The sequence below is a fragment of the Rhodovulum euryhalinum genome (assembly GCF_004342445.1).
GTDB classification, from domain to species: domain Bacteria; phylum Pseudomonadota; class Alphaproteobacteria; order Rhodobacterales; family Rhodobacteraceae; genus Rhodovulum; species Rhodovulum euryhalinum.
Window position 1 is genome coordinate 338,363 of sequence record NZ_SLWW01000001.1, and the last position, 56,431, is coordinate 394,793.

At 69.5% G+C, this 56,431-nt stretch carries 52 protein-coding genes (2 of these 52 cut by a window edge); 25 read left to right on the plus strand and 27 right to left on the minus strand.

Annotated elements, in window-relative coordinates; translation table 11 throughout:
* On the minus strand, positions 1-1,934 hold the 5' portion of the coding sequence (locus EV655_RS01520; RefSeq protein ID WP_132540721.1) for an esterase-like activity of phytase family protein. Its footprint begins 223 nt before the window's first position; only the first 1,934 of its 2,157 coding nucleotides appear in the window; the start codon lies at positions 1,932-1,934; its stop codon lies off the left edge, out of view.
* 209 nt (positions 1,935-2,143) lie between these two features.
* On the opposite strand from EV655_RS01520, the gene EV655_RS01525 reads away from it, so the two are divergent.
* The 3 genes from EV655_RS01525 to EV655_RS01535 are packed head-to-tail and all read left to right on the plus strand — an operon-like array spanning position 2,144 to position 4,834.
* On the plus strand, positions 2,144-2,953 hold the full coding sequence (locus tag EV655_RS01525; protein WP_132540724.1) for a UDP-2,3-diacylglucosamine diphosphatase: 810 nt from the start codon (positions 2,144-2,146) through the stop codon (positions 2,951-2,953).
* A complete protein-coding gene (locus tag EV655_RS01530) occupies positions 2,950-4,188 on the plus strand; it encodes a BtaA family protein (protein ID WP_132540727.1) in 1,239 nt (412 codons plus the stop codon). The genes EV655_RS01525 and EV655_RS01530 overlap by 4 nt, the downstream gene beginning before the upstream one ends.
* 4 nt (positions 4,189-4,192) lie before the next feature.
* Complete coding sequence (locus EV655_RS01535; protein WP_132540730.1) at positions 4,193-4,834, plus strand: class I SAM-dependent methyltransferase; 642 nt, start codon at positions 4,193-4,195, stop codon at positions 4,832-4,834.
* Here EV655_RS01535 and EV655_RS01540 read toward each other — a convergent pair whose 3' ends face one another.
* The 5 genes from EV655_RS01540 to EV655_RS01560 all read right to left on the minus strand — a co-directional run bounded on the left by EV655_RS01540 (position 4,835) and on the right by EV655_RS01560 (position 9,883).
* On the minus strand, positions 4,835-5,755 hold the full coding sequence (locus EV655_RS01540) for a CehA/McbA family metallohydrolase (protein ID WP_132540733.1): 921 nt from the start codon (positions 5,753-5,755) through the stop codon (positions 4,835-4,837).
* A complete protein-coding gene (locus tag EV655_RS01545; protein ID WP_243644950.1) occupies positions 5,752-6,552 on the minus strand; it encodes an ABC transporter permease in 801 nt (266 codons plus the stop codon). The genes EV655_RS01540 and EV655_RS01545 overlap by 4 nt, the downstream gene beginning before the upstream one ends.
* On the minus strand, positions 6,552-7,601 hold the full coding sequence (locus EV655_RS01550; RefSeq protein ID WP_132540739.1) for an ABC transporter permease: 1,050 nt from the start codon (positions 7,599-7,601) through the stop codon (positions 6,552-6,554). Before EV655_RS01550 ends, EV655_RS01545 begins: the two co-directional genes overlap by 1 nt.
* Positions 7,594-8,691, minus strand: coding sequence for an ABC transporter ATP-binding protein (locus tag EV655_RS01555; protein WP_243644951.1), 1,098 nt, complete (start codon positions 8,689-8,691; stop codon positions 7,594-7,596). The genes EV655_RS01550 and EV655_RS01555 overlap by 8 nt, the downstream gene beginning before the upstream one ends.
* Before the next feature lie 61 nt (positions 8,692-8,752).
* Positions 8,753-9,883 carry an extracellular solute-binding protein gene (locus tag EV655_RS01560; protein WP_132540742.1) on the minus strand — a complete coding sequence of 377 codons (1,131 nt, stop codon included), beginning with the start codon at positions 9,881-9,883 and terminating at the stop codon, positions 8,753-8,755.
* A gap of 260 nt (positions 9,884-10,143) precedes the next feature.
* Between EV655_RS01560 and fabI the strand changes: the two genes are divergently transcribed.
* From fabI to EV655_RS01580, 4 genes are read left to right on the plus strand one after another with little or no spacing between them, the layout of a single operon-like run.
* Positions 10,144-10,908, plus strand: a complete 765-nt coding sequence (gene fabI, locus EV655_RS01565) for an enoyl-ACP reductase FabI (protein ID WP_132540745.1) — start codon at positions 10,144-10,146, stop codon at positions 10,906-10,908.
* Between the two features lie 12 nt (positions 10,909-10,920).
* Positions 10,921-13,395 (plus strand): DUF3141 domain-containing protein, encoded by a 2,475-nt coding sequence (locus EV655_RS01570; RefSeq protein ID WP_207901914.1) that lies wholly within the window; start codon positions 10,921-10,923, stop codon positions 13,393-13,395.
* Positions 13,392-14,045: a 3-oxoacid CoA-transferase subunit A gene (locus EV655_RS01575; protein ID WP_132540748.1), complete on the plus strand. Its 654-nt coding sequence runs from the start codon at positions 13,392-13,394 to the stop codon at positions 14,043-14,045. The genes EV655_RS01570 and EV655_RS01575 overlap by 4 nt, the downstream gene beginning before the upstream one ends.
* Positions 14,045-14,698: a 3-oxoacid CoA-transferase subunit B gene (locus EV655_RS01580; RefSeq protein ID WP_132540751.1), complete on the plus strand. Its 654-nt coding sequence runs from the start codon at positions 14,045-14,047 to the stop codon at positions 14,696-14,698. Before EV655_RS01575 ends, EV655_RS01580 begins: the two co-directional genes overlap by 1 nt.
* Positions 14,699-14,710: 12 nt before the next feature.
* Here EV655_RS01580 and EV655_RS01585 read toward each other — a convergent pair whose 3' ends face one another.
* The 6 genes from EV655_RS01585 to EV655_RS01610 form a co-directional block, all read right to left on the minus strand.
* Complete coding sequence (locus tag EV655_RS01585; RefSeq protein ID WP_207901915.1) at positions 14,711-16,474, minus strand: ABC transporter permease; 1,764 nt, start codon at positions 16,472-16,474, stop codon at positions 14,711-14,713.
* Positions 16,467-17,456: an ABC transporter substrate-binding protein gene (locus EV655_RS01590; protein WP_132540757.1), complete on the minus strand. Its 990-nt coding sequence runs from the start codon at positions 17,454-17,456 to the stop codon at positions 16,467-16,469. The genes EV655_RS01585 and EV655_RS01590 overlap by 8 nt, the downstream gene beginning before the upstream one ends.
* 41 nt (positions 17,457-17,497) lie before the next feature.
* A complete protein-coding gene (locus EV655_RS01595; RefSeq protein ID WP_207901916.1) occupies positions 17,498-18,097 on the minus strand; it encodes a histidine phosphatase family protein in 600 nt (199 codons plus the stop codon).
* A complete protein-coding gene (locus tag EV655_RS01600; protein WP_132540760.1) occupies positions 18,094-19,179 on the minus strand; it encodes an MBL fold metallo-hydrolase in 1,086 nt (361 codons plus the stop codon). The genes EV655_RS01595 and EV655_RS01600 overlap by 4 nt, the downstream gene beginning before the upstream one ends.
* Positions 19,179-20,270 carry an ABC transporter ATP-binding protein gene (locus tag EV655_RS01605; protein WP_132540763.1) on the minus strand — a complete coding sequence of 364 codons (1,092 nt, stop codon included), beginning with the start codon at positions 20,268-20,270 and terminating at the stop codon, positions 19,179-19,181. The genes EV655_RS01600 and EV655_RS01605 overlap by 1 nt, the downstream gene beginning before the upstream one ends.
* 99 nt (positions 20,271-20,369) lie before the next feature.
* A complete protein-coding gene (locus EV655_RS01610; protein ID WP_132540766.1) occupies positions 20,370-21,416 on the minus strand; it encodes an ABC transporter ATP-binding protein in 1,047 nt (348 codons plus the stop codon).
* A gap of 150 nt (positions 21,417-21,566) precedes the next feature.
* Between EV655_RS01610 and EV655_RS01615 the strand changes: the two genes are divergently transcribed.
* Genes EV655_RS01615 through EV655_RS01630 form a run of 4 tightly spaced genes read left to right on the plus strand, consistent with a single transcriptional unit; the run spans position 21,567 to position 25,531 of the window.
* Positions 21,567-22,508 (plus strand): carbohydrate ABC transporter permease, encoded by a 942-nt coding sequence (locus EV655_RS01615; protein WP_132540769.1) that lies wholly within the window; start codon positions 21,567-21,569, stop codon positions 22,506-22,508.
* Entirely contained in the window at positions 22,498-23,328 is an 831-nt protein-coding gene (locus tag EV655_RS01620) for a carbohydrate ABC transporter permease (protein WP_132540772.1), read from the plus strand. The genes EV655_RS01615 and EV655_RS01620 overlap by 11 nt, the downstream gene beginning before the upstream one ends.
* 9 nt (positions 23,329-23,337) lie before the next feature.
* Positions 23,338-24,654: an ABC transporter substrate-binding protein gene (locus tag EV655_RS01625; RefSeq protein WP_132540775.1), complete on the plus strand. Its 1,317-nt coding sequence runs from the start codon at positions 23,338-23,340 to the stop codon at positions 24,652-24,654.
* A gap of 52 nt (positions 24,655-24,706) precedes the next feature.
* The gene (locus EV655_RS01630) at positions 24,707-25,531 is read left to right on the plus strand and encodes a phosphodiesterase (RefSeq protein ID WP_132540778.1); all 825 of its coding nucleotides are present in this window, start codon (positions 24,707-24,709) and stop codon (positions 25,529-25,531) included.
* Positions 25,532-25,705: 174 nt separating this feature from the next.
* Here EV655_RS01630 and EV655_RS01635 read toward each other — a convergent pair whose 3' ends face one another.
* From EV655_RS01635 to EV655_RS01675, 9 genes are all read right to left on the minus strand, one after another.
* Positions 25,706-26,482: an ABC transporter permease gene (locus tag EV655_RS01635; RefSeq protein WP_132540781.1), complete on the minus strand. Its 777-nt coding sequence runs from the start codon at positions 26,480-26,482 to the stop codon at positions 25,706-25,708.
* Between the two features lie 9 nt (positions 26,483-26,491).
* Positions 26,492-27,481: a PhnD/SsuA/transferrin family substrate-binding protein gene (locus tag EV655_RS01640; protein WP_132540784.1), complete on the minus strand. Its 990-nt coding sequence runs from the start codon at positions 27,479-27,481 to the stop codon at positions 26,492-26,494.
* Positions 27,482-27,519: 38 nt separating this feature from the next.
* Positions 27,520-29,367 carry a [FeFe] hydrogenase, group A gene (locus tag EV655_RS01645; protein ID WP_132540787.1) on the minus strand — a complete coding sequence of 616 codons (1,848 nt, stop codon included), beginning with the start codon at positions 29,365-29,367 and terminating at the stop codon, positions 27,520-27,522.
* 13 nt (positions 29,368-29,380) lie between these two features.
* Positions 29,381-31,366, minus strand: coding sequence for an FAD-dependent oxidoreductase (locus tag EV655_RS01650; RefSeq protein WP_132540790.1), 1,986 nt, complete (start codon positions 31,364-31,366; stop codon positions 29,381-29,383).
* A gap of 152 nt (positions 31,367-31,518) precedes the next feature.
* A complete protein-coding gene (locus tag EV655_RS01655) occupies positions 31,519-32,784 on the minus strand; it encodes a hydroxymethylglutaryl-CoA reductase, degradative (RefSeq protein ID WP_132540793.1) in 1,266 nt (421 codons plus the stop codon).
* Positions 32,785-32,811: 27 nt separating this feature from the next.
* On the minus strand, positions 32,812-33,567 hold the full coding sequence (locus EV655_RS01660) for an SDR family NAD(P)-dependent oxidoreductase (protein WP_132540796.1): 756 nt from the start codon (positions 33,565-33,567) through the stop codon (positions 32,812-32,814).
* A 9-nt stretch (positions 33,568-33,576) separates the two neighbouring features.
* Complete coding sequence (locus EV655_RS01665; protein WP_132540799.1) at positions 33,577-34,920, minus strand: TRAP transporter large permease; 1,344 nt, start codon at positions 34,918-34,920, stop codon at positions 33,577-33,579.
* Entirely contained in the window at positions 34,913-35,503 is a 591-nt protein-coding gene (locus tag EV655_RS01670) for a TRAP transporter small permease subunit (RefSeq protein WP_132540802.1), read from the minus strand. Before EV655_RS01670 ends, EV655_RS01665 begins: the two co-directional genes overlap by 8 nt.
* 7 nt (positions 35,504-35,510) lie before the next feature.
* A complete protein-coding gene (locus tag EV655_RS01675; RefSeq protein ID WP_132540805.1) occupies positions 35,511-36,542 on the minus strand; it encodes a TRAP transporter substrate-binding protein in 1,032 nt (343 codons plus the stop codon).
* Between the two features lie 147 nt (positions 36,543-36,689).
* Here EV655_RS01675 and EV655_RS01680 point away from each other — a divergent pair, with 147 nt between their 5' ends.
* From EV655_RS01680 to EV655_RS01700, 5 genes are read left to right on the plus strand one after another with little or no spacing between them, the layout of a single operon-like run.
* Positions 36,690-37,391, plus strand: a complete 702-nt coding sequence (locus EV655_RS01680) for a GntR family transcriptional regulator (protein WP_132540808.1) — start codon at positions 36,690-36,692, stop codon at positions 37,389-37,391.
* Positions 37,388-38,167 carry an SDR family oxidoreductase gene (locus EV655_RS01685; protein WP_132540811.1) on the plus strand — a complete coding sequence of 260 codons (780 nt, stop codon included), beginning with the start codon at positions 37,388-37,390 and terminating at the stop codon, positions 38,165-38,167. The genes EV655_RS01680 and EV655_RS01685 overlap by 4 nt, the downstream gene beginning before the upstream one ends.
* Positions 38,164-39,102, plus strand: coding sequence for a 3-hydroxyacyl-CoA dehydrogenase (locus tag EV655_RS01690; RefSeq protein WP_132540814.1), 939 nt, complete (start codon positions 38,164-38,166; stop codon positions 39,100-39,102). Before EV655_RS01685 ends, EV655_RS01690 begins: the two co-directional genes overlap by 4 nt.
* Positions 39,103-39,132: 30 nt before the next feature.
* Positions 39,133-40,068, plus strand: coding sequence for a 3,5-dioxohexanoate:acetyl-CoA acetone transferase (kce, locus tag EV655_RS01695; RefSeq protein WP_132540817.1), 936 nt, complete (start codon positions 39,133-39,135; stop codon positions 40,066-40,068).
* On the plus strand, positions 40,055-40,813 hold the full coding sequence (locus EV655_RS01700; RefSeq protein ID WP_132540820.1) for an SDR family oxidoreductase: 759 nt from the start codon (positions 40,055-40,057) through the stop codon (positions 40,811-40,813). Before kce ends, EV655_RS01700 begins: the two co-directional genes overlap by 14 nt.
* A 6-nt stretch (positions 40,814-40,819) precedes the next feature.
* Here EV655_RS01700 and EV655_RS01705 read toward each other — a convergent pair whose 3' ends face one another.
* Positions 40,820-41,674 (minus strand): universal stress protein, encoded by an 855-nt coding sequence (locus tag EV655_RS01705; RefSeq protein ID WP_132540823.1) that lies wholly within the window; start codon positions 41,672-41,674, stop codon positions 40,820-40,822.
* 13 nt (positions 41,675-41,687) lie between these two features.
* A complete protein-coding gene (locus EV655_RS01710; RefSeq protein ID WP_132540826.1) occupies positions 41,688-43,172 on the minus strand; it encodes a SulP family inorganic anion transporter in 1,485 nt (494 codons plus the stop codon).
* 285 nt (positions 43,173-43,457) lie between these two features.
* Here EV655_RS01710 and EV655_RS01715 point away from each other — a divergent pair, with 285 nt between their 5' ends.
* The 6 genes from EV655_RS01715 (at position 43,458) to EV655_RS01740 (ending at position 49,580) form a co-directional block, all read left to right on the plus strand.
* Complete coding sequence (locus tag EV655_RS01715) at positions 43,458-43,661, plus strand: YgaP family membrane protein (protein ID WP_132540829.1); 204 nt, start codon at positions 43,458-43,460, stop codon at positions 43,659-43,661.
* 85 nt (positions 43,662-43,746) lie between these two features.
* On the plus strand, positions 43,747-44,403 hold the full coding sequence (locus EV655_RS01720; RefSeq protein WP_132540832.1) for an ABC transporter ATP-binding protein: 657 nt from the start codon (positions 43,747-43,749) through the stop codon (positions 44,401-44,403).
* The gene (locus EV655_RS01725) at positions 44,403-46,814 is read left to right on the plus strand and encodes an ABC transporter permease (protein WP_132540835.1); all 2,412 of its coding nucleotides are present in this window, start codon (positions 44,403-44,405) and stop codon (positions 46,812-46,814) included. Before EV655_RS01720 ends, EV655_RS01725 begins: the two co-directional genes overlap by 1 nt.
* On the plus strand, positions 46,804-47,862 hold the full coding sequence (locus EV655_RS01730) for a lipocalin-like domain-containing protein (RefSeq protein WP_132540838.1): 1,059 nt from the start codon (positions 46,804-46,806) through the stop codon (positions 47,860-47,862). The genes EV655_RS01725 and EV655_RS01730 overlap by 11 nt, the downstream gene beginning before the upstream one ends.
* Positions 47,855-48,412: a pyridoxamine 5'-phosphate oxidase family protein gene (locus EV655_RS01735; RefSeq protein ID WP_132540841.1), complete on the plus strand. Its 558-nt coding sequence runs from the start codon at positions 47,855-47,857 to the stop codon at positions 48,410-48,412. The genes EV655_RS01730 and EV655_RS01735 overlap by 8 nt, the downstream gene beginning before the upstream one ends.
* A gap of 19 nt (positions 48,413-48,431) precedes the next feature.
* The gene (locus EV655_RS01740) at positions 48,432-49,580 is read left to right on the plus strand and encodes an FAD-dependent oxidoreductase (RefSeq protein WP_132540845.1); all 1,149 of its coding nucleotides are present in this window, start codon (positions 48,432-48,434) and stop codon (positions 49,578-49,580) included.
* Here the strand turns inward: EV655_RS01740 and mnmH are convergent.
* From mnmH to EV655_RS01755, 3 genes are read right to left on the minus strand one after another with little or no spacing between them, the layout of a single operon-like run.
* Entirely contained in the window at positions 49,567-50,628 is a 1,062-nt protein-coding gene (mnmH, locus tag EV655_RS01745) for a tRNA 2-selenouridine(34) synthase MnmH (RefSeq protein WP_132540848.1), read from the minus strand. The two genes, EV655_RS01740 and mnmH, sit on opposite strands and share 14 nt — an antisense overlap.
* Before the next feature lie 38 nt (positions 50,629-50,666).
* The gene (locus EV655_RS01750; protein ID WP_243644952.1) at positions 50,667-51,488 is read right to left on the minus strand and encodes a YdcF family protein; all 822 of its coding nucleotides are present in this window, start codon (positions 51,486-51,488) and stop codon (positions 50,667-50,669) included.
* Positions 51,489-51,493: 5 nt separating this feature from the next.
* Positions 51,494-52,819 carry a UDP-glucose dehydrogenase family protein gene (locus EV655_RS01755; RefSeq protein ID WP_132540851.1) on the minus strand — a complete coding sequence of 442 codons (1,326 nt, stop codon included), beginning with the start codon at positions 52,817-52,819 and terminating at the stop codon, positions 51,494-51,496.
* A 187-nt stretch (positions 52,820-53,006) separates the two neighbouring features.
* Here EV655_RS01755 and EV655_RS01760 point away from each other — a divergent pair, with 187 nt between their 5' ends.
* Positions 53,007-54,035 (plus strand): AbrB family transcriptional regulator, encoded by a 1,029-nt coding sequence (locus tag EV655_RS01760; RefSeq protein ID WP_132540854.1) that lies wholly within the window; start codon positions 53,007-53,009, stop codon positions 54,033-54,035.
* A 3-nt stretch (positions 54,036-54,038) separates the two neighbouring features.
* Here EV655_RS01760 and EV655_RS01765 read toward each other — a convergent pair whose 3' ends face one another.
* On the minus strand, positions 54,039-55,244 hold the full coding sequence (locus tag EV655_RS01765; protein ID WP_132540857.1) for a M24 family metallopeptidase: 1,206 nt from the start codon (positions 55,242-55,244) through the stop codon (positions 54,039-54,041).
* Positions 55,245-55,464: 220 nt separating this feature from the next.
* Here EV655_RS01765 and EV655_RS01770 point away from each other — a divergent pair, with 220 nt between their 5' ends.
* A complete protein-coding gene (locus EV655_RS01770) occupies positions 55,465-56,409 on the plus strand; it encodes an ABC transporter permease (protein ID WP_132540860.1) in 945 nt (314 codons plus the stop codon).
* Positions 56,406-56,431, plus strand: partial view of an ABC transporter permease gene (locus EV655_RS01775; RefSeq protein ID WP_132540863.1) — the 5' end (the start) only. Its footprint extends 796 nt past the window's final position; the window shows 26 of its 822 coding nt (coding positions 1-26); it begins with the start codon at positions 56,406-56,408; its stop codon lies off the right edge, out of view. Before EV655_RS01770 ends, EV655_RS01775 begins: the two co-directional genes overlap by 4 nt.

The window sequence follows — 56,431 nt, forward strand, 5'->3', positions numbered from 1 at the left end:
GCCACGCGATAGACCTTCTTGGTCGCCGCCGAGGTGCCAAGCTGGTTGTCACGCTCGACGATGTAGACGTGATCGCCATGGGCCACGATCTCGCTGAGCCCGACCCAGCCCTTGGCGGGGGTGTCGAGCGGATAGCGCACCGCGCCCCATTCCTCGGTTTCGGTGTTGTAGGCCACCAGCTTGACCTGCCCCTTGGGGTCGTCCTTCCACTCGCGCTGGATCGCCATCCACAGCGTGTCGCCGATCTTGGTGACACCCTCGAAGCCGAACCGCGTCTCGACCGCCGCAAGCTCGGCCGGGATCGCGATTTCCTGCTTGATCGCGCCCTTGGCGTTCACGTGATACAGCGCATGCGGCACCAGCTTGGCAGTGTTGCCTTCCGAGGCCAGCCAGAACCCGCCCTTGCCGTCCAGCGCGATGCCCTCGATGTCGAGCTTCTGGGCGGGCTGGCCCGCGCGAGTCACCGGGATCGCGCCGACGATCCGGGCGGGCGCCTGCGTGGTGTCGATCCTGAAGATCGTGGGCTGGAAGCCGTAGAAGCTGTCGTTCACCGCCCAGACCACGCCGTCCGCGTCCGCCGCCAGGCCCGAGATCGCGCCCCAGCCGGTCAGCGGCTCCAGCCCCTCGGACGTCAGATGCGGATAGGCCGGCGCCGCGTCCTGATATTCGTAGATCATCACGTGCGAGCGCGCGCCGCCGTCCGCCCCGAGATCGGCCTCGTTGGCCGAAACCAGCAGGTTGCGCGCCGGGATCGCCACATAGCCTTCGGGGCCCACACCCGAGGGCAGAAGCTGTTTCAGCACCGGCGCCGCGGGGTCGGTCACGTCGTAGACACCGACGACCGAGGCGCGCTCGGCTCCGACAAACACCATGGGCGTGCTGCCAAAGGTGGCGAAGGTGGCGCTTTCGGGCTCGACGCCCTTCGCATCCGACCGCCGGTCGGGATAGTGGCCGATCTGCACGATGGCGTGTTCGAAGGACGCGCCGCTGTCGTAGACGACCGTGCCGTCCTTGGCGAAGATCGTCCAGCCGCGGGTGCCACCCTCGTAGTCGCCCTCGTTGGCGGTGGCGAAGTGATCGGCGTCGATCCAGGCGACGGCGTCGGGCTCGCGCAGGCGGCCCGGCTGGCTTTCGGCAAAGACCAGGGCGGCCTTCTCGTCGGTGGCGTCGATGCCGGTCAGATCGACGGCCCCGGCGGAGAAATGGGACAGCACCGCGCCATCCTTCGAGACCACGACGATGTGGTTGTTTTCCTGCAACGTGACCACCGTCTCACCCGCGGCGTTGATCGAGACGTATTCGGGCTCGGGGTCCTCGGGCGCGACCGCGGCGAGGCCGGTCAGATCCACCGTTTTCAGGCTGGCGCAGTCCACCGCGCCGTCCGTGATGGCGACCAGCGCCAGATGGCCCGCGGGCATCTGCGGGATGATGCCGTCGTTCAGGTCCTCGTCGCGCTCGTTCTCGATGGCGATGGCGAGAAAGCTGCCATCGGGGGCCTTGGCGATGCTGTCGGGCTGGCCGCCCAGATCGCAGGAGGCGGTTTCGGTCTTGCTGTCCAGATCGACCGTGGCCAGACGGCCCGAGGGCGCGGTGTAACTGTCCGAGGTGTTGACCGCGACGTAGGCGGTGCGGCCCAGAACGGCGACCGAGGTGGGTTCGCCGCCCATGTCGAGGTTGCCCAGCGGTTTGGGCTGGGCCGGCTCGGTGATGTCGATCAGGCCGATCACGCCCAGCGGGCTGTCGGTATAGACCAGCGTCATGCCGTCCGCGGTCGCGTCGATGATCTCGGCCGAGGTCGCGCGGGCGGTATCCTCGCCTGCGGCCATGTTCGCGACGACCGGGAACGAGGCGATGCGGTTGAAGTTCATCTCGGCACCGGCGGCGCCGGCCGAAAGGGCGATCACGGAGGTCAGGCCCAGAAGGCGCTTGGTCATGGCTATCCTCGGAAACAGGTTTTCTTCGGCCTGCTCCTGCGCCCGCCGAATGACAGCGGGACAACGGTTTGATGTCAGTTTCGTGAAATGCCGACCCTTCTGCGCCCGTCGTCCGGACAGTGTCGCTGGGCACGCTGAAGGCGTCATACGGATGTTGCACGGGCGCGGTACTTCCCGGGGAACGCGCAGCCTAAATCTGGGGTAATCCCGTGAAGTGCCGCACCATATTTATATCGGACATCCATCTTGGCACCCGCGGGTGCCAGGCCGAGATGCTTCTCGACTTCCTGTCGCGCCACGAGGCAGAGCGAATCTTCCTGATCGGGGACATCTTCGACGGCTGGCAGCTCAGGCGCAGCTGGCACTGGCCGCAATCGCATAACGACGTGGTGCAAGAGATGCTTGCCCGCGCGCGGCGCGGGGTCGAGGTCTGCTATATCCCCGGCAATCACGACGAGGCACTTCGGGCCTATCCGGGCACCCATTTCGGGGGCATCGAGGTTGTATCCCAGGCCAACCACGTCACCGCCGACGGGCAACGGCTGCTGATCACGCATGGTGACCAGTTCGACTCGATCATCGTCAACGCCAAGTGGCTCGCGCATGTGGGTGACCGGGCCTACAGCGTCGCACTCTGGCTCAACACCCGTCTCAACCGGTTCCGCAAGCTCTGGGGCGGGCAGTACTGGTCGCTCTCGAACTGGGCCAAGCAGCAGGTCAAGCAGGCGGTGAACTACATCAGCGAATACGAACAGGTGCTGGCCGCCGAGGCACGCCGCGGCGGCTATGACGGCATCGTCTGCGGCCATATCCACAAGGCCGAACTGACGCGGATCGACGGGCTTTGCTATGCCAATTGCGGCGACTGGGTGGAAAGCTGCACCGCCCTGGTCGAACATCCCGATGGCCGGCTGGAACTGATCGACTGGGCCGAGACGACGCGCGGGCGCAGCACGGGCCGCGAGGGGCTGCGGCTTCTGGGCGGGCGGCGGCGCCTTCAGGATCAGGAGGCGGCATGACCAGTCCGATCCTTCCCGCAGCAGGCGTCGCGGACCAGCTTGGCGCCGCGGTGCACCAGAATGGCGCGCTCAGCGTCACGGGCCTGCTGGAGCGGGGTTTCTCGCGCCTGTTCCAGGGCCTTGTCTACGCGCAGATCTGGGAAGACCCGGTCGCCGACATGCAGGCACTGGGTCTGGCCGAGGGCGAACGGGTCGTGTGCATCGCCTCGGGCGGGTGCAACGTCATGTCCTACCTGACACGCCGCCCGGCAGAGGTCGCTGCGGTGGACCTTTCGCCCGCCCATGTCGCCTTGCTTCGGCTGAAAGGCGCGGCGGCGCGGCATCTGCCCGACCAGGGCGCGTTCTTCGACTTCTTCGGTCATGCCGACCGTCGCGGGAACATCGCGGCCTATGACCGGTTTCTGGCACCGCATCTCGATGCCGAGACCCGCGCCTGGTGGGAAGGCCGCGCCTGGGGCCGCCGCCGGATCGGGATCTTCGCCCGCGGCGCCTATCGCTATGGCCTTCTCGGCCGGTTTCTCGGTGCGACGCAGACGGTCGCCCGGCTGGCGGGCGTAGACCTGGACCGGCTGCTGGCCTGCCGGACGCTGGACGAGCAGCGTCATTTCTACGAGACCGAGATCGCGCCGCTGTTCGACCGGCCGCTGATCCGGTTCCTCGCCAGCCGCCGCGCGGCTCTGTTCGGGCTGGGCATCCCGCCCGCCCAGCACGACAAGCTGGCCGCCGATGGCGGCGGCGACGTGGTCCCGGTGCTGCGCGAACGGGTGCGCAAGCTGATGTGCGACTTCCCCGTGGCCGGGAACTACTTCGCCTGGCAGGCCTGCCGACGCCGCTATGGTGGCACCTCGGGCGGCGCGGTGCCGCCCTATCTCGACCCGGCGAATTTCGACACGGTGCGGGCGATGGCGGACCGCGTGTCGGTGCGGAACCGCTCGGTCACCGAGTATCTGGGCGAACGGCCCGCGGGCTCGGTCGATTGCACGGTGCTGCTGGATGCGCAGGACTGGATGACCGATGCGCAACTGACCGCGCTCTGGTCGGAACTGACCCGCACCGCCGCGCCCGGCGCGCGGGTACTGTTCCGGACCGGCGGCATCCCCGACATCCTGCCGGGCCGGGTGCCCGCGGCGATCCTGGGGCGCTGGGCCTATGATGCCGACGCGTCGCGACTCGCGTCGGCCGCGGACCGCTCGGCCATCTACGGCGCCGTGCATCTTTACCGCTTCCGGGGCTAGGCGCATGACCGACCGCACCGCCGATCACGCCGCGCTGATGGATGCGACCTACCGCTACCAGCGGCTCATCTACGATGCGACCCGCGCCTGGTACCTGCTGGGCCGCGACCTGCTGATCGCGGACCTTGCGCCGCCGCCCGAAGCGCGCGTGCTGGAAATCGCCTGCGGCACCGGGCGCAACCTGATGAAGATCGCGGCGCGCTATCCGGGTCGGCGGCTTTATGGCCTCGACATCTCGCGCCAGATGCTGAGGACCGCCGAGGCCAAGCTGGGGCGCCGGGCGTGGCTGGCCGAGGGCGACGCCTGCCGCTTTGACGGGCTGCGCCTGTTCGACAGCGCCGGGTTCGACCGGATCGTGATCTCCTATGCCGTCTCGATGATCCCCGACTGGCAGGGCGCGATCCGGGCGGCGGCCCAGCACCTCGCGCCGGGCGGGACGCTGCATATCGTCGACTTTCACGACCAGGCGGGTCTGCCGCGCGCGTTCCGCAGGGCGCTATGGTCCTGGCTGGCGCGGTTTCACGTCACGCCACGCACCGATCTGGCCGAGGTGGCCCGGCGGATCGCGGCGGAGACGGGCTGCACGGCGACCCACCGGTCGCTTTTCCGCGGCTATGCGCAATATGTGGTGATCGAGCGGCCCTGATCAGCGCCAGTGAGGGTTCGACCAGGCCCGCCGCCCCGCCGCATCCACCACCGTCACCCGCAACCAGGGCGAGGCCGCGCAGCGGGCATCAAGGGGCAGTCTCGCGCGCGTCATCGAGCCACCATGGCAGGCGACGGCGGCCGCGCCGCGGCCCTGCACGATGATCGTGGCGGCGGCGGAACACTCGACCTCGACCGCATCCCCTGTCACCGCGACCGACCGGAGTTCCGGCCCCTCGGTCGAATAGAAATGCCCCGCCTTCAGCGCGGCCAGAAGCGCCTCGGGGCTGTTCTCGGCGGCCTTGACCATCACCCAGCCGCCGAAATGGTCGGGCTCGGTGAAATGGGCGTCGTCGGTGGCGACCAGCGACAGCCGCCGCCCCTCGGTCAGCAGCAGATCCGCGATGGCGAAGCCGTCGGCCCGGTCGCAGCCCACCCGGCAGCCGTGGTTGTAGACCTCGACCGCGTGGGCGGCCTCGAGGCTGCGCGCGTCCGCCAGCGTCAGCCCCGACCATTGCGGGTGCGCGATGGCGACGAAGGCGCCTGCGGCCACCGCGCGGGCGGCGATCTCGGGGCCGGTTTCCTGACCCTCGACCGGCTTGAAGTCGGGCGCGTTGCCGGGGGCGAAATCGGCTGGCAGACCCACGGCGAGGATGTGCCACAGCTCGCCGTTCGCCTGCGCGCCGGAATGAAGTTCAGCACCCAGGATCGTGGTGAAGCGGTCGGTGCGGTAGGCGGTGGTATCGACGATCGGATAGCCGTAGCGGCCCACGAAATGGTCGGTCAGCGCGATGAAATCATAGCCTTCGGCGGCATAGCGGCGGCACACCTCTTCCGGCGGCAGAAGCCCGTCCGAGACGTTGGAATGGGTGTGCAGGTTGCCGCGGAAGAACCGCCCCGGCGCGGTGAAGGTGTCGATCATTCCGTCCTCTGCGCGCCCCGCCGTTCACGTTCCTTGAGAATGCCCCAGGCCACGGCGAAGGCGATGGTGGCCAGGATGAACAGGATGCCGATCGCGTTGACCACGGGCGACAGCCCGAAGCGCATCCGCGAGCCGATCTCGGTCACCAGCGTGTGCTGGCCGCCGATGGCGAACATCGTGGTGTTGTAGTTCTCGAAGCTCTGCAGGAAGGCGATCACCGCCGCGGTCAGGATCGTCGGGCGCAGGAAGGGCAGTGTGATGCGCCGGAACGCCTGCAGCGGCGTCGCGCCGAGGTCGAGCGCGGCCTCTTCCAGCGTGGCGTCCTGCCGCTGCAGCCGCGCCATGAACATCAGCATGGCATAGGAGGCGATGAAGGTGGTCTGGGCGAGGATCGCGGTGAACAGGCCCCCCGCCACCTCGAAATTGCGCCAGAAGATCACCGTCGAAATGCCGAGGATGATCCCCGGTGTCAGCAATGGCGAGACCATCACTGCGTACATCAGCCCGCCCGCGCGGTTGCCCAACCGGCCCAGCAGCAGCGCGCCGGCCAGCCCCATCGGCAGCGCCAGCGCGATCACCGCCCCCGCGATGACGAAGGAATTGCGCAGCCCCGACCACATCCGGTCGTCGTGCCAGAGCTCGACGAACCAGTTGAGCGTGAAGCCGCGCCAGACCGTGACCGAGGGCGGCGAATAGGCGTTGAAGCCCGCCAGCACCATGATCATCAGCGGCAGGAACATGTAGGCGAAGAACAGCCCCATGTAGAGCCTCAGCACCATGCCGCTGCCCGTCCGCATCATTTCGCGATGTCCCTCAGGCGGACCTTCAAGAGCTTCATCATCAGGAAGACAAAACCGGTACAGACCAGAAGCAGGCTGAAGGCATAGGCCGCGCCCACGTTCCAGTTGGTGGCCTGGAAGAAGCGGTTGTAGACCAGCTGCGTGAACCACGGATCCGCCGTGCCGCGGGTCATGATGTAGGGCACGGCATAGGACCCCGCCGACAGCATGAAGGTCATGATGCAGCCGACCGCGATGCCGGGGCGCGCGTGCGGCAGCACGATCCGGCGGTGGATCTGCCAGGTCTTCGCGCCCAGGTCGCGGGCGGCCTCGATCTGGTTGGTGTCCAGCGTTTCCAGCACGTTGTAGAGCGGGAACACCATGAACAGGATATAGGCATAGACCATCGCCACGAAGACGCCCGTGCCGCTTTCGAGGAAGGGCACCGGGCCGATGCCGACCAGCCCCAGGGCTGCGTTCAGCGGCCCGCCATAGTTCAGGATCATCTGCCAGGCGAAGACGCGCAGAAGCTCGTTGATCGCATAGGGAATCACGAGGGCCAACATGATCAGCGCGGCGCGGCGCGGCGGTTCCAGCTTGGCGATGGCATAGGCGATGGGATAGCAGACGACAAAGGCGATGGCGGTCACCGCCAGCGAGGCGAGGATCGTCTTGGCGAAGATCCATAGATGCGCCTGCCCCATCTGGGCATAGTTCGCCAGCGTCCAGGTCTTGACCGGCGTGCTTTCCTCGGCCTCCAGCCGGGCGATCTCGGCCTCGATCCCGGCGCGTTCGGCGTCGAGGCGGGCAAGTTCCGCGTTCAGGCTCGACGGCGTCTTGACCTTCTCGGCCGCGGCGCGGTCCAGCGCCAGCACGTCCAGCCGGTTATACAGCGCGTCGATCCGGACCGACAGTTCCGCTGCCCCCGCGGGCCGGTCCATCCGCCAGAACGATTGTTCGATCATGATGACCTGGGGGGCCGCGATCAGGCCGAGCACCCAGATGCCCGTCAGCAGCACGATCACCGCAGAAAGCGGCGCGCCGAAGCTGCGGCGCAGGCTAGTCATCGGCGGTGTCTCCGGGCGGCAGGATCACGCCCGCGCTGTCCGAGAACCCCAAGTGCAGCGGGCCGTCGGGCAGCGGGTCCGTGCCGGCGTTCACGCGCTGGACGGTCAACTGCCCGGCGCCGGTCTCGACCACCAGCGTCGAGAAGGCGCCCTCCATGTCGCGGCGCACCAGCTTGCCGGTCAGGGTATTGGCGGGCGTTTCGCGCCCGGCCAGCAGGTGCAGCCGTTCGGGGCGCAGGAACAGGATGGCCTCCGCACCGGAGCTTAGACCCGCAGGATTCTCCGCCACGAAAGCACCCTCGGGCGTCGCGATGCGCGCCTTGCCGTCCGAGGCGGTCTCGATCCGGCCGGGCAGGCGGTTGGTCTCGCCCACGAAGGTGGCGACGAAGGCGGTTTCCGGGCGGTGATAGACGTCGTCGGCGCTGCCCACCTGCACGATCCAGCCGCGGTTCATCACCGCCACCCGATCGGACATGGTCAGCGCCTCGCCCTGGTCGTGGGTGATGTAGACGAAGGTGATCCCGGTGGCCTTCTGCAACTGCTTGAGTTCCGCCCGCATGTGCTGGCGCAGCTTCAGATCCAGTGCCGACAGCGGCTCGTCCAGCAGCAGGACGGCGGGTTCCACCGCCAGCGCGCGCGCGATCGCCACCCGCTGCCGCTGGCCGCCCGACAATTCGCCCGGCAGCTTGTCGGCCTGACCGTCGAGGGCCACCATGCGCAGCAACTCGTGCGCCTTGTCGCGGCGCTGCGCCTTTTTCCAGCCGCGCATTTCCAGCCCGAAGGCCACGTTCTCCCACACGCTCATCAGTGGGAACAGCGCGAGGTTCTGGAAGATCAGCGCGGTCGGCCGGTCGGACGGCCCGATCCCCGCCATCGGCTGCCCGCCGATCCGCACCTCGCCCTCGGACGGGTCGAGAAACCCCGACAGAAGCCGCAGGATCGTCGTCTTGCCACAGCCCGAGGGCCCGAGGATCGAGAAGAACTCGCTTGCCCGGATCGTCAGGTCGGTCGGGTGGACGGCCTGGAATTCGCCGAAGCGCACGGCGGCGCCGTCAAGCGCGATGTCCATGCCGCGGGTGTCTGGGGTCATACGGGGGGCTTTCGAAACGAACGGCGCGAGGGGAATGCCCCCCGCGCCGTCACGCACGCGATCACGCGTTTGTCAGCTTCTCGACATATTCCTCGCGCACGGCCGAGAACCAGGGTGTGAACATCGGCCACCACCAAAGCTTCTCGATCGAGTCGCCAGGATAGGCGAAGGCGAAGGCCTCCTTGTTGGCCTCGCTCAGGTGATCGGCAGACCCCACCGCCGCCGAGTTGTAGCCGGTCGCGTTGGAGAACATGCCGCCGATTTCCGGGCTGAGCAGGAAGTTGAGGAATTCGTAGGCCTGATCGACGTTCTCGGCGCCCGAGGGAATCGCCGCGGTGTCCATCCACGCCAGCGCGCCCTCTTTCGGCGCGCCGTAGCGCCACTTGGGATCGACGTCGATATGCAGCTTGATGCCGGTGGTGTCCCAGGTCTGGCCGATGGTGCAGCCCGCGTCGGTGAAGGCGCCGGTCGCCTCGGTCGCGTTGTTCCAGAACGCGCCGAGGTTCGCCTTGTGCTTGGCGGCAAAGGCCACGCAGGCGTCGAAGATGCGGCGGTTGTCCTCTTCGGTCTTGTAGACGTCCATGCCGCGGTTCGAGGGCACCTCGCCGATGGCGTCGAGGTAGAGCGCAAGGCTCGTCAGCACCGATTTCTGGCGCACGGCGACCTTGCCCGCCAGCCCGTCGGCCCAGAGATGGGCATAGGACAGCTCGCCCGGCGCGATATCGAGGGCGCTCGAATCCCAGGTGATGCCCTCGGTGCCCCAGTCGAACGGCACCAGATACCGCTTGCCGCGGTGGGCCGCGCCCAGTTCCAGCGAGGACCGCCACAGCGCGGGCTGGATCTGGTCGACCTTCAGCTTGGTCTCGTCGATCTCGGCCAGTAGGTTGCCTTCGTCATAGTTCGGCCGGGTGTCCACCGACGGGAACAGGATGTCGAAGCCCTTGCCGCCCGCGGCGCGCAGCTTGGAGGCGGCCTCTTCGTTCGAGCCGTAGGTCGAGACGTTGACCGTGATGCCGGTGGCCTTGGTGAAGGCCTCGGTGATCTCGCCCGACTGGAAGTAGTCGCCCCAGGCGAACACGTTGACCTCGCCCGACGAGGCGAGCGCGCGGCGCGCGATCAGCGGCGCGGCAAGCGCTGCCGTGCCGGTGGCCAGCACCGCGCGGCGGGTAAGGGGAAGGGCTTTCCTCTGCATCTCGTAATCTCCTGACAGACGGCATGACGGGGTGCGTCCTGCACCCGTTCCCGACGCCGTTAACCGCGGGATGTGACAGACATGTGTCGCAGCGACACGATACCGGGACAGGCGCCGATGGCAAGCGGTTGGCCATGGGACATCCCCCGCGGACAACCAAAAGCGCCTGCGGAACAACCCATGGCGGATTTCGCGGGACTGTAACACGGCCGACATGTGGCGGCCCTAGGCTGCCCCGGCACGGAATATCAGGAGTCCCCATGTTCTCACTCGAAGGCCAGACCGCCCTGGTCGTGGGCGTCGCGAATGAGCAGTCGATCGCCTGGGGGTGCGCCCGGGCGCTACGCGCCCAGGGAGCACGGCTGGCGATGACCTGGCTCAACGACAAGGCCGAACCCCATGTCCGCCCGCTGGCGGAACAGATCGGCGCCGAGATCGTCGCGCCGCTCGACGTGCGCGACGCGGTCCAGATGGACCCGCTGTTCGCCGAGATCGCCGCGCGCTGGGGCCGGCTGGACACGCTGGTCCATTCCATCGCCTTCTGCCCGCGCGACGATCTGCACGGGCGGGTGATCGACTGTTCGGCCGAGGGTTTCGGGCTGGCGATGGACATCTCGGTCCATTCCTTCCTGCGGATGATCCGCCGGGCAGAGCCGCTGATGCCCGAGGGCGGCACCTGCATCACAGTCTCGTTCCAGGGCGCAAGCCGGGTGGTCGAGCACTACAATGTCATGGGCCCAGTCAAGGCCGCGCTCGAATCGGCGGTGCGCTATGCTGCCGCCGAACTGGGGCCCAAGGGCATCTCGGTCCACGCGCTCAGCCCCGGGCCGCTGGCGACGCGGGCAGCCTCGGGGATCGCCGAGTTCGACGAACTGCTCGATGCCGCCGCCAGCCGCGCGCCGACCCATCACCTGGCCACGATCGAGGATGTGGGCGCCTATTGCGCCTTTCTCGCCAGCCGCGAGGCCGCCAACGTCACCGGCGGGGTGCACCCCGTCGATGGCGGCTACTCCATCGTCGCATAAGGACAAGAACGCATGCAGACCGCCTCGCCCCGCCCCTCGACGCTTGAAGCCGCGGACATGATTTCCGAAACGCTCGGGGGCATGGGCGCCCTGCCGCAGGACTGGCTGGCCGGCGCCGGCGCCCATGCCGGAGAGTTGCTTGACGGCGCGCAGCTGATGCGCACCGTCGCCGCCCGGCACGGCAACGTGATCTTCGACGGCCACACCGCCCGGGCGCGCGCCGCGTTCGAGGCGCTGTCGGCGGCCGGCACCGCCAGTGCCCGGAACGAGACGCCCCTGCCATCGGCCCTTGCCGACTGGATGCGCGATGCGGGCGAGCGCTGGGTGCTGACGCTGGATCTGTTGCGCGAGCGGGGCGACATCTTCCGCGCGCACGAGGCCGCGGGCTGCCCGCCGGTGCTGATCTACGACTACGAGATGATCGTCGACGGCGCCGACCTGGACCACCCCTGCAACTACCAGCTCTTGCGGATCGTCCCGCCCGAGGGTGTCGAGGTGCACGACTTCAAGCGGCCCTACATCATCATCGACCCGCGTGCGGGGCACGGCGGCGGCATCGGCGGGTTCAAGCCCGACAGCCAGGTCGGCGTGGCGCTGGCCGATGGCCACCCGGTCTATTTCGTGGCCTTCGGGCGCACACCCGTTCCGGGCCAGACGCTGGCCGACGTCACCCGCGCCGAGGCCGAGTTCGTGCGCGAGGTCACCCGCCGCCATCCCGACGCCTCCAAGCCCGTCGTCATCGGCAATTGCCAGGGCGGCTGGGCCACACTGCTGCTGGCGGCGTCCAACCCCGACCTCACGGGCCCGATCGTACTGAACGGCGCGCCGGTGGCCACCTGGTCGGGCGAGGTGGGCAAGCACCCGATGCGCTACAACGCCGGGATCCTCGGCGGCACCTGGCAGCCGATGCTGTGGTCGGACCTGGGCGGCGGCGTCTTCGACGGCGCGAACCTGGTGATGAACTTCGAGATGCTGAACCCCGGCCGCACCTGGTTCCGCAAGTATGCCGACATGATGGCCGATATCGACGATCCCAAGGCCCGCCAGCGGTTCCTGGAATTCGAACGCTGGTGGGGCGGCTTCTTCATGCTGAACGAGGCCGAGATCCGCTGGATCGTCGAACAGCTTTTCGTCGGCAACCGCCTGACCAGGAACACCGCGATGCTGGAACCCGGCCGGCTGGTCGACATCAAGCAGATCCGTGCGCCGATCATCGTCTTCGCCAGCCACGGCGACAACATCACGCCGCCCCAGCAGGCGCTGAACTGGATCCTCGACGCCTATGCCGGGGTCGACGAGATCCGCATCCGCGGCCAGCGCATCGTCTACATGGTGCACGAAGAGGTCGGCCACCTGGGCATCTTCGTCTCCTCGACCATCGCGAAAAAGGAACATACCGAGGTCTCGTCCACGCTGAAGACCATCGAGGCGCTGGCGCCCGGGCTCTACGAGATGAGGATCGACGCGGTGAAGGGCGCGGGCACGGCCAAGAGCTTTCACGTCAGCTTTGCCGAGCGCAGCTTTGCCGATCTCGAGGCACTGGGCGGCACCCGCGACGAAGAGGTGGCCTTCGCCGCGGTGGCGCGGGCCAGCCAGATGCAGTCCGAGGCCTATGACACGCTGGTCCGTCCGGTGCTGCGCGCAACCGTCAGCCCCCGCGCGGCCGAGGCGGCACGCGCGCTGCACCCGCTGCGCACCCAGCGGCTGGCGCTGTCCTCGCTGAACCCCGCGATGGCGGCCCTTGCCACCGCCGCCGAACGGGTCCGCGAGGCCCGCGAGCCTGCCGATCCGGCCAACCCCTTCCTGGCACTGGAGCGGGTGGCCATCGACGTCACCGAGCAATGGATCGACCTCGCCCGCGACCTGCGCGACGCGGCCTACGAGATGAGCTTTCACATGATGTGGAACAACCCCTGGGCGCGCGCCTTCGGCCAGTCCCAGGCGCCGCGCCGCACCCGCAAGACCGAGGACGAACTGCGCGCGCTGCCCATCGTGCAGGCCGCGCTGGCGCACGTGGCCCAGGGCGGCTTCGTCGAGGCGGTGATCCGGATGCTGGTGCTGCTGGCCGAGAGCCGCCAATCGGTCCGGCGCGACCGGCTTGAACGCTCGGCCCGGGTGCTGAACCGCGATGCGCCGTTCCGCGACCTGCCGATGGAGGTGCGCGCCCACATCATCCACGAACAGACCCTGATCGCCACCTACGACCCCGAAGGCGCCATCGCCACGCTGCCGCGCCTGTTGCCCGACCCCGAGGCGCGCGATCTGGCCGCCCGCGTCGTCCAGTATGTCCCCGGCCCTATCGACGAGATGGCGCCGCACACGCTGGAGATGCTGAACCGGTTCCGCAGCGTGCTGGGGCTTGGCCCGGTGACCGCCGACGTGCTGGACGACCCGCTGGCCGAGGCGCCCGAGGGGACGGGGGATGCGGCCCCGGCCGCCCGTCCGCGCCGCCGCGCCGCCCCGCGCACCGGGGAGGCCGCCGAATGAAGGCGGCGCTGAAGCCCGAGGACGCGGCCGCGATGATCCCCGAAGGCGCGGTGCTCTTGATCGGCGGGTTCATGGGCGTGGGCTCGCCGCACCGGCTGATCGACGCGATTGTGGCCCGCGGCGTCAGCGGGCTGACCATCGTCGGCAACGACACCTGCCGGCCGGGCCAGGGCGTGGGCAAGCTGATCGACGCGGGCCTCGTGACCCGCGCCATCGTCAGCCATATCGGCCTGAACCCCGAGGCCCAGCGCCGGATGATCGCGGGCGAAATGGAGATCGAACTGGTCCCCCAGGGCACGCTGGTCGAACGCATCCGCGCGGGCGGCGTGGGCCTCGGCGGCGTGCTGACCCCGACCGGCGTCGGCACGCTGGTCGAGGAGGGCAAGCAGGTGATCGAGATCGATGGCCAGAAGTTCCTGCTGGAAAAGCCGATCCGCGGCGATTTCGCGCTGCTGGACGCGCGCCAGGCCGATTACGTGGGCAACCTCGAATACACGCTGACCGCGCACAACTTCAATCCGATCATGGCGCTGGCCGCCGACACGGTGATCGCCGAGCCGCACCACATCCTGCCCGTGGGCATGATCCCGCCCGACGCGGTCAAGACGCCGGGCGTGCTGGTCGACTACCTTCTGGAAAGGGCGCAGTGATGGACGCCAAGGAAATCATCGCCCGCCGCGTCGCGCGGGAACTGAGCCCCGGGATGCTGGTCAATCTCGGCATCGGGCTGCCCTCGATGGTGGCAAGCTTCGTGCCCGATGGCCTGCAGGTGTTCTTTCAGGCCGAGAACGGCGTGATCGGCCTTGGCGCCCGCCCGCCCGAGGGGATGGAGGACCGCGACCTGACCGATGCGGGCGGCGGCTTCGTCACCGCCGTGCCGGGCGCGGCCTCGATCGACAGCGCGATGAGCTTCGGGCTGATCCGGGGCGGGCATCTGGACATGACGGTGCTGGGTGGGTTGCAGGTCGACGAGAAGGGGCATCTGGCGAACTGGATGGTACCCGGCAAGATGGTACCCGGCATGGGCGGCGCGATGGATCTGGTCACCGGGGCGCGGCGCGTGGTGGTGGCGATGGTCCACGCCTCGCGCGGCGAGCCCAAGATCGTGCCGGAATGTACCCTTCCGCTGACCGCCGCCCGCCGGGTCAGCCTGATCGTGACCGAGATGGCCGTGATCGAGCCGACCGACGAGGGTCTCGTGCTGCGCGAAACCGGGCCGGGTGTCTCGGCAAAAGATGTCGTGGCCGCGACCGCCGCAAGGCTGATCGTTCCGCCGGATATCCCGAAGATGGACTTGGCGTGATGCGAGGGCGTGTCACGTCGACACCGCCTGGGCCGGCGGCACATCTGCCAGCCGCCAGGGCAGCGCCCCGGGTGCACGGTTCCGCACGATCCGGTCCGCGGCAAGCGCAAGGACCAGGACCAGCATCAGCGACAGCACCGACACCGCCGCCGCACCGGTCGAGTTGCCCTCCTGTTGCAGCGCAAAGATCATCACGCCGACCGTCTCGGTTCCCGCCGACCACAGCAGCGCCGACAGTGTCAGTTCGTTGAAGGCGGTCATCGCGATCAGCACCCCGCCCGCGACCGCGGAAGGCGCGGCCAAGGGGGCGAAGATGCGCAGGATGCGCCGCGCGCTGCCCGCACCCGCGATCCGGGCGGCCTCGTCCAGCGCAGGCTCCAGCGCCTGCGCCACGCCCGCCAACGGCCGCAGCACCAGCGGCAGGAACCGGGCGAGATAGGCCACCAGCAGGATCGTGGCCGTGCCATAGATCGAGATGTTCAGGCCCGGCAGCGGCGGCAGGAACACCAGGATCATCGCCAGCGCCAGCACCGTGCCCGGCACCACGAAGGGCGCGTCGGCCAGCAGGTCGAGACGGCGCAGCAGCGGGTGGCGGCGCACCGCGACAAACCAGGCAAAGGGCAGCGCCACCGCGGCCGAGATCAGCGCCGCCGCCATGGACAGCGCCAGCGAATTGCCAAAGGCGCGGCGGATGGTGGGATCGGTCAGCGCGTCGGCGAAATTGGCGAGCGTGAGGGTGCCAAGGCTCAGCCGCACGCCCAATGCCGGAACCAGCGCGGTGGCCAGCAGCGCCGCGATGGGCGCCAATGTCAGAAGGCCCAGCGCCGCCCACAGCGCAATGCCCGCGGGCCACTGCCAGCGCCCGGCCTCGAACCCCGCAAAGGACTGGCCCCGGCCGACCGGCACCGCCAGCCGACGGATCAGCACGGCCCTAAGCGCCAGCGCCGCGCCAGCCATCGCGATCAGCGCCAGCGCCAGCACCGCGACCTGCCCCAGCACCTGCGGGCCGAATCCGTTCAGGCGCTGGTAGATCAGCGTGGTCAGCATCGTGAACCGCCCCGGGATGCCCAACAGCGCAGGCACCCCGAAATTGCCGACCGCGGCGGCAAAGGCAAGGATTGCGCCCGCCAGCACCTGCGGCAGGCAGAGCGGAAGGATCACCCGGGCAAGGATGCGCGGCACCCCCGCGCCCGCGATCCGGGCGGCCTCGACCAGATCGGCGGGGATCGCGATCAGCCCCGCGCGGACGGCGAGGAACACCAGCGGCATGTGCTCGATCCCCATCAGCCAGACGATTCCGCCCCCGGAATAGAGCGGGTTGCGCACCCCCGGCGGCGGGGCAAGGCCGAGGGGCGCCAGTATTGGCGAGGTGCTGCCGAACAGTTCGATCCACGCCAGCGCCATGATCTGCGAGGGGATCAGCAGCGGCGAGAGCGCGAGGAAAGTCAGCGCGATGCGGCCGGGCAGCCGCACCAGCCCCAGCAGCAACGCCAGCGCGGTGCCCAGCGAGACCGACACCAGAGCCGCCCCGGCCGAGGCCCATAGCGTGTTGACCAAGGCGCGCCGGGCCGCACGGCTGTCGAACGCTTCGCGGATCAGGCCGAGCGTGCGGCCCGCCTCGTCGGGTCCGAACGCCTCGGCCAGCAGGCTGGCCAGCGGCCATAGCCCGGTCAACACCACGTAGGATGCGATCAGGGCAACGATCAGGTGATCGCCGCCCCGCAGGAGAAGGGCGCGCGCGCCGGGCGGCGCCGGATTGTGTGCTGTCTCAGCCACCGAAGAGATCGGCAAAGGCCTCCTTGGTCGCCCGGTCATCCGCCAGCATCGTCGACGGATCGGCGGCGAGGATCCTTAGCGTCGCCGGGTCGGGATAGCCTGCGGGCTGCGCCACGCCTCCAAGGATCGGGAAATAGCCCTGCGCCACCGACTGTTCCTGCGCCGTGCGGCCAAGCTGCCAGTCGACGAAGACCTTGGCGGCCTCGACATTGTCGCTGTCCTTCAGGATCGCGACGGGCTGGGTGATGGCGGACACCCCCTCGGCCGGGAACACGAAGTCCACCGGTGAACCCTTGGCCTTGGCGTTCAGCGCCATGTATTCGATGATGATGCCATAGGCCTTTTCGCCGCGCGCCACGGCCTCGATCACGGTGCCGTTGCCCTGCCCGGCCACCGCGCCGTTGTCGGCCAGCGTCTCGTAATACGTCCAGCCGAACTCGGGCTGCTGCACCATGGTTCCCACATGGATCACCGCCGCACCGGAATAGAGCGGGCTGGGCATGATGGTCTGCGCCGCGATCTCGGGTTTGGTCAGGTCGGCCCAGGACGTGGGCGCCTCGGTCACCAGGTTGGTGTTGTAGACGATGCCGGTGGTGATCAGCTTGGTTCCGAAGAAGGTCTTGTCGGGGTCGATCACGTCGGCCGGGATGCCCGCAACCGGGGCCTCGGCATAGGCCAGCAGGCGGCCGTCGGTCTTGAGCTGCGTCATCGCCACGGCGTCGGCGATCAGCATCACGTCGGCAGGGGTGCCACCGGCGGCAAATTCGGCCTGCAGCTTGGACATCAGCTCGGTGGTGCCGGTGCGGAACACCTCGACCGTGATCTCGGGGTGGTCCTTGTTGAACGCCTCGACCACGGCGGCCATCTGGTCGCTGGGCTGCGAGGTGTAGACGGTGATGGTTCCCGACGCCTGCGCGTGCGCGCCCCCTGACAGGGCGGTTGCGGCAAGAAGGCCGAGGGCGATGGAACGCAGCGAGATCATGGTCTTTCTCCCGGGTGGCTGGTGGTGATCCGGTGCCGGTATCAGCCCGGCGCGACAGATCCGTGACAGAAGCGCGGCGGCCCGATGCCGTCCACCGGCTGCGCCTGCCAGCCGCCCCGGGGCTGCGGCGCCCACAGCAGGATCTGCCCATTGCCCGGCCTGAGGTAGGGGGCATCCCCCCCGATCAGCGCGTGAAGCACGCGGGCGACACCGGAATGGGCCACGATCAGCACCGGGGGCGGGCCGTCGATTTCGGCAAGCGCGGCGGCGACCCGGGCATGGAAGGTCTCGGGGCCCTCGCCGCCGGGCGGGGTCTCGTCCCGGACAAGGGCCGAGCGCGGCCCGCCCTCCAGGGCGCCCCAGCCACGTTCCTTCAGCCCGGCGAGCAGGTGCGGCGCCAGCCCCAGCGCCCCGGCCACGGGCTGCGCGGTGTCCCGCGCGCGCCGGAGCGGCGAACACCACAGGCTGGCCGGGCGCAGGGGTCCGGGCAGCGCCGCAAGGCGTTCGGCGGCGGCCTGCGCCTGGTCGCGGCCCCGCGCCGTCAGTGGCAGGTCCATCCATCCGGTCACGCGGTCGGTGGCGTTGGTCTCGGTCTCGCCGTGGCGGAGGAACAGGAAGGGCCGCTCGAACAGCGGGATCACCACGTCATCTCCGGACCAGTGCAGAAGGGCGCGCCGGGCAGGGCCGCGGCAAGGGCGGCGCGCAGGTGCGGGGGGCAGAAGGCGGGCATCGCGACCCGGGGTTTGGTTGCGGCCAGCAGCGCGCGGGTGTCCGACAACCGGGGGTGCACGTTCCAGCGCATGTGGCCCGCGTGTCCCTCGCAGACCAGCGCAGCGGCGGGCGTGCCCGCCCCGAGATACCCGGTGAACAGGATGCGCGCCTCGCCCGTCACGGCGAACCGGGCGGCAAGCGGGGCGGAAAGGCCGCTGGCGGCATCGGCCGAGACGGCGATCATTGCGCCCCGGGCCGGGCTGTCCACGTCAAGCGGGCTTGCCTTCGCCAGCAGGTCTCGCAAGGTCCCCGCGGCACCGTCCGCCAGCCAATCGGGCCGGGCCAGCAGGGTTTCGGCAACGCGGCGGTGCGCGGGGCAAAGCGCCACCCCGACCCCGGCCGCAAGGGCCGCGCAGGCGATGTCGAGCCCGCGTCCATCGGCAGGGGATGGCAGCAGCACCGGCGCGGACGAAAGCAGGCCAAGGAGTTCAGCCTGTTGCACCGCGAGGGCTGTGTCGGCCACGCCATAGCTTGCGTCCAGAACCACGGCCTCGGCGGGGGGCGGCATCTCGAAGGGCCAGACGCTGGGCCCCGTCGCGCAGTCGCCGGTATAAAGCAGCCCGCCCGCCCCGCCGATCCGCATCCAGACCGCACCGGGCGCATGGCCCGCGGCGCCGGTCTCGACCTCGACGCCCACGATCTCGACTCGCCCGCGCCTTGGCAGCGCCACGCCAACCGGGCCCGGCGGCGGGCCGGAAAGGACAAAGACCGGCGGCGAAGCATGAACCGGCGGGCTTCCGACCAGAGGGGCCAGTTGCAACGCCCCGGCATGGTCGGCATGGCCGTGCGAGAGAAGGATCGCATCGACCGGCCCGACCCCGGCCAGATCGGGCAGGCGACCGGCATCCGGCCCCGTCCCGAGGTCCAGCATCAGCCGCGCCCCGCCGAGTTCCAGCAGGAAACAGGCCGGTCCCTTGGCGTCGAAGCCCGACAGGGCAACCAGCCGCGGCATCAGGCGCCGACCGGCTGGGGCGCGGCGGCCACGGTGCGCGCGGCGCCCTCGCGCGGCAGGACCCAGCCGCCCTTGAGGCTCAGGCCGATCAGGGTGCCGAGGGCGACCGGCATCTCGCTGCGCACCTCCAGCGGGTCGGCGGCGTCGATTCCCTCGGGCAGGGCCGAGAGCACGTGGTCGCCGCCCTCGAACCGCAGGCCGATCACCCGCGCGGCGATGTCGCCCGCGCCCTCGGCCAGCCGCAGATCGCGCGGCCGCAGGCAGAGCCAGGCGGGACCGGGACCGGCAACGCCGGGCACCTCGGCGTTCCGCGGGCCGAGGCGCACGATAACGCGGCCGTCGCTTGTGGACAGGGCCTCGACCGGCAGGGTGCAGCCCTGCCCGACGAAACGCGCGACCATCGGCGTCGCGGGGCGGCGGAACACCTGGTCGGGCGGCGCCACCTGTTCCAGCCGACCGCGATTCATCACCCCCACCAGCCCGGCGACCGACAGCGCCTCGGACTGGTCATGGGTGACGAAGACGAACGTGGTGCCGGACTGGTGGTGGATGCGGCGGAATTCGGCCAGCATCGACTGGCGCAGATGGGCGTCGAGATTGGCAAGCGGTTCATCCAGCAGGATCAGGCCGGGGCGCACGGCCAGGCTGCGGGCCAGCGCAACGCGCTGCCGCTGTCCGCCCGACAACTCGTGCGGGCGGCGGCGGGCGAACTCCTCCAGCCCGACCGAGCGCAACGCCTCGGCCACCCGCCGCGCCCGATCGGGGCCGGACAGCCGGTTCAGCCCGAAGGCCACGTTGCCCGCAACCGTCATGTGCGGCCAGAGCGCGTAGGACTGGAAGACCATCCCCAGGCACCGCTCGCCCGGCTCGACGAAGAGACCCGCCCCGGCGACGGGCCGCCCACCCAGCCGGATTGTGCCCCCATCGGGCCGTTCCAGCCCCGCGATCAGCCTCAAGAGCGTTGTCTTGCCGCAGCCGGAGGGGCCGAGAAGGGCAAAGAACGTCGCCTCGGGCACCGCCAGATCGACACCATCCACCGCCGCGGTCCCGCCGAAGCGAAGGCTCAGCTTTTCGGTCTTTATGTCCGCCATTCGCCGCCTGTTTCTCATGGAATGATCCAACGCCAGAATGACCGGACCAGACCCGCCGCGAAAGACCCCATCGCCGCCAGGCCGAAGGCCGGATGCACGTCAGACCAGTCGCACGCCATCCGCGTCGAACAGGTGCACACGCTCGGGGATCGGGGCGACGGGCAGCCGGTCGCCGGGCCGCACCCGCGTTTCGCCCGGCACGCGCATCAGGACCGGCGCCGCCCCGATCTCGCCATGCAGGAAGGCATCGGCGCCGTGGGGTTCGACCAGGTGCACCATCATCTCGGGCGCCGCCTCGCCGGGGGCGAGCCGGAGGTGTTCGGGGCGAACGCCCAGATGTACCGGCCCCTCGGACGCGGTGGCCCGGACCGGGTGATCCCCCAGCGCAGAACGCACCCGGCCGCGGCCCAGTTCCGCGGGCAGCACATTCATCGCCGGCGCCCCGATGAAACGGGCAACGAACAGCGACGCGGGCCGGTCGTACAGATCGTGCGGCTGGCCCGCCTGCTCGATCCGGCCACCGTTCATCACCACCAGAAGATCGGCCATCGTCATCGCCTCGACCTGATCATGGGTGACATACAGCGCCGTGCGCCCCAGCCGCTGCTGCAAGCGGCGGATTTCCACCCGCATCTCACCCCGAAGCTGGGCGTCAAGGTTCGACAGCGGCTCGTCGAACAGGAACAGGGCCGGATCGCGCACGATGGCCCGGCCCATCGCCACGCGCTGGCGCTGGCCGCCCGACAACTGGCGCGGTTTCTTGTCGAGGTGGTCCTCCAGGCGCAACAGACGCGCGGTCTCGGCCACCTTGTCCGCGATCCGCGCCCGGTCCTCGCCGCGAATCTCCATGCCGAAGGCGATGTTGCGCGCCACGCTCAGGTGCGGCAGCAGAGCGTAATTCTGGAAAACCATCGCCACCCGGCGTGCCCGGGGCGGCTGATCGGTGACGTCGTGCCCGCCGATGGCGATCCGGCCCGAATCCGGCGTCTCGAGGCCCGCCACCAGCCGCAACAGCGTGGACTTGCCGCAGCCCGAGGGGCCGACGACGACGCAGAACTGCCCCTCGGGCACGACGAGGTCCAGCCCCCGGATCACCGGCTGCCCGTCAAAGGATTTCCGCAGATCGCCAAGCGCCAGACCCGTCATCGCCACCTCTCCTGACCGTGGCCCCGACTACCCCCGCGATGCGACAGGTGCGTGACGGATCCGGGCCGGACCGTCATCGAAAATTCATGCGCGCTATACCCCTGCGCCACCAAATCCAGGCACCAGTTCCGCGTCGGGCAGGGGCAAGACATGATTCACGAACGCAGTCTGAGTGTGCAGGACGCCGCCCTGCCGCGCGCGCGCACCGCCGCGCGTGCGGCCCGCCGCGCGCCCGGTCTGCGGGCGCTGGCCCTGCTGGCCCCGACGCTGGCGTTCCTGCTGCTGTTCACCTATTGGCCGATCCTCGCCTCGCTGGTCCAGTCGGTGCGGATCGAGACCTTCGGCAGCACCGAGACGACCACCGGCCTGGGCAATTTCGTCCGGCTGTGGGAGGATGCGGGCTTTCGCCGGGCGCTGGTGAACAACGCGGTCTATGCCGCGGGCACGATCGGGCCGGGCATCGCGCTGGCGCTGGCGCTGGCGGTGGGGTTGCAGGAGGCGACGGGCTTCAACACGGCGCTGCGCAGCGTCGTGTTCTTCCCTGTGATGATCCCGCTGGTGGCCGCGGCAGCGCTGTTTTCGTTCGTATTCCTGCCGGGGATCGGGCTGATCGACCACTACCTCGGCAAGCTGGGGGCGGCACAGGTCAACTGGCTTGGCAATCCCGACATCGCGCTGTTTTCCCTGATCGGGCTGACGATCTGGAAGAACGCGGGCTATTACATGCTGTTCTTCCTCGCCGGGCTTCAGGCCATCCCGCAGGACCTGTACGAGGCCGCGCGGATCGAGGGTGCGGGGGGCTGGGCACGGTTCCGGCGGGTCACGCTGCCGCTGCTGGGGCCGACCTTCGCCTTCGTCTTCGTGATCGCGCTGATCAACGCGGTGACCCAGATCGACCATGTGGTGGTGCTGACCAAGGGCGGGCCGTCGGACAGCACCAACCTGCTGTTGTTCTACATCTACCAGCAGGCGCACGAGAACTATGACCACGGCAAGGCGGCCGCGGCCACGGTCGTCACGCTGGCGCTGCTGCTGTCGCTGTCCGTTCTGTCCCTGCGCACCCTGGAACGGGGGACGCATTATGAAAGCTGACGCGCAGGCACGCTGGCTGGCGACCGGGCTTTTGTGCCTTGTGGCGCTGATGTGGTCCACGCCGCTGTTGTGGATGGCGGTCGCCGCCTTCCGCCCGCAGAATTTCGGCGGGCTCGACATGGCCTCGCTGATGCCCGACTTCGTGCCCACGCTGGCCAATTTCGCCGAGGCGTTGTCTAGCGCCGATTTCCCCCGGCTTTACCTGAACACGGTCCTCGTGTGCGGCGGCATCCTTGCCGTGCAGCTTGTCACCGTCACGATGGCGGGCTTCGCCTTTGCGCGGCTGAGGTTCCGGGGGGCGGGCGTGGTGTTTTACCTGCTGCTGATGCAGCTGATGATCGTGCCGCCGGTGCTGATCGTGCCGAACCTCGTCACGGTCACCAAGCTGGGGCTCTACGACACGCTGCTGGCGGTGATGCTGCCCTATTTCGGCTCGGCCTTCGGGGTGTTCCTGATGCGCCAGACCTTCCGCACCATCCCGCGCGACTTCGAGGAGGCGGCGATCGTCGAGGGCGCGAGCCTTTTCCAGATCGTGACCCGCGTGCTGGTGCCACTGGCCCGGCCGGGCATGGTGGCCTTCGCCATCGTCTCGGTCGTCAGCCACTGGAACGAGTTTCTCTGGCCGCTGATGGTGATTTCCGACCCCGACCACCAGACCCTGACCATCGGTCTGGCCAGCTTCACCCGCGGTGCGGAAAGCGCCAGCCAGTGGGGCGTGATCGCGGCGGGCACCTTCCTGGTGGGCGGGCCGCTGATCGCGGCCTTCGCGCTGTTCCAGCGACAGTTCGTCAATTCCTTCCTCTTTTCCGGCGTCAAATAGGAGAGACCCATGTTCGACTGGAAATCCATCGCCGCGGCCGGTGCCGTCGCGCTGACCCTCGCCCCCGGGGCCGAGGCCAAGACCGAAATCGAGCTTTATTTCCCCGTCCCGGTCGAGGGCAAGCTCGCCTCGGAAATGAAGACCCTGATCGAGCGGTTCAACACCGAACACCCCGAAATCGAGGTCACCCCGGTCTATACCGGCAGCTACGACGAGACCGCGATCAAGACCCGCGCCGCGATCAAGGCGGGCAACCCGCCGGGCGCCGTCATCATGTCGGCGAACTTCATCCTCGAATACCAGATCAACGGCGAGATTGAGGCCCTTGACCCCTTCATCGCCGCCGACGGGCTGACGAACGAGGCGTTCATGGACACCTTCTGGCCCGCGCTGCACCGCAACGCGGCCTTCGGCGGGCATGTCTGGGCGGTGCCGTTCCACAACTCGACGCCGCTTCTGTACATCAATGCCGAGCATTTCCGCGCAGCCGGGCTGGACCCGGAAAACCCGCCCGCGACCTGGGCCGAGTTCACCGAGGCCGCCAGGAAACTGACCGTGACCGAGAACGGCCAGACCACGCGCTGGGGCTTCATGCTGCCGGGCAACTACGACTATCTGGGCTGGATGATGACCGCGCTGGCGATGTCGAACGGCGGCGAATACTACAACCCTTATTACGGCGGCGAGGTCTATTACGACCAGCCATCCATGCTGGGGGCCGTCACCTTCGTCGACGACCTGGTGCACACCCACAAGGTGATGCCCGAGGGCGTGACCGACGGCAAGGCGGTCTCGACCGCGTTCTTCGCCGGGCAGGCGTCGATGGTGGCGCTGTCCACCGGTTCGCTGTCGTTCATCCGCGAGAACATGACCCAGGATTACCGCGTCGCCTTCATGCCGCGGAACCTGCGCAATGCGGTGGCGATCGGCGGCGCCTCGCTGATGATGCCCAAGGGCCTGTCGGACGAGAAGAAGGCCGCGGCGTGGGAGCTGATGGGCTGGCTGACCAGCCCCGAAATCGCCGGGCACTGGAGCCGCTTCACCGGCTATTTCGCGCCCAACAAGGGGGCCTACGACCTGCCCGAGATGAAGGACTTCCTGGCGCAGAACCCCGATGCCAGGGTGGCGCTGGACCAGCTGGCCTATGCCCAGCCGTGGTTCGCGACCTACAACACCGTGGCGGTGCGCAAGGCGCTTGAGGACGAGGTGCAGGCGGTTCTGTCGGGCCGCAAGACCCCGGCCGAGGCGGTCGCCGCCGCCCAGGCCGGTGCCGACTCGCTGATGGCGCCCTATGTCGCGCAAACCGCGCTGAACCTGCCCAAGTGACCGGCAGGCGGCCCCGCCCGGCGCGGGGCCGCCCCCTACCAAAGGACAGACCATGATCGTCGCCCAGATCACCGACCTGCACCTGCGCCCCGAGGGCAAGCCCGCCTACCGGGTGGCCGAGACCAACATGCTGGCCGCCCGCGCCATCGCCGCGCTGCGCGCGCTGACGCCGGCGCCGGACGTGGTGGTGATCACCGGCGATCTGACCGATTGCGGGCTGGCCGAGGAATACGCGCTGCTGCACCGGCTGCTGGCCCAACTGCCGATGCCGGTGCTGATGGTGCCCGGCAACCACGACCGGCGCGAGGGACTGCTGGCCGCCTTTCCCGGTGCCGCCGACGGGCGGGGCTTCGCGGGCTTTGTCCACGACGCGGGACCCCTGCGGCTGATCGGGCTCGACACGCTGGTGCCTGGCGCCTCGCACGGGGCGCTGTGCGCCGGCCGGCTGGCGGCACTCGACGCCGCCCTGTCCGAACGACCCGACGCGCCGACGCTGATCTTCCTGCACCACCCGCCCTTTGCATGCGGCATCCGCCACATGGACCGGATCGCGCTGGCCGAGGGGGCCGCGGAATTCGCCCGCATCGTCGCCGCCCACCCCCAGGTGGAACGGGTGCTGGCCGGCCACCATCATCGCCCGATCCAGGCGCGCTGGGCGGGCACGCTGGCGATGGTCGCGCCCTCGGTCGCACACCAGGTCGTGCTGGACCTGACCGAGGACGGCCCGCCCGCCTTTGCGATGGAACCCCCGGCCTTCCTGCTGCATGTCTGGCACGGGGGCGCGCTGGTCACCCACCAGGCCTATGTCGAGACCGCGCCGGGGCCGTTCCCCTTCGTCCTCGATCCCGACTATCCGGGGCAGTCCCAGCCGGGCTGACCGCAGCCGCCCGCCACGGCGGCCAGCGATCCAAGCTATCCGATGGGAAATCCCCCTCCCACCGCAGAGAACAAGGCGCTCTTGCCGCAGCCCGATGACCCCGCCAGCGCGGTGACCGATCCGGCCAGCACGTCATGGGCGACCCCATCCCCCGAACCCGTGGCAGGGGCCCGCTCATGGTGCCGCGCCCCGGCCGTCGTCCCGCCAGGGAAACGCGCGCCGCTGCAGCGGCTGGATCAGCGCCAGATCGACCACGATCAGCACACCCACCACCACCATGACCCAGGCCATCATCGCCGCCGTATCGACATGGGCGCGCGCGGTCGCCAGCCCGTCGCCGATGCCGCCCGCCCCGGCCAGCAGTTCCGCCATCACCGCCACCTTCCACGACATCGCCAGCGTCGCGGCAAGCGCGGGGAAGACATGGACCAGCATGTTCGGCACGTGCATGTGGACGATCCGCACGGCAAGCGGCACGCGGAACACCCGCGCCATACGGATCAGCCCGCCATCAAGGCTTTGCACGCCCGAGACGGCGGCGGCGAAAACCAGCGGGCCGGTGGCCACGGCAACTGTGAAGACAACCGCCCAATACCCGCCGAACCACAGGATCGCCAGCACCACCCAGGCGATCGCGGGGATGCCCAGCAACACGACCGCGACCGGCTGGAGCGCGCGCTGCGCGTCCTGGCGCAGCCCTGCAAGGGTGCCCGCGGCGATCCCCGCCAGCGCGCCGGCGACCCAGCCAAGCCCGGCATGGCCGGCCGTCCGGGCAAGTTCCGGGCCGACAGCCCCCTCGCGAAGCATCCGCCAGAGCGCCACCGCGGTATCGTCGAGCCCGGGCAGGACCAGCGGACCGTAGGCGCGGTGTCCCGCTTCCCACAGAAGCAGCAGCAGGGCGATGCCCGACAGGCTCCACAGCCGCGATACCCGGGGGGATGTGCGCGCCACGGGTTCGCCTCAGCCCCAGTAGAACCCGGCATCGGGCAGCCGGTTGCCGACGATCCCCGGGGCCAGCGCCATCAGGTGGCCGAAATAGGTCTCGATATCGGCCCGCGCCGCACGCGCCGTGGTCACGTCGAGCCGCACGAAGGGCAGCGAGCGGGCAACCACCTCGGCCGAAAGCCCCAGCAGCGGACCCGTCGCCGCCCCGGCCGCGCCGGGATGGGCACCCGCCCAGGCGCCCGCCTCGACACAGGCCGCATGGGCGGCGGCGACAATGTCGGGCGCGGCGTCCAGAAACGCTTCGCTGACTGCCAGCCCCACCTGCGGAATACGCGGTCCGCGGCCGGTATGGGCACCGTAAAGCGTGGTCACGTCAAGCGCCCGGAACAGCGGAACCCCGGCCTGCGCCGCGCGCATCAGCGCCGCGGTGGCGGCCGGTTCGTGCATCACCGCGACATCACCCCGGCCGGACAGGAACACCGGCACCGCCTCGCCGGGCGATCCGACATAGTCGAGCGTCACGTCGCGGTCGGGGTCCAGCCCGGCCCAGCCCAGCACCATGCGGAACAGCAGGTCCGGCGCCTCGTTCTTGTTCGACAGAAGGACGCGCCGGCCCGCCAGATCCTCGACCGCCGTGATGCCCTCGTCCCGCGCCATCACGTAGAGCACGCCCCAGGAGACGACGTTGACCATCCGCGTACCGCCGCCGCGGTTGAAGAAATTGGCGGCGGCATAGGTCGAGGACGCGAACAGACGGAACGCGCCCGAGGCGATCCCGGCGCGCAACTGATCGGTGCTGTTCCAGACATCGAACCGCGCGCCCGGGGCGGCGGCCTGCATCCGGTCCGAAGCGGCGGCGCGGGCGAACACCGCCGAGGGCGTCGCGGGCATCCCCCACAGGGTCAGCGGCTCTGCCCCGGCCTTGGCCAGCCCCGCGGCCGACAGCGCAGCAAGACCGCACAGAACGCCGCGCCGGTCAAGCGGTGCTGTCGGAACACGGGTCATGGCGGGTCTCCTCGGGGGCGCGGCGGCGGCATCCGTGACTAGTACAGCATCATGCTTGCGGTGATGTCGTCCCAGATCTCCTTGACGGTGTGGGTCAGTGCGCGCTGCCGGTCCTCGTAGCTGGTGTGTAGAAGGTGGTGCGCGGTCGCGGAATTCGGTTCGCCGAGAAAGTCGCGATAGAGCGCCTGAACCTGCGGGTTGTTGTGGGACTGGCGCACCTTCGCGGCGCGGTCGACGTTGTAGATCGTCTCGCGCCGTTTCAGCGCCAACGGCAGGTAGGCCTGCTTGGACCGGAGCGAGCCACCCCCGTCGACGCAGCCGCCGGGGCAGGCCATCACCTCGATGAAGTCGTAGTCGGCCTCGCCCGCCAGCACCTTTTCGACCAGCGCGCGGGTGCCGCCCAGCCCGTGGACCATCGCGACACTGACCTCGCCCACCGCACCGCCCAGATCGACCCGGGCCTCGCGCACACCCTCGAATCCGCGCAACTGGGTCAGCTCGATGCGGTCAAGTTCGCGGCCGTTGACAATGGCATAGATCGTGCGCAGCGCAGCCTCCATCACGCCGCCGGTGGTGCCGAAGATCGCGCCCGCGCCGGAATACTCGGCCATCCACGGGCTGTCGAAGGCCGAGGGCGCCAGGTGCTTGAGGTCGATCCCCTCGCGCCGCAGAAGGCGGGCGAATTCGCGGGTGGTCAGCACCACGTCGGTGTCGGGCAAGCCGTCACGGGTCAGTTGCGGGCGCGCCGCCTCGTCCTTCTTGGCGACGCAGGGCATGATCGAGATCACGCGGATGCGGGCGGGGTCCACGCCCAGCTTTTCGGGCAGGTAAGTCTTGGCCACCGTCGACAGCACCTGCTGCGGCGACCGGGTGGAGGACAGGAACGGCAGTATCTCGGGATAGTGGATTTCGGCGAAGTTGATCCAGGCCGGGCAGCACGAGGTAAAGGTGGGCCGCCTGCGCTCCTTCAGCCGCGACAGCAGTTCGGTGCCTTCCTCCATGATCACCACGTCGGCAGCGAAATTGGTGTCGAGCACCACGTCGATGCCGATCTTGCGGCAGGCGGCAACGATCTGGCCCTCGACATTGGTGCCCGCGGGCATGCCGAATTCCTCGCCGAAGGCGACACGGACGGCGGGGGCGAACTGCACCACCGTCACGATGTCCGGGTCGCAGATGTAGTCCAGCGCAAGGTCGGTCTCGTCGCGTTCGCCCAGCGCGCCGGTGGGGCAGACCAGCACGCATTGCCCGCAGGACACGCAGGCGGACGAGGGGTAATCGTCGGCATCGCGCAGCGCCACCACCCGGTCAAGCCCGGTGCCCTCCATCGCCAGCGCGTCGACCTGCTGGTGGTGGCGGCAGATCGCGACGCAGCGCTGGCAGCGCACGCAGCGGCGCATGTCGCGCACCATCGCGGGCGAGGTCAGGTCGATGGGCCGCGCTTCGGTCCGGGCGCGGTCGAAGAAGCGGTTTTCCGTCAGCCCGACGAACTGCGCCAGATCCTGCAGTTCGCAATCGCCGTGGCGGATGCAGGTGGCGCAGTCCTGAAGGTGGTCGGCCATCAGCAGTTCGACCTGCAACCGCTGCATCTCGCGCGCCTTCCGGGACCGGGTCCGCACCTCCATCCCCTCGCGGACGGGGGTGTTGCAGGCGGTGACGATCTGCGCCTCGTCCCGGCCCGCCTGCACGATCTCGACAAGGCAGACGCGGCAGGTGCCGGGCGTGTGGTCGATATCGTCCAGTTCGCAGAGCGTCGGAACGTAGATGTCGTGCCGCCGCGCGCAGGCCAGGATCGTCTCGTTCGGGAAACCGCGGCAGTCCGTGCCGTTCAGGATCAGGGCGATCGTGGCCTCGGCGGGATCGCGGGCGGGGTCGGGGGTGCACATGGTCGGGCCCTCGCTAGGGGATCGAATGGCGGGTGACGACGGAATAGACGCGGTAGCAGCGCATGCAGCGTTGCGCCTCGGCATAGGCCGCGCGAGCGCTGATGGTCTGCTCCACCTCCTCGAACATGTGCTTGCGCAACTCGGGGTCGAGTTCGGGGTTGTGCACGCGATACGCATTGCGCACCGGGGTTTCCACCACATCGTTGGCGAGAAACCGGTTGTCGGCGATCAGCTTGCGCATCCGCGCCCGCTTGAAGAACCGGACCGAGCCACGCTGGATCCAGTCGTCGATGTTGCGCGCGGCGTTCTGCCCGGCGGCCATGGCATAGATCAGCGTCGAAGGCCCGGTGGTGCAGTCGCCCCCGGCAAAGACCCCCGGCCGCGAGGTGGCCAGCGTGTCGTCGGCCGCCACGCAGTTCCAGCGGTCGAGCGCGACGCCGTCGCCCTGGACCAGCGCGCCATCCTCGACCTGCTGTCCGATCGCGGCGATCACATGATCGCAGGGGAGGACATGTTCGCTGCCCGCAACCGGGCGCACCTTGCGCCGGCCACTCTCGTCGGGGTCGGTCTGGTCCATGCGCACCAGTTCGACGCCGGTGACCCGCCCGTTTTCGGTCAGGATGCGGGTCGGGTTGGTGAGGGTAAGGAACCGGATGCCCTCGGCTTCGGCGGCCTCGATCTCTTCGGCATCGGCGGGCATGTCCTCGCGGGTGCGGCGATAGACGACATGCACCTGATCCGCACCCAGCCGCAACGCCGAGCGGACGCAATCCATCGCGACATTGCCGCCGCCGACCACCACCACCTCGCCCGACAGCGCGAGCGGCGCGATGCCGTCGACATGGTCATGCACCTTCAGCAGGAAGTCGATGCCGCTGAAATAGCCCCGCAGCCCGGCATCCTCGCCCGCGATGCCCAGCCGCGACCCCGCCTGGCAGCCAAGCCCGAGAAAGACCGCCTTGTAGCCCCGGGCGAACAGGTCGTCGATGCTGAAATCCCGCCCCAGTTGCTGGCCGAACAGGAACCGCCCGCCCAGATCGGCGATGATCTCGGTCTCCATCGCCAGCGTGTCCTTGGGCAGGCGGTAGCTGGGGATGCCGATCTGCGCCATGCCGCCCGCCTGGTGCGATTTCTCGAAGACATCGACATGATAGCCACCCAGCAGCAGGTGATAGGCGCAGGCGATGCCCGCCGGGCCCGCGCCCACCACCGCCACCTTCATGCCGTCGGCCAGCGGCTTGCGGATCATGTCGCGGGTGAATTTCAGCGCGTGCGGGCCGCTTTGCTGGTCGGCGACATAGCGTTTCAGCGTCTTGATGCCGACCGCCTCGTCCACGAACTTGCGCCGGCAGGCCTGTTCGCAATAGCGCACGCAGACCCGACCGCAGGTGGCGGCCATCGGGTATTGCTGGAGCAGCACGCCCAGGCTGTTCTCGGGCTTGCCGTCGCGGATGTAATCGATGTAGCGCGGCACGTTCACCTTGGACGGGCATGCCTCGATGCAGGGCGCGGTGACATAGGCCATGCCGTGCTGCGCCGGAACGGGTCGTCCGGGCGCGGTCTCGGCCTCGATGCGGCCGCGGAAATGGTGCAGCGCGTCCAGCAGCGCGACCGCGCAGGTCTGCCCGAGGCCGCAAAGCGATGTCTGGCGCATCTGCTCGCCCAGCATCTCGATCCGGTCGAGGTCGAGCGAGGGGGCCAGCCCCCGCCGCATGCCGTCCAGCGCATCGCGCACCAGAACCGTGCCCATCCGGCAGGGGGTGCAGACGCCGCAGGACTGCTCGGCCGCCTTTGCCATGTAGTGGTAGAGCGAGTCCACCAAGCTGACCGTCTCGTCGAACACGAAAAAGCCGCGGTCGCCAAAGAAGGCGCGGATCGGGTTGCCCGCGTCGAACTCGTCGAAGTTCTTCAGGTCGTAATCGGGCGCCCCGGTGTGGTCGGGTGGCGTCTGCCGATCATAGACGATCCCGTCCCAGACCCCGTATGCCACATGTGTCATCCTGGCCTCGTTCCTTGCGCCCGATCCGGCGGCGGGCACCGGGTCTGCGGCTGCGCAAGGGTCGCGGCTGGTGTCACGCCGGACAATGATCCAGCGCAAGAACCGCCGCGATGCGCGGTCGCGCGGCAGAACGGCGCGGCAGGCTTGCGACGTCAGCGCCCGCGCAGATGCGCGAGTACCTCTTCGGCTACGTCCTGGCGGACCTGCCTGCGGTCGCGCAACTGGCGGGCCACGCGCTCGATCTCGTCACCCACCGCCCCGGCGGCGATGGCGACGTTCTGCGCGTGCAGCGCCATGTGGCCGCTCTGGATACCCTCGGTCGCCAGCGCCCGAAGCGCGCCGAAATTCTGCGCCAGCCCGACCGCGGCGACGATCCGCGCCAGCGCCCCGGCCGAGTCCACCCCCAGCAGCGCCAGAGACGCCTGCGCGACCGGGTGGACCCGCGTCGCGCCCCCGACAAGGCCCAGCGACAGCGGCAGTTCGATGCTGCCCGCCAGGTCGCCCGCCGCCGTCTTTTCCCAGCGCGACAGGGCGGTATAGCGGCCCGAGCGCGCGGCATAGGCATGCGCGCCGGCCTCGATCGCGCGGGTGTCGTTGCCGGTGGCCAGTACCACGGCCGAGACGCCGTTCATGATGCCCTTGTTGTGGGTGGTCGCGCGGTAGGGGTCGACGGCGGCGAACTCGGCGCCGAGGCACATCGCCTCGACCACGTCCGGCCCGCCGATCTCGGCCGCGGGCCAGGTGGCACGTGCGCGTGCCACGCGGCGGTCGGCCAGGTTCGACAGGATCCGGAACAGCGCCCGGCCGCCGGTCCACTCGGCGATCCTGGGGCCCGCGGCTTCGGCCATGGAATTGACCGTGTTCGCGCCCATCGCGTCGCGCGTGTCGACCACCAGGTGCACCACCAGCATCGGCCCCGACGGCGCGTCCAGCACCCGCGCTTCCACTTCGCAGAGGCCGCCGCCCAGCTTGTGCAGCATCGGGTCGATCTCGGCGCAAAGCGCGGCGAGGTCGTCGAACCGCTCCAGCACCATCAGCCGCGCGGCCTGCGGGTCGGCCAGCCCGACGATCTGGATCTGCGCAATCGTCAGCGAACCGGAATAGGAGGTGAAGAAGCCCCCCGTGCCCCGGCAGCGTTTCGCGGCGTTGCCCACGGCGGCGATGACCGAGCTTTCCTCGGTCGCCATCGGCACCAGCACGTCGCGCCCGTCGACGCGCATGTTGGTGGCGACCCCCAGCGGCACCGGCATCACGCCGACCGCGTTCTCGATCAGCCGTTCGACCAGCGCGCCCTCGACGGGGCCGGTCTCGGCCAGCTTGTCCGACAGCGCAAGGCCCGTTGCCTCGTCCAGCAGGCGCAGGCGGTCCGCGCGGGTCAGGGCGCCGAAACCGGGCAGGCGGGAGGTCGGGTCGGTCATGGTGCAGTCTCCGGTTCGGCGGGGATCTCAGCCCCGGATCAGATAGCCGCCATCCACCGGGATCGCCGCCCCGGTGACGAAACGCGCGGCCGGCGTAGCCAGGAACAGCGCGGTGCCCGCCACGTCCTCGGGCCGGCCCCAGTCGCCGGCCGGGGTACGGGCGCGCACGCGCGCGTCGAGATCGGGCATGTCGCGGCGGGCCTGCCGGGTCAGGCGGGTGTCGATCCAGCCGGGCAGGATGCAGTTGGCCTTGATGCCCTCGCCCGCCCAGGCGACCGCCAGGCTGCGGGTCAGTTGCACCACGCCGCCCTTGGCCGCGGCGTAGGGCGCGGTCATGTCGTTGGCCAGCACCGACATCATCGAGCCCAGCGTCACGATCCGCCCGTCGCCGCCGCGGGCCAGGTGGGGGTAACAGGCCCGCGCCATCAGGAAGGTGCCCTTCAGGCTGGCATCCACCACTGCGTCCCAGTCGGCCAGCGTCACCGTCTCGGGCCGCATCCGGCGGTTGAGCCCGGCGGCGCAAACCAGCACGTCGATGCCGCCCATCGCCTCGGCCGCCCCTTCGGTCACGCGGGCGCAATCAGCCTCGGATGCCACGTCGCCCTGCATGAATCGCACCACGCCATGCTCCGCCAGTGCGGCCTCGGCGGTTTCGCCCGTCTCGGCCGACCGGCCGGTGACGACCGCCCGCGCGCCAGCCTTAAGGAACGCGCGCGCGATGGCCAGCCCGATGCCGCTGGTGCCGCCGGTGACGAGAACGCGCCGCCCCTGAAGATCGAACATCGTGCCCCCTCAGTTCACCGTGATGCCTGGCAGCCACAGCACGATCCCCGGAAACGCGATGCAAAGCGCGAGGCCCAGCAGTTGCAGCAGCACGAAGGGGATGATCCCGGCATAGATGTGCCGGATCGTGACACCCCGGGGCGCAATGCCCCGCAGGTAGAACAGCGCATAGCCGAAGGGTGGTGTCAGGAAACTGGTCTGCAGGTTCACCGCCACAAGGATCGCGAACCACAACAGCGTGATACCGGAATTCTCGAACCCGAAATCCAGCCCGGCGATGATCGGCGCGAAAAGCGGCAGCACCACATAGCTGATCTCGATCCATTCGAGGAAGAAGCCCAGCACGAAGATCAGCGCCATGATCAGGAACAGTGTCTGGTAGGGCCCCGAGGCCAGCGCCATTACCGCATCCTCGATCATGTAGTCGCCGCCCACCCGCTTGAAGATCGCGCTGAAGACGGTCGCGCCGATCGCCACGCCCAGGATCATCGCCGTGGTCAGCGCCGTGTCGCGCACACACCCCACGAGGTTGGCCCAGGTCAGCTGCCCCGTCGCGGCGGCCAGCAGCGTGGCCCCCGCGGCGCCGATGCCCGCGGCCTCGGTCGGCGTCGCCACCCCCGCCACGATCGAGCCCAGCACGCCGAGGATCAGCAGCGCAGGCGCCACGAGTTGCTTCAGCAGAGAGGCCGCCATCGCCCAGCCCGCATCGTCGTCCGTCGTGTCACGCGGCGGGGCCAGCGCGGGGTTCCGCCAGGCGACGATCAGGATGTACAGCGCATAAAGCCCGCCCAGCATCAGCCCAGGGATCGCGGCGCCCATGAACAGACCGCCGATCGACACCTGCAGGATGTCGCCCATCAGCACCAGCATGATCGAGGGCGGGATCAGGATGCCCAGCGTTCCCGCCGAACAGATCGTTCCAGCTGCCAGCGATTTCGAATAATTCTGCTTCATCATCACCGGCAGCGCCATCAGCCCCAGCATCACCACCGAGGCCCCCACGATCCCGGTGCTGGCGGCCATCACCACGCCCACGATGGTCACCGACAGCGCCAGCCCGCCGGGGCGGCGGGCGAACATCCGTTCCAGCGACAGCAGCAGGTTGCGGGCGATGTCGGACTTTTCCAGCATCAGCCCCATGAACACGAACAGCGGCACCGCCATCAGCAGCCAGTTGGTCAGCGTGCCGGTGAAGATCCGCGAGACGATCGTGTTCAGGAAGACCGGCGGGATGTCGGCGATGAAGGTGAACAGAACCCCGATACCCGCCAGCACGAAGGCCACCGGATAGCCCGAGAAGACGCCCGCCATCAGCGCGAGCACCATCATCAGGGGCATCAGGTAGTCACCCATTCCAGGTCTCCGGCACCGAATCCTCGGCGCCCAGCAGGCGGGCCGTCTCCAGCAGGACCCGGCCCAGCGCCGCGAGCGCAAGGAAAACGAAGCCGATCGGCATCAGCGCCTTGACCAGATAGCGGTCGGCAAGTCCGCCATAGTCGGACTGTTCGCCCGTCTTCCACGCGAATTCCACGAAACCGAGGCTGAGCCAGCCGATCACCGCGCAGAAGGGCAAGAGGAACAGCAGGTCGCCCAAGAGGTTCACCCCCGCCTTTCCGCGCCGCCCGAAGGCGGAATACAGCAGGTCCACGCGGACATGGCGATCCTCGGCCAGCGCAAAGGCAAGGCCCGGCATCACCATCACCGCCATCAGGTGCCATTGAAGTTCCGCCAGCCCCGACATGGTAAGCGACCGGCCGAAAAGGGGCAGGTCGGCCTGCCATTCGGCCAGCGTACTCAGGCGGAACTGCGCGCCGATCACCGCCAGCAGAACCAGCGCCAGCAACGGCAGCAGCAGCCAGGCCGCCGCCCGGCCCGGCCACGCGCCGATCTGCATCAGCACGCGGCCGGTGCGCTCCATCCTCGACGGAAGCGACATGCCCGGGTCACTCGGACGGGATGGTTTGCAGGCTGGTCCAGTCCTGCGCCTTGGAGAGGTAGTCCTGGATCGAGGCATAGGCCTCGGCGAAAAGCGGGTCCTTGGCGGCCTCTTCCTCCAGCACCTCCTTCGAGGCGGCACGCAGCGCGGCCAGCACCTCGTCGGGGAAGCGCTTGGTCTCGACCCCCATGGCGCGGAACTCCTCGATCACGGCGCCCTGGGGTTCGGGGGCCGCTGCCATCGACCAGGCCACGGTCGCCTTGCAGGCGGTCAGGATCTGGTTCTGAACCTCTTCACCGAAGCCGTTCCAGACATCCATGTTGACAATCAGCGAGTTCCAGCTTGCGGGCTGGTGCCAGCCGGGGAAGTAATAGTATTTGGCGATTTCGGCAAAGCCCAGCGACTTGTCCACCACCGGCAGCGAGAACTCGGTCGCGTCGATCCGGCCGCGTTCCAGCGCCACGTACAGTTCGCCCGCGGGCAAGAGCTGGGTCGAAGCGCCGAGCTTGTTCAGCACCTTGCCGCCCATGCCCGAGATCCGCATCTTGAGCCCTTCGAGATCGGCGACGGTGTTGATTTCCTTGTTGAACCAGCCGCCCGGCTCGGGCGCTGTGACGTGGCAGGGCAACAGCTTGACGCCCAGCGGGTCATAGGCCTTCTGGACGATCTCCAGCCCGCCGCCTTCCCACATCCAGCCGACGAAGAGATCGGGCGACGGGCCGAAGGGCATCGCACCCGCCAGCGAGGCGACCGGGATCGTGCCGCCCCAGTAGCCGATGAAATCCCAGCCCGCCGGGATCGCGCCGGAACTGACCGAGGTCAGCACCTCGAGCGCCGGAACAAGGTCGCCCGCGCCGTGCACGCGCAGCGTGACCTCGCCGCCGGTCGCGATCTCGATATTCTTCGCCAGCACCTCGGCCCCTTCGCCGAGGAACGGCATGTTCTTGGGGAACGTGCTGGCCACATCCAGGGTTTCCGCCTGAACCTGAACGCCCGCCGCAATGATCGCGGCTGCGCCGAGAAGCGCCTTGCAAGTCAAATCTGATCCTCCCTTTTCCTGACCCCCTCCCGAGGAGCCGTGCCGCAGCCCGGTGGCGGATGGCTTCGGCTTGACACCGGAGCGGGTCGCCGCCAAACTGCGATCGCAGATCAAAGATAACGCAAGAATACCGTGGCGCAACAGGAAATGCTCAACACCCCCGACCGCGCCCCCCAGTTCGGCCAGCCGCTTCGGCGCGAAAGCCTTCAGCAGCAGGTTTATGAAAGGCTTCGGCACAACCTGACGACCGGGGTGTTCAAGCCGGGCGAGATCCTGTCCAGCCGCAGCCTGGCGCAGGAACTGGGCGTCAGCGCGATGCCCGTGCGCGAGGCGCTGACCCGGCTGACCGCCGAGGGTGCGCTGGAACTGACCTCCAGCCGCACGCTGAGGGTGCGCCTGATGACGGCCGACGCGTTCGACGAGGTGACGGCGATCCGGCTGGACCTCGAAGGCATGGCGGCCGAACGCGCCGCGGGTCTGGCTACCCCCGATGCCCTCGCCACGATCACCCGCCTGCACCACGCGCTGGCCGAGGCGGCCGAGCGCGGCGGGATCGACGACTACCTGCACCGCAACGCGCAGTTCCACGACGCGATCTATGCCGCGTCGGGCTGGCCGCTGTTGACCGAGATGATCCGGCGGCTGTGGATGATCGTCGGGCCGTCGATCCGCGCCTGCGTGCCGGACCGGGCGCACATGGCGGTCTCGATGGCGCATCACGACGCGGTGCTCGCCGCGCTGAACCGGGGCGACGGGCCGGGACTGCGCGCCGCGATCCTCGCCGATATCGGCGAGGCGGCCACGGACATCCGCAAGACGCTGACGGAACGCAAGGGAGAGACCGGATGAGTATTGTTGACAGCCTGCGGCCCCGACCCGGGCTGCGCGTTCTGGTCACCGCGGGCGGCGCGGGGATCGGCGCCGAGATCGCCCGCGGTTTCGTCGAGGCCGGTGCGCGCGTGCATGTCTCGGACGTCGGCGACGCGGCGCTTGCCGCCGCGGCGGCCGCCGGCATGGGCGCCACCCGCGCCGATGCCGGCAGCGAGGAGGACACGCACCGCCTGTTCACCGAGGCGCGGGCAGAACTGGGCGGTCTGGACGTGGTCGTGGCCAATGCCGGGATCGCCGGACCGACCAGCGGCGTCGGGGATGTCGCCGCCGAGGACTGGGACGCCACGCTCGACACCAACCTGCGCGGGGTCTACCTGGCGGCCCGTTTCGCCGCGCCGGACCTGGTGGCCTCGCGCGGCAGCTTCATAGCGATCTCATCGGTCGCGGGGCGGCTGGGCTACGCGTTCCGCACGCCCTACGCCGCCTCGAAATGGGGCGTGGTGGGGCTGGCGAAAAGCCTGGCCGCCGAGCTTGGGCCGCAGGGTGTGCGCGCCAACGCCATCCTGCCCGGCATCGTTCGCGGCGCGCGGATCGAGCGCGTGATCGCCGCCCGGGCCGAGCAACTGGGCCTGTCCTACGCCGAAACCGAGACGCGCTATCTGGAAAAGGTCTCGCTGCGCCGGATGGTCGGGCCAGAGGACATCGCCGCGATGTGCCTGTTTCTCGCCTCGCCCGGCGGGGCGAACATCTCGGGTCAGGCGCTCAGCGTCTGCGGCAATGTGGAGGCGCTATGAAAGCCCCGGTCGCCATCATCGGCAGCGGCCTGATCGGACGGGCCTGGGCGGTGTGCTTTGCCCGAGGCGGCCGGTCGGTGCGGCTCTACGACGAAACAGCCGGGGTTGCGCGGCAGGCCCTGTCGACGATCCCCCCGTTGCTGGACGACCTTGCCGACGCGGACATGCTGGGCGACCTGCACCCCGGCGAGGTTCTGGCCCGGATCGAGGTCGCCCCCACGCTCGAGGCTGCCCTCGACGGGGTCTGCCACGTCCAGGAAAACGTCCCCGAACAGCTTGAGATCAAGCGCGAGGTCTTTTCCGCGCTGGACCGCCACGCCCCGCCCGACGCGATCCTCGCCAGTTCCACGTCAGCCCTGTTGCCCTCGGCCTTCACCGAACATCTGCAAGGGCGGCATCGCTGCCTGGTCGCGCATCCGATCAACCCGCCCAGCCTGATCCGCGCGGTCGAGATCGTGCCTGCCCCCTGGACCGAAGCCGAGACCGTCGACCGGTGCGCGGCGCTGATGCAGGAAATCGGCCAAGCGCCGATTCCGATGCGGCGCGAGATCGACGGGTTCATCATGAACCGCATGCAGGGCGCCCTGCTGCAAGAGGCGTTCCGCCTCGTCGACGAGGGTTTTGCCGAACCTGACGATATCGACCTCGGCATCCGCGAGGGCCTGGCACCGCGCTGGGCGCTGATGGGGCCGTTCGAGACGATCGACCTGAACGCGCCAGGCGGCGTGCGCGACTACGTGACGCGCTATGGCCCGATGTTCCGCCGCATCGCCGAGGGACAGCGCCACGAGGCCGACTGGAACGGGCCGGTGCTCGACCGGATCGACACGGCGCGGCGTGGCCGGTTGCCTCTGGACGGGCTGGCGGGTCGGCAGGGCTGGCGCGACCGGCGGCTTGTCGCGCTGCTGCGCCATCTGCGCCGGCTCGACGACTAGATCGACTCGTATCCACCGGAAAGGACCGCCATGGCCCGCACCAGCCGCAAGATCATCGTCAGTTGCGCCGTCACCGGCGCGATCCACACCCCCTCGATGTCGCCGCACCTGCCCGCGACCCCCGACGAGATCGCCGCCCAGGCGATCGGCGCGGCCGAGGCCGGCGCCACCATCCTGCACCTGCACGCCCGCGACCCGCAGGACGGCCGCCCGACCCAGGACCCGGATGCCTTCCGCGCCTTCCTGCCGCGCATCAAGCAGGCCACCGGCGCCGTCATCAACCTGACCACCGGCGGCAGCCCGCACATGAGCGTCGAGGAACGCCTGCGCCCCGCGGCAGAGCTGAAACCCGAGGTCGCCTCGCTGAACATGGGGTCGATGAATTTCGGGCTGTTTCCCATGCTCGACCGGTTCCAGACCTTCGCGCATGACTGGGAGCGGGCGCATCTGGAGAACAGCCGCGATCTGGTGTTCCGCAACACCTACAAGGATATCGAGCACATCCTGAAGACCTGCGGCGCGAACGGCACCCGGTTCGAGTTCGAGTGCTACGACACCAGCCACCTCTACAACCTCGCCCATTTCGTCGACCGCGGCCTCGTGCAGGCGCCGTTCCTGGTGCAGACGGTGTTCGGCATCCTGGGCGGCATCGGCGCCCACCCCGAGGACGTGGCCCACATGAAGCGCACCGCCGACCGGCTGTTCGGCGACGATTACGTCTGGTCGGTGCTGGGCGCCGGGCGCAGCCAGATGCAGGTGGCCTCCATCGCCGCGGCCCAGGGCGGCAACGTGCGCGTCGGGCTGGAAGATTCGCTCTGGATCGCGCCGAAGACACTGGCCGAGGACAACGCGCAGCAGGTTCGGCGCGTGCGCGAGATCCTCGGAGGGCTGAGTCTCGAGGTCGCCACCCCCGACGAGGCGCGGCAGATGCTGGCGCTGAAGGGCGGGTCGGATGTCGGGTTCTGAGCCCGGCCCCGTCGTCGTCACAGGCGGCAGCCGCGGCATCGGTGCGGCGACGGTGCGGCTGCTGGCCCGGCTCGGGCACAAGGTGGCGTTCTCCTATGCCTCCGACACCGAGGCCGCCGACCGGCTCTGCGACGAGATCGCATCGGCGGGCGGGCAGGCGGTGGCCGTGCAGGGCGACGCCGCCGACCCGGCCGCCGTCGCGGCGCTGTTCGAGACCTGCATCGCGCGGTTCGGCAGGCCGTCGGGCCTCTTCGCCAATGCCGGGATCACCGGCCCGCACGGCCGGTTGGCCGATCTCGACCCGGACGTGCTGGCGCGCGTCCTGGCGGTTAACGTCACCGGCACGTTCCTCGCCGCGCAGGCGGCGGTGCGTTGCATGTCCACGGCGCGGGGCGGTGCGGGCGGCGCCATCGTCCTGATGTCGAGCCGCGCGGCGGTCATCGGGGGTGGCGGCGAATGGCTGCATTACGCCGCGAGCAAGGGCGCCATCGACACCCTGACCGTGGGCCTTGCCCGCGAGGCCGGGCCCGAGGGCATCCGCGTCAACGCCGTCGCGCCGGGCCTGATCGACACCGACATCCACGCTGCTGCCGGGCTGGCCGACCGCTTGGCGAAAAAGGCCGCCGAGGTGCCGCTGGGCCGGACCGGCCGCCCCGACGAGGTGGCCGAGACGGTGCGCTGGCTGCTGTCGCCGGCCGCCTCCTACGTCACGGGTGCGGTCGTGCCGGTTTCGGGCGGGCGCTGACCGGCCTCAGCGCATCAGCACGACGGGGCACTTGCAGGTGCGGATCATGTTGGTGGTGGTCGAGCCGATCACCAGCGTCCGGATGCGCGAATGGCCATAGGCGCCCATCACCAGAAGGTCGATGTCGTCGGACTGGACCAGGTCGCCCAGCGCCTTTTCCGGCTGGCCCTTGAGCACGCGCGCCTCGGCCTCGTGGCCGCCCGCGTTCAGCGTGGCGCGCGCGTTGTCGAGCGCGCGGCGCATCTCGGCGGTTTCGGCCCCGGCCGTCGCCACCACGACCCTGAGCCCGGCGAAGAGCGGGTCGCGCGCGACATAGTCGACCGCCTTCATCGACGAGACGCCGCCATCATAGGCGATCAGCACGCGATGGATCGGGCGGAAGGCGCGGTTCGCGACGAAGACCGGCTTGTGGCTGGCGCGCACGATCCGTTCGAAGTTCGAGCCCAGATGCGGGCTGTCCGGCCCGGCCGCCTCGCCGCGCTTGCCGATCAGGATCATGTCGGCCACGCCTTCCTTGGCCTCGACGGTCGCCACGATATCGTCATGGCGCAGCCGCGTGATGACATCCGCCACGCCGTCGGCCTCGATCAGGGCACGGGCATCCTCGAGGATCGCGCGGCCCTGTGCCTGGGCCAGTTTCGCGTGCTGTTCGTCGAGCGCCGAGAGCTTTTCCAGCAGGTTCGACCGCGCCCCCAGCCGGATCGAGCCCGACAGGTCGCGCTGGCCGGGCGCGCGGCGGGGGTCGAGCACGTGGTAGAGCTTGACCTGCGCGCCGGTGCGTTTCGCGATCCAGGCGGCATGGTGGCAGACGCTTTCGGAATAGGCCGATCCGTCGACCAGCGCCATCAGGATTGCGGTCATCTCTCGTCTCCCCTCAATGCCCCGTCAGCGCATCCATAGCGCCAGGCTTGTCGTGGACGGCCAGCTTGTCCACCAGCGTTTCCGAGGCCGCGTTCATACCCACGATCTCGACCCGCGCGCCTTCGCGGCGGAACTTGAGCACGGCCATGTCCAGCGCCGCAACGGACGAGACGTCCCAGATATGCGCGCGGCTGACGTCGATGGTGACCCGCTCCAGCGCCTCCTTGAAGTCGAAGGCCTTCATGAACGCCTCGGTCGAGGCGAAGAAAAGCTGCCCTTCGACCACATAGGTCCGCTCGCGCCCGTCGGGGGAAATGGTGGACGTCACGCGGAACAGCTGCGCGATCTTGCCCGCGAAGAAGATGCCCGAGAGCAGCACGCCGACCAGCACCCCGATCGCCAGATTGTGGGTGTAGACCACGAAGAACACCGTCGCCAGCATCACGATAGAGGACGACCGGGGATGATCGCGCAGGTTCTTCAGCGAGGACCACGAGAAGGTCCCGATGGACACCATGATCATGATCGCCACCAGCGCCGGCATCGGGATGCGCCCCACCAGATCGCCCAGCACCACGATCAGGAACAGCAGCATCGCCCCCGCGGTGAAGGTCGAGAGCCGCCCGCGACCGCCCGATTTCACGTTGATGATCGACTGGCCGATCATCGCGCAGCCCGCCATGCCGCCGATGAAGCCCGTCGCAGTGTTGGCGATCCCCTGCCCGATGCATTCCTGGTTCCGGTCGCTGGGCGTGTCGGTCAGGTCGTCGACGATGGTCTGGGTCATCAGGCTTTCCAAGAGGCCCACGGCGGCCACGCCGATGGAATAGGGCAGGATGATCTGCAGCGTTTCCAGAGTCAGGGGAATGTCGGGGATCAGGAACACCGGCAGCGTGTCGGGCAGCGCGCCCATGTCCGACACGGTGCGCACGTCGAGCCCCAGCGCCATCGTTAGCGCCGTCAGCACGACGATGGTGACCAGCGGCGAGGGCACGGCGGTCGTCAGCAGCGGGAAGAGGTAGATGATCGCCAGCCCCGCCGCGACCATGACATAGGTTACCCAGGTCACGCCGACGAGTTCGGGCACCTGCGCCAGGAAGATCAGGATCGCCAGCGCGTTGACGAACCCGGTGATGACAGACCGCGAGACGAAGCGCATCAGGTGGCCGAGCCGCGCCAGCCCCGCGCCGATCTGGATCAGCCCCGCCAGCACCGTCGCGGCCAGCAGGTATTGCAGCCCGTGCTCCTTGACCAGCGTCACCATCAGCACCGCGGTCGCCGCCGTCGCGGCCGAGATCATGCCGGGCCTCCCGCCGGTGATCGCCACGATCACGGCAATCGAGAAGGACGCGTAAAGCCCCACCTTGGGGTCGACGCCCGCGATGATCGAGAACGCGATCGCCTCGGGGATCAGCGCCAGCGCCACCACGAGACCCGCCAAGATGTCGCCGCGAACGTTGCCGGTCCACTGGTCGCGATAGGCGTAGAGTGCTTTCATGGTCAATTCCCTGGCGGACGCCGCTGCACCCGGTGGTGCCGGACGGTCTGGAGTGTGTTTGGTCCGGAAAACTGGCCCGGAACGGCAGCACCCGGCAAAACGCCGGGCCCGGGAGGGTCGGCGCCGAGATACAGGACTTTGCCCAAAAGACAAACCGGCAATATCGCGCAGACTTGACGAGGGCGGTTGCACGATGACATTCAATTTCTTGAATTTGTATATCGCCCGTCCTATCCTCTCGGCGATGGGGCCGACGCGGCCCGATTCCCCGGAAAGGAGATCCCGATGACGCTCGACCGCGCCGTGATGATGTTCGCAGGCTGCATGATCCTCTTGTCGCTGGCCCTTGGCACCTTTGTGTCGCCCTGGTGGTATCTTTTCACCGCCTTCGTGGGCGTGAACATGATGCAAAGCTCGGTCACCGGGTTCTGCCCCGCGGCCATCGTCTTCAAGAAGCTGGGCATCAGACCGGGAACCGCCTTCGACTAGGTCCGCTGCGGCACCTCGTCCGCATCGGGCGGGGTGTCCCCGGCCCCTCGCCGCGCTAGATACGCCCGGCGGAGGGCGCACCGAAATGCTTCTATCACTCCAGTCGGTCGGCAAGGCCTATGTCAGCGGCAGCACCCGGGTCGAGGTGCTGCGCGGCATCGACCTTGCGATGAACGCGGGCGAGACCGTGGCGCTGACCGGCGAGTCGGGCTCAGGCAAGAGCACGCTGCTGCATCTGTGCGCCGGGTTGGACCGGGCCGAGTCCGGCCGCATCGAGGTCGCGGGGCGTGACCTGACGCGGGCCGACGACGCGACGCTGGCCGCGCTGCGCCGCGACGCCGTGGGACTGGTGTTCCAGCAGTTCAATCTGATTCCCTCGCTGAGCGTGGCGGCCAACCTGGCCTTCCAGGCCCGTCTCAAGGGCAGCGACGACCCCGGCCGCATCGCCACGCTGGCCGGGCGGCTGGGGCTTGCGGATCTGATGCACCGCTATCCCGAACAATTGTCGGGCGGTCAGCAGCAGCGCGTCGCGATCGGCCGCACGCTGGCCGCGCGTCCTGCGCTGATCCTGGCCGACGAGCCCACCGGAAACCTTGATGAGGCCACCGGCGATGCGGTGCTCGACCTGATGCTGGAGCTTGTGGCCGAGGCGGGGGCCGGGCTGTTGATGGTCACCCATTCGCCGCGGCTGGCCGCCCGGCTGTCGCGCCGGGTGCATCTTTCCGGCGGGCGGCTGGCGTGATGCGCCGCACCGCCCTGTCCGCCCTGCTGTCGCACTGGCGCCGCCACCCGCTGCAACTTGCCAGCCTGCTGATGGGCCTGGCGCTGGCGACGGCGCTGTGGTCCGGGGTTCAGGCGATCAATGCCGAGGCGCGGGCAAGCTATGACCGCGCGGCACAGGTTCTGGGCCAGGACCAGTTGGAAAGCCTTGCAGCCGCCGACGGCCAGCGCCTGCCGCAAGAAGTGTTCGTCGCGCTCAGGCGGGCGGGCTGGCTGGTGTCGCCGCTGGTCGAGGGCCGTTGGAGCCATGCGGGCCGCTCGGTGCAGGTCTACGGCATCGACCCTTTCACCGCGCCTGCGGGCGCGCTGCCGCCTCCGGTGTCGGAAAGCGGCGAGATCACCGATTTCATCACCTCCCCCGGGCTTGCCTTTGGCGCCCCCGAAACCGTGGCCGAACTGGACGGTGCCGAGGGCCTGCCCCGCCTCGCCGCGGCCGAAGGCATCGCGCCGGGGATGCTGATCATGGATATCGGCATCGCTCAGGCGCTGATGCGGGCCGAGGGGCAGGTCTCTCGCCTGCTGCTGGCCCCGGACCAGCCGCTGGGCCGGACGCCGCTGGAACAGGTCGCGCCGGGGCTGGAACGCCGCGCGCCGCAGGAAACGGCGGACGTGGCGGAACTGACCGGCAGCTTCCACCTGAACCTGACGGCCTTCGGCTTCCTGTCCTTCGCAGTGGGCCTCTTCATCGTCCATTCCGCGATTGGCCTCGCCTTCGAACAGCGCCGCCCGATGTTCCGCACCCTGCGCGCGCTCGGCCTGCCACTTCGGACGCTGGTGGGGCTGCTGGCGGTCGAGGTGATGCTGCTGGCGCTGGTGGCCGGCCTGATCGGTATCGGGCTGGGCTATGTCATCGCCGCCGCCCTGTTGCCGGACGTGGCCGCCACCCTGCGCGGTCTTTACGGCGCGACGCTGTCGGGGTCGCTGTCGCTGCGCCCGGAATGGTGGCTGGGCGGACTGGCCATCGCGCTGGTCGGCGCGGGCGTCGCGGCGGCGCAAAGCCTCTGGCGGCTCTGGCGGCTTCCGCTGCTGGCGCCCGCCCAGCCCCGGGCCTGGGCGATGGCCTCGGCACGGGGCTTTGCCGGGCTTGCCGCACTGGCGGCGGGGCTGGCCGTGGTCGCAGTGATCGCGGGCGTCTACGGGCGGGGCATCGTGGGCGGTTTCGTGCTGCTGGGCGCGCTGCTGCTGTCGGCGGCCCTTGCCCTGCCCGGCGCGCTGGCGCTGGCGCTGGCGGGGGCCGAACGGCTTGCCCGCCGCGCCCTGCCGCAATGGTTCTGGGCCGATACCCGCCAGCAACTGCCCGGCCTGTCGCTGGCGCTGATGGCGCTGATGCTGGCGCTGTCGGCCAATATCGGCGTGGGCACGATGGTGGCGAGCTTCCGGATAACCTTCACCAAATGGCTGGACCAACGCCTGCCGTCCGAACTTTACGTCACCGCACGGACCGAGGAGGAGGCCACCCGCCTGCGCGCCTGGCTGGAACCCCAAGTCGACGCGCTGTTGCCGATCTGGAGGGTCGAGGGGCCGGTCCTGGGCCAGACCGCGGAAATCTACGGCGTCGCCGATCACCGCACCTATTCCGACAACTGGCCGATGCTGCTGGCCGACCCCGATGTCTGGGCGCGGCTGGCCCGCGCCGAGGGCGCCATCGTCAACGAACAGCTCTGGCGCCGCGAAGGCCTGTCGCTGGGCGATCCGGTGCCGCTCCCGGGCGGCGCGGTGCGGCCGCTGGTGGGCGTCTATTCCGACTACGGCAACCCGCGCGGGCAGGTCATCATCGGGGTGGCCGACCTGGTGGCGCAATTCCCCGACCTTGACCGCCGCCGCCATGCGATCCGAACCGACCCCGCCGCCGTGGCCGACCTGCGCACGGCATTGGTGCAGGACTTCGGCCTGCCCGCGGACAACATGATCGACCAGCAGGCGGTCAAGGATATCTCGCTGAAGGTGTTCGAGCGCACCTTCGCCGTCACCGCGGCGCTGAACGTGCTGACCATGGGTGTCGCAGGTTTTGCCATGTTCACCAGTCTTCTGACGCTGTCGAGCATGCGCCTGCCGCAGCTTGCCCCGGTCTGGGCACTGGGGCTGACGCGCGCCGCACTGGCCCGGCTTGAGCTGATCCGCGCCATGCTGCTGGCCGCCCTGACCATGATGCTGGCGGTGCCGGTGGGGCTGATCCTGGCGTGGGTGCTGCTGGCGGTGGTGAATGTCGCGGCCTTCGGCTGGCGGCTGCCGATGCATGTCTTTCCGGCCGACTGGCTGTGGCTTGCCGTGCTGGCACTGGCTGCGGGCGGGCTGGCCGCGGCCTGGCCCGCCTGGCGGCTGGCCCGGATCGAACCCGCAACGCTTGTGAAGGTCTTTGCCGATGAACGCTAGGGCGCTGATCCTCGCGATCCTCCTGCCGCTGTCCGCACAGGCGCAGGGCTTTGCCGGGCTGGGGCAGACCACGGACGGCTATACCCTGCCCCGGCGCGGCGAAAACCTGGCCTTTCCGCGAGACCACGGTGCGCATCCGGAGTTCCGCATCGAATGGTGGTACCTGACCGCCAACCTGACCGGCGCGGACGGGCGGGATTATGGCATCCAGTGGACGCTGTTTCGCAGCGCGCTGGCGCCGGGCAACCCGGGCGAGGGCTGGCAGACCGCGCAGGCCTGGATGGGGCATGCGGGGCTGACAACGCCCGGGGGCCATTTCCACGCCGAACGGCTTGGCCGCGGCGGCACGGGCCAGGCGGGCGTCACGACCGACCCCTTCGCGGCCTGGATCGACGAATGGCGGATGGACAGCAGAGCGGCGCCGGGGTCCGATCCCTATGCGGCGCTGGGGCTGACCGCCAGCGGCACCGAGTTCGCCTATGCCCTGACGCTGGATGCCCAGGGGCCACTGGTGCTGCATGGCGACCGGGGCTATTCGGTGAAATCGGACCGCGGCAACGCCAGTTACTACTACTCCCAGCCCTTCTACCGCGTCACAGGCACCCTGACCCTGCCCGATGGCCCGGTCGAGGTGACGGGCGAGGCGTGGCTCGACCGGGAATGGTCCAGCCAGCCGCTGGCCGCCGATCAACAGGGCTGGGACTGGGTTTCGCTGCACCTGGCGGGCGGCGACAAGCTGATGGCCTTCCGCCTGCGTGCCGAGGACGGCGACTATACCACCGGCACCTGGATCGCGCCCGACGGCACCGCAACGCCGCTGGCCCCGGGGTCGGTCACGTTCGAGCCGCGCGCCACCGTCCGGGTCGCGGGGCGCGAGATCCCGGTCCACTGGCGCATCGCATTGCCCGAACGCGGGCTCGATGTCATCATCGAGGCGGTGCAGGATGCGGCCTGGATGGACACGACCGTGGCCTACTGGGAAGGCCCCGTCACCATCAGCGGCAGCCACCAGGGCCGCGGCTATCTGGAGATGACGGGCTATGACTGACCCCCTGACGACGCTGTCCGGAACGCTTGACACGGTCTGGACCCTGCTTGCGCGCGGCGCCACCGACCGCGACGCGCCGGCCCGCCACCCGGTGCTGGCGACCTCGGGGCGCGACGGGGCCGAGGCGCGGATGGTCGTGCTGCGCGAGGCCCGGCGCGACCCGCCCCGGGTCGAGATCTTCGCCGACCGCCGTTCGGCCAAGGTGTCGGAACTGAGCGCCGAGCCCCGGGCGAGCCTGCTGGTCTGGGATCCGGCGCTGCGGCTGCAAGTAAGGCTGCGCGCCCGGTTCCAGGTGCTGGCAGGCGAGGCCGTCGCGCCGCTGTGGCAGGCGCTGCCGGGGGCGGCCCGGGCGCTTTATGGCGGGCGGCCCGCCCCGGGCGCCCCGATCCCCGAACCGGGCGATCACATCGCGGACCCGGCCGCGCATGCCTTCTGCGTGCTGCGCGGCGTCCTTGCCGAGATCGAGACGCTGCACCTGGCAACGCTGGGCCACCGCCGCGCGCTGTTTCGCGCCACCGATGACTGGCAGGGCGGCTGGTGCGCGCCCTGAGCGGTGGGGGCAAAGCCCCATGAACTCCGCCCTGCCGCCGCCCCGCGATATCGTCCTGATCGGCGGTGGCCACACCCATGCGCTGGTGCTGCGGTCCTGGGGGATGCGGCCGGTTCCGGGCGTGCGGCTGACGCTGATCAATCCCGGCCCGACGGCGCCCTATTCGGGGATGCTGCCGGGGCTGATCGCCGGGCACTACACCCGCGACGCGCTGGAAATCGACCTTGTCCCGCTGGCGCGGCATGCGGGCGCTGCGCTGGTGATCGGCCGGGCCGAGGGGATCGACCGCGCCGCGCGGCTGATCCATGTGCCAGGGCACCCGCCGATCCGATATGACCTTGCGTCCATCGATATCGGCATCACCTCGGACCTGCCCGGCCTGCCGGGATTTGCCGATCACGCGGTGCCCGCCAAGCCGCTGGGCGCCTTCGCCAACCGCTGGGAGGATTTCGTCGCGCGGACGGCAGCCGGAGAGGCCGTGCCCCGCGTCGCCGTGATCGGCGCGGGCGTCGCCGGGGTCGAGATCGCGCTGGCCGCGCGGCACCGGCTGGCCGTGGCGGGGCAGGCGCCCGAGATCACCCTGATCGACGCCGCCGACACGGTGGTGCGCGATGTGCGCGCGGGGGCCCGCGCCGCGCTCATGGACCAGATCGCTGCCCAGGGGGTCACGCTGTGCACCGGTGCCGGGGTGGCCAAGGTCACCGCCGGGGACGTGCGCCTTGCGTCGGGCAGGACGATCCCGACGGGGCTGGTGATCGGCGCGGCGGGTGCGCGGCCGCAGGGCTGGCTGACCCGAACCGGGCTGTACCTGACCGACGGCTTCGTGACGGTCGACCGGCACCTGCGCTCGGTCAACGATCCGCACATCTTCGCCGTTGGCGACTGCGCCCATCTCTCGCACGCGCCGCGGCCCAAGGCCGGGGTCTACGCAGTGCGCGAGGCGCCCGTCCTGCTGGCGAACCTGCGCGCCGCGGCGACGGGCGGGCGGCTGCGCGCCTACCGGCCACAGAAGGATTATCTCAAGCTGATCTCGATGGGCGGCAAACGCGCCGCGGCCGACCGTTTTTCTTGGCGCCTGGAAGGCGCCCTGGTCTGGCGCTGGAAGGACCATATCGACCGCAAGTTCATGCGCCAGTTCAAGGATTTGCCGCAGATCAGGCTGGACTGAGCGCCGCGATCTCCGCGACGATCCCCGGCAGGGCCGCGGCCAGCGCATCGGGGTCCAGCCGGTCAAGCCGGACCTGCCGCAGGGGGCGGTCGTCGAACCGGGCGCGCTGGCGGGCATAGCGGAGGTCGTAGTGATCCGCCATCAGCCCGGCCGCCAGCGCCTCGAACGCGCCCGCCGCGGCCAGCGCCCGCCACGCCTCGATCCGCTCGCGCGGGTGCTGGGGGGCCAGTGCCTCGATGGTGGCAACCAGCCGTGCGGGATCCTCGGTCAGGTCGCGGTAGCGTCGCGCCAGATAGGCCGCGCGGGCGTCCAGCGGCGCGGAGAGTTCCAGCCGGGGCGCGGCCTTCATCGCCTCCCACAGCGCGGGCGGCAGGCCGATCCGGCCGATCTTGCTCGACTCGGCCTCGACCACCACGGGGCGCGCGGGATCCAGTGCCGCCCGCGCCATCGCCAGCGCCGTCTCGAACCCCTTCTGCGCGGGCTGCCCGCCCTCCATCGCCCCGAACAACGAGCCACGGTGGTTGGCCAGCCCTTCCAGGTCGATCACCTGCACGCCCGCCGCCGCCAGAAGCCCCAGAACCTCAGTCTTGGCCGTGCCCGTATCGCCATCGAGCATCACGACGGGCGACGGCCAGGGCGTGTCGTACAACGCCGCCTGCACCAATTGCCGGTAGCTGCGCCACCCGCCCTCGACCGTATCCGCCCGCCAGCCGATCTGGCGCAGGATCAGCGCGAACGACCCAGACCGCTGCCCGCCGCGCCAGCAATAGACCAGCGGGCGCCAGCTTTTCGGGCGGTCGGCCAGTGCCGTCTCGATGTGATGCGCCGCGTTCCGCGCGACCAGCGCCGCGCCGATCTTGCGGGCCTTGAACGGGCTTTCGCGGGTGTAGATCGTGCCGACGCGCGCGCGTTCCTCATTGGACAGCACGGGCAGCGATAGCGCGCCGGGAATGTGGTCCTCGGCGTATTCCGCAGGCGAACGGACGTCGATGATCTCGTCAAATTCGAGATCCGGGAGGTCGGTCAGGTTGCAAAGGGTCACCGGCATGGCGCCCTTTTATGCAGTCTGACGGCCGGACGGAAGGGCTATGGCCGCGCCAGGCAAGCCTCGGGCAGCGGGCGCACGGCCCGGCCCGTGGCACGGTAGACGGCAAGACCCAGGTATTCGTGCAGAGCGAGGTTGAAGGTCTGGATGGATTCCGCCGGTGCCCAGCGCAGGCCCAGCCCCGGATGGCTGCGGAAATCGACGGGATAGGGCACAAGGCCGGTCCAGCCCGCAGCGCAGAAGGTTTCGACCGCGCGGGGCATGTGAAAGGCACTGGTCACCAGAAGCCACCGGCCCGCGCGGGCCGGGGCCAGCGCCCTGCCCAGCCGTGCATTTTCGGCGGTGTTGCGCGAGGCGCCTTCGAGGATCAGCCGCGCGGGGTCAAGTCCCGCGCTGGTCAGCACGCGGCGCGCCACCTCGGCCTCGGGCAGGTCCGCGCGCTTCAGCCGCCCGCTGCCGCCGGTGAACATCACCGGTGCATCGGGATAGAGCCGCGCCAGTTCCAGCGCGGCGAAGAACCGCTCGCCCCCCTCGTTCAGCGAGGGCGGACCCCAGGCCAGCGTTCCGACCGGATCCTCGGCGCCGCCCAGAACCACGATCCCGGCCACCGGCCCGGCGATCTGCGGCACGGGATGACGGCTTTCGATCCCGCGCAACATCGTGTTGGCAAGCGGGCTGAGGACGATCGCCCCCCAGCCCAGCGCCGCTGCCGTGACAAGCGCCCGGCCAAGCTCCGGGCGGCCGGACCACAGCGCCCAAAGCGCCGCCGCCATCAGCAGTGCCAGCACGCTGTCGGCACGCACCAGCCCCCAGACGATCTTCGACAGCACGAAGAAGATGTCATCCGGCAGGCTGTGACCCATGCGCCTCAGGCCTCCAGGCCAAAACCGCGACGTCCGACCGCGACATAGGCCTCGAACCCGGCCGCGCGCACGTCCTCGACGGGATAGATGTTGCGCAGATCCGCGATCCGCGGCGTGGCCATGGCGCGTGCCATCTGCGCCAGGTCGAGCCCGCGGAACTCGTTCCATTCGGTGAGGATCACCAGCGCATCCGCCCCTTCGGCCGCGGCATAGGGATCGTCCGCCCACTCGACACCGGGCAGCAGATGCCCTCCCTCGCGCCGGCCCTGCGGGTCGACCACGCGCACCCTGGCCCCGCCCCCCACCAGCGCCGGCACGATGGTCAGCGACGGCGCCTCGCGCATGTCGTCGGTGTTGGGCTTGAAGGTCACGCCCAGCACTGTGATGGCCTTGCCGTTGACCGACCCGCCGCACAGATCGACCACCTTGTCGATCATCCGCCGTTTCACCCTGTCATTGACCGCGATGACCGTCTCGGTGATCGCGCAGGGCGAGGCGAAATCCTGCCCGATGCGCGCCAGCGCCTGGGTGTCCTTGGGAAAGCACGACCCGCCATAGCCCGGGCCCGCGTGCAGGAACTTGTTGCCGATCCGGCCATCCAGCCCCATGCCCTTGGACACCGCCTTGATGTCGGCGCCGACCTTCTCGCACAGCATCGCCATCTCGTTGATGAAGGTGATCTTGGTCGCGAGAAAGGCGTTCGCGGCGTACTTGATCATCTCGGCCGACTCGAGATCGGTATAGACTACCGGGAACTCGCGCAGGAACAGGGGGCGGTAGATGTCGGCCATGACCCCGCGCGCCCGCTCGGACTCGACGCCGACCACGACGCGGTCGGGCCGCATGAAATCGTCGATCGCAGCACCCTCGCGCAGGAATTCGGGGTTCGAGGCCACGTCGAACTCGGCCGCGGGATTGGCCGCGCGCACCGTCGCGGCGACCTGCCGGTTGGTGCCCACCGGCACGGTGGATTTCGTCACCACCACCGCATAACCCGTCAGCGCCCGGCCGATTTCCTCGGCGGCGGCCATCACATAGGTCAGGTCCGCATGGCCGTCGCCGCGCCGCGTCGGCGTACCGACCGCGATGAAGACCGCATCGGCGCCGTCCACCGCCGCGGCGAGATCGCCGGTGAAGGACAGCCGGCCCGCGGCCACGTTCTTCGCCATCACCGTATCAAGACCGGGCTCGAAGATCGGCACCTGGCCCTTCTCGAGCATCTCGATCTTGCGCGGATCCTTGTCGACGCAAATGACCTCGTGTCCGAAATCGGAAAAACAAACGCCGGAAACGAGCCCGACATAGCCCGTGCCCACCATCGCAATCTTCATCTCAAATCTCCCTGGAACTGGGTTCGCCATCGCGATGCGACAGCACGGTGCGCGAGTCAACATCCCTCGACCGAATCGATTACCGCCGGGGGCGCAGGGTCCCTGCCCGGCCGCAGCGAATTGACTTCCATCCCGGTCCTGCGGTTGATGGGCGGGCCGACTGACCCGACGCTTGCCGGATCGACCCATGGTCTCCACGCTTCTCACCCTGGCTGCCGGCGCCGCCGGCGCAGTGCTCGCCACGCTTCTGGGCGTGCCCGCCCCGTTCCTGACGGGGCCCGCGCTGACCGTCACCCTGCTGGCGCTGGGGGGCGTGCCGGTGACGATGCCCGCCAGGCTGCGTGATGCGTGCTTCGTCGCGATCGGCGTGAACATGGGCGCTGGCGTCACCCCCGAGGCGGTCGCGACCGCCGCCCGCTGGCCGCTCAGCCTGGCGCTGCTGGCCGTCGTGGTTCTGGCGATCCTGCTGTTCGGTGCGCGCCTGCTGGAGCGGCTTTTCGGTTTCGATCGGATGAGCGCGCTGCTGACCGCAACGCCGGGCCATCTCAGCTATGTCCTCAGCCTCTCGACCGATGTCCGGGCCGACCTGCCGCGGGTCACCATGATCCAGACGCTGAGGGTGCTCTCGCTGACCCTGGTGGTGCCCTTCGTCGCGCCGCTGCTGGGCGAGGGCGATCTGCCCCTGCTGCCCCCCGGCCCTGCGCCGATGACGCTTGTGGTGCTTGTCCCGCTTGTCGCCGCCGCGGTGCTGACGGGTCTTGCCTTTCAGCGCCTCAGGGTGCCCGCCGCGCTGCTGCTGGGCGGCATGGCGGTTTCGGGACTTGGCCATGCGACCGGCACGATCGAGGGGACGATGCCCGCCTGGGCGTCGATTCCGGCCTTCACCGTGATGGGTACGCTGATCGGCACCCGCTTTGCCGGGATCACGCCGCGCATGGTCTGGCAGGCGCTGGGCGCGTCCAGCCTGCTGACCCTGTTCGCCGCCGCGATCTCACTCGCGGCGGCGGCGCTTGTCGCGCAGGTGCTGGGCCTGCCGATGCTGACCGCGCTGATCGCCTTTGCCCCGGGCGGGCTGGAAACGATGATGGCGATGTCGCTGCTTCTGGACGCCGACCCCGCCTATGTGGCCGCGCACCACATCTTTCGCCTGCTGGTCCTCACGGTCGCGCTGCCGATCATCGTCGCCCGGACCCGCGCGCTGATGGAGCAGCGCTGAACATCAGCCCACCACGTTGAAATCGGGCCCGTAGGGATATCCGGTGATGTTCTCCGCCCCATCGCCGGTCACGATCAGGATGTCGTGTTCGCGGTAGCCGCCCGCACCGGGCTGGCCCTGCGGGATCGTCAGCATCGGTTCCATCGAGATCACCATGCCGGGTTCCAGAACGGTGTCGATGTCCTCGCGCAGCTCGAGCCCCGCCTCGCGGCCGTAGTAGTGCGAGAGCACGCCGAAGCTGTGGCCGTAGCCGAAGCTGCGGTATTGCAGCAGGTCGCGGTCCTGAAGGAAGGCGTTGACCTTGTGGGTCACCTCGGCGCAGGTCGCCCCCGGTTTCAGCAGCGACATGCCGTATTCGTGGGCGGCGACGTTGGCCTGCCAGATTTCAAGGCTGGCCGGGTCCACCTGACCCACGAACATGGTGCGTTCAAGCGCGGTGTAGTAGCCCGAGATCATCGGGAAGGTGTTCAGCGACAGGATGTCGCCGCGTTCGAGTTTGCGCGCGGTAACCGGGTTGTGGGCGCCGTCGGTGTTGAGCCCCGACTGGAACCACACCCAGGTGTCGCGGTATTCGGCATCGGGGAAGCGGCGCGCGATTTCCAGTTCCATCGCGTCGCGGCCCGCCATCGCCACGTCGATTTCCCGCGTGCCTTCCCTGACGGCATCCCGGATCGCATAGCCGCCCACGTCGGCCACGGCGGCGCCGGCGCGGATCAGCTCGATCTCGGCGGGGCTCTTGCGCATCCGCTGCTGCATCGTGGCGGGCGCGATGTCGATGGCCGTGCGCGGTTTCAGGAAGCTGTCGAGTTTCGCCTTCTGCACCAGCGTCAGGTGGTCGCCCTCGTAGCCCACGGCGCGGCCCTCGCCCGCCACATGGGCGACCGCGCGCCAGAAGTTGTCGCGCGCCCAGTCGGTGTAGGTCAGGTTGTCGCCGTGGCAGCGCCGCCAGGGCTGGCCCGCGTCGATGCCTGCGCTGATCGTGACCGAGGTCGAGGCGGTGACGACCAGCGCGTAGGGCCGGCCGAAGCTGCAATAGAGAAAGCCCGAGTAATAGGCGATGTTCTGCATCGAGGTCAGCACCACCACCTCGGCGCCGGTGGCGTCCATCGCGGTGCGCAGCCCCATCAGGCGGGCGTCGTATTCCGCGGCCGAAAATGGCAGCGGCACCTTGTCGCCGTTGTGAAAGCGGTAGAAGTCGGGTCGGGTCATCGGGTCCTCCGAAGGGTGGGCCCGGGGGGTTGGACGCCGGGCCGCAAGGGGTTCCCGGCGTACAGGAGTCTGGCGCATCTCGCGCCGGGCCATCGGGGCGATCCGCCCCCGCGGCGACGCCATCGCCACGCGGCCCGCGCGCAGGATAGCCGAACCGCGGCGCCGGACAAGCGGGGAATTCCTGTGGCGCGGGGCCTCGCGAGTTCCTAGGATTCGGGCCATGCTGCGCTATGCCCTTTCGCGCCTTGTTTCGCTTGCGCTCAGCCTGCTGGCGGCGAGCGTGGTGATATTCGCGGTGATCGAGGTGATCCCGGGGGATCCGGCGGCCTACATGCTGGGGCTGAACGCGGCGCCCGAGACGGTGGCCGCGCTGCGCGAGGAGCTGGGCCTGACCGGGTCGCTCTGGGCGCGGTATCTAGACTGGGTGTCGGGCATGCTGACCGGGGATTTCGGGCTGTCCTACACCTATCGCGTGCCGGTGGCCGATCTGGTGGTGCAGCGGCTGGGGGTGTCGCTGCCGCTGGCGGGCTATGCGCTGGCGCTGTCCACGGCGATCGCGCTGCCGGTGGGGCTGTGGGCGGCGGCGCGGCGGGGCGGGCCGGTCGATCTGGCGGTGATGGGGGCGACGCAGCTGGGGATCGCGGTGCCGAACTTCTGGTTCGCGATGCTGCTGGTTCTGGTCTTTGCGGTGAAGCTGGGCTGGTTTTCCGCGGGCGGGTTCCCGGGCTGGGAGGGGGGCTTTCTGGCGGGGATCAAGGCGCTGACCCTGCCGGCGGTGGCGCTGGCCCTGCCGCAGGCGGCGATCCTGGCGCGGGTGATGCGCTCCGCGCTGATCGAGACGCTGGGGCAGGATTACATCCGCAGCGCGCGGGCCAAGGGGCTGACGCAGGGGCAGGCGATACGGCGGCACGCGTTGCGCAACGCGCTGATCCCGGTGCTGACGATCCTGGGGTTGCAGTTCTCCTTCCTGCTGGCGGGCGCGATCATCATCGAGAACGTGTTCTTCCTGCCGGGGCTGGGGCGGCTGATCTTTCAGGCGATCACCCAGCGCGACCTGATCGTGGTGGAAAGCGTGGTGATGCTGCTGGTGTTCGCGGTAATCGTGGTGACGTTCGTGGTCGATCTGGCCTATGCCGCCGTCGACCCGCGGCTGAGGCGGCGATGAGCGGAAGGGCGCAACTGATCGT

Coding starts and splice junctions, on each gene's coding strand:
- EV655_RS01705 (WP_132540823.1), bottom strand. CDS start 41,674: ATGACCGCAATCCTGATGGCGCTGGTCGACGGATCGGCCTATTCCGAA.
- EV655_RS01740 (WP_132540845.1), top strand. CDS start 48,432: ATGAACTCCGCCCTGCCGCCGCCCCGCGATATCGTCCTGATCGGCGGT.
- kce (WP_132540817.1), top strand. CDS start 39,133: ATGGCCCGCACCAGCCGCAAGATCATCGTCAGTTGCGCCGTCACCGGC.
- EV655_RS01560 (WP_132540742.1), bottom strand. CDS start 9,883: ATGCAGAGGAAAGCCCTTCCCCTTACCCGCCGCGCGGTGCTGGCCACC.
- EV655_RS01755 (WP_132540851.1), bottom strand. CDS start 52,819: ATGAAGATTGCGATGGTGGGCACGGGCTATGTCGGGCTCGTTTCCGGC.
- EV655_RS01575 (WP_132540748.1), top strand. CDS start 13,392: ATGAAGGCGGCGCTGAAGCCCGAGGACGCGGCCGCGATGATCCCCGAA.
- EV655_RS01710 (WP_132540826.1), bottom strand. CDS start 43,172: ATGAAAGCACTCTACGCCTATCGCGACCAGTGGACCGGCAACGTTCGC.
- EV655_RS01690 (WP_132540814.1), top strand. CDS start 38,164: ATGAAAGCCCCGGTCGCCATCATCGGCAGCGGCCTGATCGGACGGGCC.
- EV655_RS01765 (WP_132540857.1), bottom strand. CDS start 55,244: ATGACCCGACCCGACTTCTACCGCTTTCACAACGGCGACAAGGTGCCG.
- EV655_RS01540 (WP_132540733.1), bottom strand. CDS start 5,755: ATGATCGACACCTTCACCGCGCCGGGGCGGTTCTTCCGCGGCAACCTG.
- EV655_RS01550 (WP_132540739.1), bottom strand. CDS start 7,601: ATGACTAGCCTGCGCCGCAGCTTCGGCGCGCCGCTTTCTGCGGTGATC.
- EV655_RS01640 (WP_132540784.1), bottom strand. CDS start 27,481: ATGACCCGTGTTCCGACAGCACCGCTTGACCGGCGCGGCGTTCTGTGC.
- EV655_RS01605 (WP_132540763.1), bottom strand. CDS start 20,270: ATGGCGGACATAAAGACCGAAAAGCTGAGCCTTCGCTTCGGCGGGACC.
- EV655_RS01770 (WP_132540860.1), top strand. CDS start 55,465: ATGCTGCGCTATGCCCTTTCGCGCCTTGTTTCGCTTGCGCTCAGCCTG.
- EV655_RS01670 (WP_132540802.1), bottom strand. CDS start 35,503: ATGTCGCTTCCGTCGAGGATGGAGCGCACCGGCCGCGTGCTGATGCAG.
- EV655_RS01730 (WP_132540838.1), top strand. CDS start 46,804: ATGAACGCTAGGGCGCTGATCCTCGCGATCCTCCTGCCGCTGTCCGCA.
- EV655_RS01655 (WP_132540793.1), bottom strand. CDS start 32,784: ATGACCGACCCGACCTCCCGCCTGCCCGGTTTCGGCGCCCTGACCCGC.
- EV655_RS01665 (WP_132540799.1), bottom strand. CDS start 34,920: ATGGGTGACTACCTGATGCCCCTGATGATGGTGCTCGCGCTGATGGCG.
- EV655_RS01625 (WP_132540775.1), top strand. CDS start 23,338: ATGTTCGACTGGAAATCCATCGCCGCGGCCGGTGCCGTCGCGCTGACC.
- EV655_RS01615 (WP_132540769.1), top strand. CDS start 21,567: ATGATTCACGAACGCAGTCTGAGTGTGCAGGACGCCGCCCTGCCGCGC.
- EV655_RS01620 (WP_132540772.1), top strand. CDS start 22,498: ATGAAAGCTGACGCGCAGGCACGCTGGCTGGCGACCGGGCTTTTGTGC.
- EV655_RS01530 (WP_132540727.1), top strand. CDS start 2,950: ATGACCAGTCCGATCCTTCCCGCAGCAGGCGTCGCGGACCAGCTTGGC.
- EV655_RS01580 (WP_132540751.1), top strand. CDS start 14,045: ATGGACGCCAAGGAAATCATCGCCCGCCGCGTCGCGCGGGAACTGAGC.
- EV655_RS01645 (WP_132540787.1), bottom strand. CDS start 29,367: ATGTGCACCCCCGACCCCGCCCGCGATCCCGCCGAGGCCACGATCGCC.
- EV655_RS01725 (WP_132540835.1), top strand. CDS start 44,403: ATGCGCCGCACCGCCCTGTCCGCCCTGCTGTCGCACTGGCGCCGCCAC.
- EV655_RS01660 (WP_132540796.1), bottom strand. CDS start 33,567: ATGTTCGATCTTCAGGGGCGGCGCGTTCTCGTCACCGGCGGCACCAGC.
- EV655_RS01555 (WP_243644951.1), bottom strand. CDS start 8,691: ATGACCCCAGACACCCGCGGCATGGACATCGCGCTTGACGGCGCCGCC.
- EV655_RS01735 (WP_132540841.1), top strand. CDS start 47,855: ATGACTGACCCCCTGACGACGCTGTCCGGAACGCTTGACACGGTCTGG.
- EV655_RS01720 (WP_132540832.1), top strand. CDS start 43,747: ATGCTTCTATCACTCCAGTCGGTCGGCAAGGCCTATGTCAGCGGCAGC.
- EV655_RS01680 (WP_132540808.1), top strand. CDS start 36,690: ATGCTCAACACCCCCGACCGCGCCCCCCAGTTCGGCCAGCCGCTTCGG.
- EV655_RS01610 (WP_132540766.1), bottom strand. CDS start 21,416: ATGACGGGTCTGGCGCTTGGCGATCTGCGGAAATCCTTTGACGGGCAG.
- EV655_RS01760 (WP_132540854.1), top strand. CDS start 53,007: ATGGTCTCCACGCTTCTCACCCTGGCTGCCGGCGCCGCCGGCGCAGTG.
- EV655_RS01545 (WP_243644950.1), bottom strand. CDS start 6,552: ATGCGGACGGGCAGCGGCATGGTGCTGAGGCTCTACATGGGGCTGTTC.
- EV655_RS01600 (WP_132540760.1), bottom strand. CDS start 19,179: ATGCCGCGGCTGGTTGCCCTGTCGGGCTTCGACGCCAAGGGACCGGCC.
- EV655_RS01570 (WP_207901914.1), top strand. CDS start 10,921: ATGCAGACCGCCTCGCCCCGCCCCTCGACGCTTGAAGCCGCGGACATG.
- EV655_RS01590 (WP_132540757.1), bottom strand. CDS start 17,456: ATGATCTCGCTGCGTTCCATCGCCCTCGGCCTTCTTGCCGCAACCGCC.
- EV655_RS01630 (WP_132540778.1), top strand. CDS start 24,707: ATGATCGTCGCCCAGATCACCGACCTGCACCTGCGCCCCGAGGGCAAG.
- EV655_RS01535 (WP_132540730.1), top strand. CDS start 4,193: ATGACCGACCGCACCGCCGATCACGCCGCGCTGATGGATGCGACCTAC.
- fabI (WP_132540745.1), top strand. CDS start 10,144: ATGTTCTCACTCGAAGGCCAGACCGCCCTGGTCGTGGGCGTCGCGAAT.
- EV655_RS01750 (WP_243644952.1), bottom strand. CDS start 51,488: ATGGGTCACAGCCTGCCGGATGACATCTTCTTCGTGCTGTCGAAGATC.
- EV655_RS01715 (WP_132540829.1), top strand. CDS start 43,458: ATGACGCTCGACCGCGCCGTGATGATGTTCGCAGGCTGCATGATCCTC.
- EV655_RS01685 (WP_132540811.1), top strand. CDS start 37,388: ATGAGTATTGTTGACAGCCTGCGGCCCCGACCCGGGCTGCGCGTTCTG.
- EV655_RS01650 (WP_132540790.1), bottom strand. CDS start 31,366: ATGACACATGTGGCATACGGGGTCTGGGACGGGATCGTCTATGATCGG.
- EV655_RS01700 (WP_132540820.1), top strand. CDS start 40,055: ATGTCGGGTTCTGAGCCCGGCCCCGTCGTCGTCACAGGCGGCAGCCGC.
- mnmH (WP_132540848.1), bottom strand. CDS start 50,628: ATGCCGGTGACCCTTTGCAACCTGACCGACCTCCCGGATCTCGAATTT.